Raw genomic sequence first — 54747 nt, 5'->3', positions numbered from 1 at the left:
CGGTCTCACCGGCATCGTGCTCACACGCGTTGACGGCGACGGCCGCGGCGGCGCCGCGCTGTCGATGCGCGCGGTCACCGGCAAGCCGATCAAGCTGATCGGCACCGGTGAGAAGACCGACGCGCTGGAAGATTTCCACCCCGACCGTATCGCCGGCCGCATCCTCGGCATGGGCGACGTGGTCTCGTTGGTCGAGCGCGCCGCCGCCAACATCGACGCTGAGAAGGCCGCGCGCACTGCCGAGCGCATGCGCAAGGGCCAGTTCGACCTCAACGACATGCGCGAGCAGCTGCTGCAGATGGCCAATATGGGCGGCATCAGCGGACTGATGGGCATGATGCCCGGCATCTCCAAGATGAAGAACCAGATCGCGGCGGCCGGCATCGACGACAAGATTCTGAAGCGCCAGGTCGCGATCATCGATTCCATGACGCGCGATGAACGCCGTCATCCGGACCTTCTGAAAGCCAGCCGCAAGAAGCGCATCGCGGCCGGCAGCGGCCAGAGCGTCGAACACGTCAACAAGCTTTTGAAGATGCACCGGAACATGGCCGATATGATGAAGGCCATGGGTTCGGGCAAGCGCGGCCCGCTCGCCGGCATCGCGCAGGCGATGGGCTTCGGCGGCGGCATGAAGATGCCCTCGCCCGAAGAGATGAAGGCGCTGCAGGAGAAGATGCAAGGCGCGGGCGGCGGACAAGGCCTGACCAATCTGCCGAAGGATCTGCCGCCTGGTCTTCGCCAGGGCCTGCCGAATGTGCCGGGGCTCACGGGCCTCAGCAACAAGCCGACCCTGCCCGGGCTCGGCGGCTTCCCCGGACTGGGGAAGAAGAAGTGACTTCGCCCGTCATTGCGAGCGCAGCGAAGCAATCCAGACTTTCTCCGCGGATGCTTCCTGGATTGCTTCGCTGCGCTCGCAATGACGAACCAAACCGACCTTTGAATTAACAACTACTCAGGAGACCAACATGTCCGTCGTTATCCGCCTCGCCCGTGCAGGCACCAAGAAGCGTCCCGTCTATCACGTCGTCGTCGCCGATTCGCGTTTTCCCCGCGATGGCCGCTTCATCGAGCGTCTCGGCTATTTCAATCCGCTGCTGCCGAAGGACAACGAGACCCGCCTCAAGCTCGACATGGACAAGGTGAAGGCCTGGCTCGCCAAGGGCGCGCAGCCGTCCGATCGCGTCGCGCGTTTCCTCGACGCCGCCGGCGTCGCGAAGCGCGAAGCGCGCAACAACCCGCAGAAGGCCGTGCCGCGCAAGGAGCGCAAGGCGCAGGCCGAAGCCGCCGCCAAGGCGTAAGGCTGGATCATGTCGGCGCTGGTCTGCGTCGCGCGGATCGGCGCCGCGCATGGTGTGCGCGGTGCGGTCAAGCTGTGGACCTTCACCGAGGATCCATTCGCCGTTCGCCGCTACGGTCCGCTGTCGACCAAGGACGGCAGGCGCCAGTTCGAGATCGCGCAGGTGCGCGAGGCCCGGGATCATCTGGTCGCGACATTCAAGGGTGTCGCGACCCGCGATGAGGCCGAGCGCCTCAACGGCATCGAGCTCTATGTCGCGCGCGACAAACTGCCCGCGACGGACGAGGACGAATATTACCACACCGATCTGATCGGGCTCGCCGCCGTCACCATTGATGGCGACGCGCTCGGCCGCGTGCTCGCGATCCACAATTTCGGCGCCGGCGACATCATCGAGATCGCGCCGCTCAAGGGCCCGACCATGCTGCTGCCGTTCTCCAACGCGGTGGTGCCGGAGGTCGACCTCAAGGGCGGCCGCGTCGTGATCGCGCTGCCGCAGGAGATCGAGGGCGAGGAGCCTGGCAATACTCCCTCCGCGAGTCGTCCCCGCGAAGGCGGGGACCCATAACCACGACGCGTAGTTTTTGGCTAAGCTGGCAGTTCCAGCCATCGCAACACGGGTTGCGGTGGTTATGGGACCCGGGCTCGCGCTTCGCGCGCCCCGGGACGACGAGATCGGGATGCAATGACCAACCCCTCACCCTGGCGCGCGACGGTGCTGACGCTGTTTCCGGAGATGTTCCCGGGGCCGCTCGGCGTGAGCCTCGCCGGCCGGGCGCTCGCGTCCGGGCTCTGGCAGATCGAGGCGCGCGACATCCGGGCCTCCGCGACCGACCGCCACCGCAGCGTCGACGACACGCCGGCCGGCGGCGGGCCGGGCATGGTGCTGCGGGCGGACGTTTTGGCGGCGGCGATCGATGCCGCCGAGATCGGGCAGGACCCCTCAAAAGCGCGGCCACGCCTCCTCATGAGCCCCCGGGGTCGGCCATTGACCCAGGCCCGCGTCACCGAGCTCGTCCGGAGCCCCGGCCCCCTGATCGTCTGCGGGCGGTTCGAGGGGGTGGACCAGCGGGTGATCGACGCCCGGGGCCTGGAGGAGGTCTCGATCGGCGATTACGTGCTGTCCGGGGGCGAAATCGCAGCCATGGCCCTGATCGACGCCTGCGTCCGGCTGCTGCCGGGGGTGATGGGCAAGGAAGCCTCGGGAACCGAGGAAAGCTTTTCGGACGGCCTGCTGGAGTACCCCCAATACACCCGCCCGCAGCTGTTCGAGGGGGTTCCGATCCCTGCCATCCTCACCTCCGGCGACCACGCCAAGGTGGCGGCGTGGCGGCGGACCGAGTCCGAGGCCCTGACGGCCGCCCGGCGTCCGGATTTGTGGGAAAAGGCCACGAATCGGGGGAGCGGCCAAAAAACGCCAAAAAACAAGACAGACGGGTGACAAACGCTCCGGCTTGCCTTATAGGAGCGGCCAAATCCGCAATGGCTGGATAGACGAATTTCACGCAGCCCCCGTTTCTTAAAGGCTGGGCGCGCCGATGGAGATTTACCCATGAACCTGATCAAGCAGCTCGAGCAGGAGCAATTCGACAAGCTGTCCGCCGGCAAGGACATCCCGGAATTCGCCCCCGGCGACACCGTGATCGTCAACGTGAAGGTCGTCGAAGGCGACCGCACCCGCGTGCAGGCCTATGAGGGCGTCTGCATCGGCCGTTCCGGCGGTGGCCTCAACGAGAGCTTCACCGTGCGCAAGATCTCCTATGGCGAGGGCGTCGAGCGCGTGTTCCCGCTGCTCTCCCCCATGATCGACTCGATCAAGGTGGTGCGCCGCGGCAAGGTGCGTCGCGCCAAGCTCTATTATCTCCGCAACCTTCGCGGCAAGTCGGCCCGCATCGTCGAGAAGCAGGATCGCGCTGCTGCTGTCGGCGAGTAAGTTTCGCCACCAGGCAAGTCTTTCGAAAGCGCGGAGCTCGGCTCCGCGCTTTTTGTTTTGGGCTCCGGGCGCCCTTCCCGACCTCGTCATTGCGAGCGCAGCGAAGCAATCCAGAATCTTTCCGCGGAGACAGTCTGGATTGCTTCGTCGCAAGGGCTCCTCGCAATGACGATGCAGCTAACTCTCGCGCTTTAACTTCCGCGTGCTATATAGCTTCTAGAATGTTTCCAGATCCGACCAGCTTCGCCCGCATCCAGCGCATCGTCATCGACGATCGCTCGCGGCTGCCTGGCCGGTTCTTCGGACGCTTCGCGACCTCGGCAACGTCAGAGCTTAGCCGCGCAGCCTAAAAAGCTGCGCTGACGATTTTGTTGCCCGCGCGCTCTGCCGCGCTCATCGCTGACACACATTCTTCGGAGCTCGAGCTCATGTCCAAGCCGACCACCCTGTACGACAAGATCTGGAACGACCATCTGGTGCACGAAGCCGAAGACGGCACCTGCCTGCTCTACATCGACCGCCATCTGGTGCACGAGGTGACCTCGCCGCAGGCATTCGAAGGCCTGCGCGCCACGGGGCGCAAGGTTCATGCGCCCGAGAAGACGCTCGCCGTCGTCGATCACAACGTGCCGACCACCGACCGCACCAAGCCGAATCCCGATCCCGAAAGCATCGAGCAGATCAAGGCGCTGGCCGAGAACGCCAAGGAATTCGGCATCGAATATTACAACGAGTTCGACAAGCGCCAGGGCATCGTCCACGTCATCGGCCCCGAGCAGGGCTTTACGCTGCCCGGCACCACCATCGTCTGCGGTGACAGCCACACCTCGACGCATGGCGCGTTCGGCGCGCTCGCGCACGGCATCGGCACCAGCGAGGTCGAGCACGTGCTCGCGACGCAGACGCTGATCCAGAAGAAGGCGAAGAACATGCGCGTCACCGTCGACGGCAAACTGCCGGAGGGCGTGACGGGCAAGGACATCATTCTGGCCATCATCGGCGAGATCGGCACCGCCGGCGGCACCGGCTACGTGCTGGAATACGCCGGCGAAGCGATTCGCGCGCTCTCGATGGAAGGCCGCATGACGGTCTGCAACATGTCGATCGAAGGCGGCGCCCGCGCCGGCCTGGTTGCGCCCGACCAGAAGGCATTCGACTTCCTGCGCGGCCGCGCCAAGGCGCCGAAGGGCGCGGACTGGGACGCGGCGATGCGCTATTGGGAGAAGCTGCGCTCCGACGACGGCGCGCATTTCGACCACGAGCTGCGCCTCGATGCGGCAAAGCTGCCGCCGATCGTGACCTGGGGCACCAGCCCTGAGGACGTCATCTCGGTCACCGGCATCGTGCCCGATCCCGACAAGATCGCGGACGAGGCCAAGCGCATCTCCAAGCATCGCGCGCTGAAGTACATGGGCCTGACCGCAGGCACGAAGATCACCGACATCAAGCTCGACCGCGTCTTCATCGGCTCCTGCACCAACGGCCGCATCGAGGATTTGCGTGCGGCAGCGAAGATCGCGGAAGGCAAGACCGTGTCGGCGAACGTCAACGCCATGGTCGTGCCGGGCTCCGGCATCGTGAAGGAGCAGGCCGAGGCCGAGGGTCTCGACAAGATCTTCATCAAGGCCGGCTTCGAATGGCGCGAGCCGGGCTGCTCGATGTGCCTTGCCATGAACCCGGACAAGCTGAAGCCGGAAGAGCGCTGCGCCTCGACCTCGAATCGCAACTTCGAGGGCCGCCAGGGTTTCAAGGGCCGCACCCATCTGGTGTCGCCGGCGATGGCGGCGGCGGCAGCGATCGCAGGTCACTTCGTCGACGTCAGGGACTGGCGCTAAGCTACTTCCTGCAATTGTAGCGATCGCGGCAAAGCGTCGTTAATCGGCGGCGCCGACAGTGTCCTCGCGACGGTTTCGCGAGGACACTTCATGGCCAACAAGCCGGAATATGTCGATCTCATCAGCGAAGCGACGCGCCAGCACCGCCGGCGCGCGGCGCCATTGCGCATCGTCGCCAAGCCGGAGGTCGAGGAGACCTCCAAGCTCAGCCGCTGGCCACCGGCGATGTTCAAGCAATGGAAGCTCGAGAACCTGATGCGGTGGAAGGCTTCGTCGTGGAAGCTGAAGGATTGGCTCTAACAAGTCTCTCCGTCATGGCCGGGCGTGTCCCGGCCATGACGCTGCTCGAATAGCTCACATCACCAGTAATACCGATACGGATAGTGCCAGCGGGGCCAGCGACAGACGCGGCGCGGGCCGTAATAGGTCCAGATGATCCGGCAGCGGCGCGGATAGTGGTAGTAGGGATAATAGCCGCCGTAATAGTAGCGCCGGTGGAAGTGGCGATAGCCGTAATGGGGGCGATAGCCCCAGTGCCGGTGATGGCCGCCGTAGTGACGGAATCCGCCGTAACGAATGCCGCCGCCGTGAAAGGCCGGCGCGGCGCGGAAGCCGCCGCCATGAAAGCCACCGCCGCGGAAGCCGCCGACATGTCCGCCGCCACCGCGAAAGCCTCCGCCGTGAAAATGCCCGCCGCCACCATGTCCGCCGTGCCCGCCATGGCGAACCTGCGTGACGAGATCGTCGGTTGCGGCCTTCGTTACCGGCGACGTCGCCGGATTGATCAAGGTGAGCGCTTCAGCGCGACGCGCGCTGCCGGCCGACAGCATCAGCGTCGCGGCGGCCGCAAGCCCAAGCAGGCGCATCGGGCTGGCCCGACGACCCAATATCATCAGCATGAAATCCTCCCTGAACCCGGACGGCAGAGCTGCGACGTCTCGGCCGCGCCATTGCTGTTCAATTGCAGTCGCTCCAGGGATTAAGTTGCGGACAGCGATGTGAATGCGCCATGAATGAACGACACGCGGCGCCGCGATGCGACGCCGTGCCTCGCACGATCACAAAGCCGGCGGTCCAAGGCGGCGCCTTACCAGAAGGGCCCGTAGCTGAAGACGAACGGCGCCGGCACGCCGTAGGGATAGGGACGATAGTAGACAGGGCGCGCGTAGTAGCGCGGATCGCGGCGTACGGCAGGCCGCGCCATGTCATATGTCCGCGCGTGTCGTCGCACATCGAAAACCGCGATCCCTGCCGACGCCTCCGGGATCGTCGCCCTGGGCGCGGCGGACGCGCAAGGCAGTCCGGCGGCAAGCGCGGCGGCAATTGCCAATGCGATCCATCTCGCCATCATGGCCCTCACGAGGCGACCGCGAAGCTCGCTGGCGCGGGCATCGACGGTCAGCCCCGGCGCCAGTAGCAGCTCACGCGCGGCACGATCACCGTACCGCTCGGCCGGTACTCCTGCACATAGGTGGCGTTGCAGACGCGGACCGCGTCGGGGCCGGGATTGTAGCGGGGATAGACGCCATCCGGGCTGTAATAGGGCGTGACGCGCAGACGCGCTGGAGGCCGCTTGCGCGGCGGGGGGACATCGTCCGGCGAGACCAATTGGGCCATCCGGAGTCCGGAACTGGCTGTCTGCGCCTCGGCACCGACGCAAAACTGCGAAAACAACCCCATGCACAGTAGAGTCAGCGCTGTTTTCGCTCGCATTTTTCCGCCCACCTGAAACGTCCCATTGACCGCCCCACGCTCCCCGTTTTGGCGGCGCCCGTCAACCTCGCCGCTTATAAAGCCAGATGCATCGCCACGGAACCCGCGGTATGAGGGGCACATGTGGACGGAATTGAAAGCGCCTTCGCTCGCCGAGATGGAAGCGATGACTCACGACGTGTTCGAGCGCCTGCCGGCGGACTTTCGCAAGCTCTGCGAGGGCGTGATCGTCCGCGTCGACGACTTCCCGACCGAGGAGGTCCTTGACGAGATGGAATGCGAGAGCGAGTTCGACCTGCTCGGCCTGTTCCAGGGCGTCGGCCTGCCCCAGCAGAGCCTTGGCGACGTGGCGCGGCTGCCCAACATGGTCTGGCTCTACCGCCGCCCGATCCTGGACTATTGGGCCGAGCACGACGAAAGCCTCGGCCACATCGTCCGCCACGTCCTGATCCACGAGATCGGCCACCATTTTGGTCTGTCGGACGACGATATGGCGGCCATTGAGGCCAAGGCGGAGTAGGAAGCGTCGCGGGAGGTGCGCTCCCTCCCCGCTTGCGGGGGAGGGCTGGGGAGAGGGTGCCTCCGCAGTGGGACTCCCCCTAGAGGAGAAAGCCCCCACCCGCCGCGCTTCGCGCGTCGACCTCCCCCGCAAGCGGGAGAGGTGAAGTCCCAATGCCGCACCAGCCTCAGACCCTCAGGCAGACGAGACCTGCCGATTTCGGCCTAGGATTCCCGGTCCGATCGCGATAAATAGCCGGTTCCCTGAACCACGTGCGGGAAAGCGCAACCATGGACAAGTTCACCACGCTGGAAGGCGTCGCGGCGCCGCTGAAGATCATCAATGTCGACACCGACATGATCATTCCGAAGCAGTACCTCAAGACCATCAAGCGCACCGGCCTTGGCAAGGGGCTCTTCTCCGAGCAGCGCTACAAGGATGATGGCAGCGAGAACCCGGACTTCGTGCTCAACCAGCCGGCCTATCGCAATGCGAAGGTGCTGGTCGCCGGCGACAATTTCGGCTGCGGCTCGAGCCGCGAGCATGCGCCCTGGGCGCTGCTCGACTTCGGCATCCGCTGCGTGATCTCGACCTCGTTCGGCGACATCTTCTACAACAATTGCTTCAAGAACGGCATTCTGCCGATCCGCGTGTCTCAGGAAGACCTCGACAAGCTGTTCGACGACGCCGAGCGCGGCGCCAATGCGACGCTGACGATCGACCTGCCGAACCAGGAGATCCGCGGCCCCGACGGCGGCAAGGTCAAGTTCGAGATCGATCCGTTCCGCAAGCACTGCCTGATCAACGGCCTCGACGACATCGGCCTCACCATGGAGAAGAAGGCCTCGATCGACTCCTATGAGGACAAGCTCAAGCGCGAGCGCGCCTGGGCCTGATTGCAGACTATGGTTCGAGCCCCGGTGCTGTCTGCGCCGGGGCTTTTTGTTTGCTCCGATTGTCCCGTATAGATTTGCCCATGCTGCCCGAGATCGTCACCTTCTGGCACGGCCCGATGGATGCGCTACGCCAGACCTGTCTGCGCTCGCAATTGGCTGCCGGGCACAAGGTCACGGTCTACAGCTTCGATCCCATTCCCGGCCTCCCCGCCGGCGCTGCGAATGCCGAGGCCGAGGCGATCCTGCCGCACGCGTTCTCCGAACGCTTGCGCCCGCCGCAGCCGGACGGCAGCTGGCGCGACTGGACCATTTTGCAGTTCAGCGACTTCTTCCGCATGAAGCTGATGGCGAAGGGCCTCGGCCTCTGGCTCGACGCCGACGTGCTGCTCCTGAAGCCGGTCGAGATCGATCCGGCAAAGCCCTACTTCGCCTGGGAGCGGCCGCGCCAGCTCGGCAATTCCGTGCTCTACCTGCCGCCCGCGCACGGCATCGTCGCCGCCTTCGAGGAGCTGATGGAGCAGGAGGAGCTGACGCCGAACTGGCTGTCGCTGCGCCATCGCATCACCTTCATGATGCGTCGCCTGCGCGGCGGCTCGAACCGGCTCTCGGATATTCGCGTCGCGATCTACGGGCCCGCGGCGCTCACAGCGCTGGCGCGGCGTACCGGTGAATTGCAGAACGCATTGCCGAAGCAGTCGTTCTACGCCGTGCATGCCGAGCCAAGACTGTTCTTCGATCCCTCGAGCTATCTCGGTCTCGTCACCGACCCCAGCATCATCGGCCTGCACATCTCGCCGAAGGGCCGCGGCGGCGAGAATCCGATTCCCGGTAGCCTGTATGCGTGGGCGGCGGAGCGATTCGCTTAGCGCTCTCCGTGTCCCGGACGCGGTGCAGCGTGCAACGCTGCTCCGCAGAGCCGGGACCCAGCAAGCGGCGCGATGGGCCCCGGCTCAGCGGCGCACCACTACGTGCTGCGCCGCGTCCGGGGCACGAGACCGGATTAATGCCCCATCCTGTTTGATCCAGCGCAACGCGCTTCTGCATCATTGTGCTTATCTCGCTCCAATTCCGCTCGTCCGAATGGAGCTTGCCATGAGCACCGCAACCAGGCCCTATCCCATCGTCCAGGATCTCATCGAGTCCTTCGCGAACTGGCTGAAGCACCGCCGCGAGATCAACGAGATGCGGCAGCTCGACCGCGCCGATTTCGACCGGATCGCCAATGATCTCAGGATCGCGCCCGACGATCTGGAGGAGCTGGTCCGTCACGGCCGCCACGCCGCCGACGAATTGCCGAAGATGCTCGAGCAGCTCGGCATCAGCACTGAGGCGCTCGGCCGCGCGCAGCCGCTGCTGCTCCGCGACCTCGAACGGGTCTGCTCGCTCTGCAATCAAAAGGGACAGTGCGACCGCGATCTCGCCGAGGGCACCGCCGCGGAGAATTACCACGGCTATTGCGCCAACGCCTCGACGCTGGAGACGCTCGAGCGCGCCGAACACGCGCCGCGGTGAGGCATTGCGCTACTCGATCCACTTCGGCGCGTAAGCCATCCCTTCGCTTTGCGCCGTATCGTGATTGATCCAGATTTCGGCGTTCTCGACGCGTAGCAGCTCGACCACCTTGGCCATCGACGCAACCGTCGCCTGCGGGTCGGCATTGAACGACGGTACACGCATGCGCCGGAGGTTCTCTCGGTTATGCGCGACGTCGCCGCTCAGCAGCACGGCGCCGCGCCGCGGCAGCTTCACCATCAGCGAGCAATGCCCAAGCGTATGGCCGGGCGTGAAGATCATGCGCACTGCGCCGTCGCCGAAGATGTCGTGATCACCATCGACGATCTCGTAAGGCCGCTCCTTCAACATCCTGTAGTGCTGAAGCGAGTAGCCGAATTCGTCAGGCTCAGGCCCGAACATGGCCTCGAATTCGGCCCGCTGAGCGATCCATCTTGCATTTTCGAACAGATCGACATTCCCGATATGATCGAAATGCGCGTGGGAAAGGAGGATCGTGCGGATATCGCGCGGCCGCACCCCGATTTCATCCAATTGGCCCGCGATGGGACGACGCACGATGCCCCGTATGCCATGCGCGATGATGCGCCCTTCCGGATGCTTCGCCAGCTCATCCTCAATGCCCGTATCCCAGATCAGCCACTCACCACGGTGACCGATGAGATAGGCATTGCAGCTCAACGTCATGGGAACGCCTACGTTGATGCCGGGAGAATAGATCGAACCGTCTTCGACCTCCGCGATGCCTCCGTCGAGGATGTAGATCCTGTCGATTGTCGCCATTTGAGAACTCTTCAAGCCGCCGATTCGATACGCCGCTTCGCCTCGCGCATGTCACGCCCGGGCGGCATGCCGAACAATCGGCAATATTCCCGCGTGAACTGCGTGACGCTTTCGTAGCCGACCCGATGCGAGGCGGTCGCGATGCTTGCGCCGTCGGCCAGCATGGTGCGGCGCGCCTCGATCAGACGAAGCTGCTTCTGAAACTGAAGCGGGGTCAGCGACGTGACGCTGCGAAAGTGCAGGTGAAATGCCGACTGGCTCATCCCCGCAGCCTTGGCGAGCCGGTCGACACGCAAAGGCTTGGCATAGTCGGCGCGGATGATCGCAACCGCACGGCCGATCCGCTGCGCATGGCTGTCGGCAATACCAAGCGCCCTGATGGCGCCACCGTGCCGACCGGCCAACAGCCAATAATGCAGCTCCCGCAGCACTTGGCTCTGGAGGATCGAGGCGGATGAGGGCCGATCGATCAGGCGCAACAGCCGCATCGCCGCGTCGGTCACATCCCGCTCCGTCGGCTCGACCCGCAGCGGCTGCGACGGGACATAAGGCGCCGCTCCCATCTCGACGACCAGCCCCTCAATGACAATGGGATCGAGCTCGACGACGAGCGACAAATAGGGCACCACGACTGTGGCGTGCGTAATCTGGCTGACCGTCGGCACGTCGCTCGCGATCACCAGCGAATCGCCCGCACCCAGGTCGAAGGACGTGGCGCCGACCGCAACACGCTTGGCGCCTTGCAGCACCAAAGCGACCAGAGGCTTGGAGATCGCAAACTGGAGCGCGCTCGGCGCGGTCTCACGAATGATCGAGATGCCGGCGAAAGGCGTGGACGCAAGGCCTTTGTCGTCGGCGTGGGCTGCGGAATAGCGGCTGGCGATCTGGAGCAGCGTTTCGGTCACGCGCCCAATCTAGGCCGAGCCGGGCACGCCGGCAATTGCCGACGGGCGATCAGGCAAGGAGACGGGAGTTCTGGGCAAGTCGGCCGCCGGCCACATTCTGGAGGGTTGGGCAAGACGATCAGAGGATCCGGCAACATCCGACGCTCGATCACAGGCAGAAGGGCCCCGCCGAAACTCCACGAGGAACCTGCAATGCCCACCATTTCTCTCGTCACCGGCGCCAGCCGGGGCCTTGGCCGCAATACCGCAATCGCCATCGCGCATCACGGCGGCGACGTCATCGTGACCTATCGCAGCGCCGCCGCCGCCGCCCGCGAGGTCGTCACCGCGATCGAGGCGCTCGGCCGAAAAGCGGTCGCGCTCCAGCTCGACGTCACCTCCGTATCGACCTTTCCAACGTTCGCCGCAAGAGTCGGGTCGGCGCTGGCGGAGCATTGGCACACCGAGAGGTTCGATCATCTCGTCAACAATGCCGGCCAGGGCGAAATGGCCGCCATGACCGAGACGACGGAGCAGCAGTTCGACGCGCTCTTCGGCACGCATGTCAAAGGGCCGTTCTTTCTGACGCAGGCCTTGCTGCCGCTGCTTGGCGACAATGGCCGGATCATCAACTTCTCGAGCGGGCTGACGCGCGTGTCTTTCCCCGGCTTCTCGGCCTATGCCGCCGCCAAGGGCGCCATCGAGGTCCTGACCGTCTACATGGCAAGAGAATTCGGCGAGCGCGGCATCACCGCCAACGTCGTTGCGCCGGGCGCAATCGAGACCGACTTCCTCGGCGGCGCCGTCCGCGACATGCCGGATTTGAACAAGCAGTTCGCGCAAATGACCGCGCTTGGCCGCGTCGGGCTGCCCGACGACATCGGGCCGATGGTCGCGAGCCTGCTCGGTCCGGAGAACCGCTGGGTCACAGCACAGCGGATCGAGGTGTCCGGCGGACAGACGATCTGATCGAAGCGGCACTTGCGCACTTCGTCGCGAGGCGATGGAGTGCGCGAGCCCTCAGCCCTTCCGCATCACCGCGATCGCATCCGCGATCTTGCCACCGCTATCGTCACCGAGAAAGACCCGACCATCTGCCGGACCGCTGATGCCAGCGTACGGCAGAGCTTTCAACTCGTGCGCATCGCCGGGTGGCAACGGGCGTAAATAGTATGACTGTTTGCGCGGCGAGGATGCGGGAAAGCTCACCGCAATTATCCGTGCTTGATCTCGACTATTAGCTCTGTTTGGATCGTTACCGTTCCGCAATTCGCATTTCGGATAATCATGGCGAATGAAACAGATGATTCCCGTCGTTCATTGGGTGCTCGTTCAACAGAGGACACCGTGACTGCCCACCGCAAGGGCATCGGGAATCGGCTATTGGCGGCGCTGCCGCCGGCGGATCTCGCTTTGCTGACGCCCCACTTCCAGAAGGTCTCGTTCGAACCCGATGCCGTCCTGGTGCGATCGGGTGACGAGCTCGACCCGGTCTATTTTCCCCATAGCGGCGCGATCGCCTTCATGCTCGACATGCCGGACGGGCAAACGGTCGCGACCACCTTGATGGGACGGGAAGGCGCTTTGGCCTCGTTCTCCGTGCTCGGCCCGTCGCCTTCATCCGTGACCGCGATCGCCCGCATAGCCGGCACTGCATCGGTGATCTCCGCCGCTAAATTTCGCGCGGCCCATGCGCAAAGCGCAGCCATCAGGCATGTCGTGCAGGTCCACGCCCGCGCCGTGTTATTGCAGCTCCAGCACGTCGCCGCTTGCAACGCGCTGCATCGGGTGGATGGCCGCATGGCGCGGTGGCTCTTGCAGCTTCACGACCGCGTTCCCGAGGACCTGCTTCCGGTGACGCAGGAGGCGCTGGCGCAATTGGTTGGGGTACGGCGGACGACGGTGACTTTGACGATGAGCAAGCTACGCGAGGCCGGCGCCATCCCGTCCGACCGGCGCGGGTTTGTCGAAATCCATCGGGCGCGGCTCGAGAGGGTCGCATGCGATTGCTATGCGCTCATGCAGCGTACCATCGATCGGATGTATTGCCAGGAATTGGCGGCGCCGCAGCCTGCCGATACGCCTTTCCGGCAAAGCGCCATCGCCGCCTCCCACGGAGCAGGCGGTGAATTCAAAGCCGTTTCACGGGCGGGACGATAGAGAGCGAAACCTGCTTGGCGCGCGGAAAAGCAAATCTCGCGCCTCAGCCCTTCGCCATCGCCGCGATCGCGTCCGCAATCGCAATCGTGCGCCGGGCCATGTCGGCGTGCAGGCGCTCCACCATCGCGCCGTCGAGACGGATCGCGCCGCGCGAGGCGTTCTCAGGCAGTTCGAACGCCGCGATGATTTTCCGCGCGCGGGCGACTTCCTCCTCCGGCGGGGTGAAGATGGCGTTGCAGGCGTCGATCTGGGAGGGGTGGATCAGGGTCTTGCCGTCGAAGCCGAGGTCGCGGCCTTGCGCGCATTCGGTGGCGAAACCGTCGGAATTGGCGATGTCGCTGTAGGGGCCGTCGAGGATCTCGAGGCCGTGGGCGCGCGTCGCCAGGATGCAATGGGTGATCATCGGGATCATCGCGGCGCGGCCCGGCAGCATCCTGATCCGCGTCTCGCGCGAGATGTCGTTCGGGCCGAACACGAAGCCCGAGAGGCGGCTCGATGGATCGCGGCCGGCGGCGGCCAGTTCCTCGGCATGCAGCACGGCGCGCGCGGTCTCGATCATGGCCCAGACCTTGACGGTCGGCGCGGCGCCGAGCTCGGCCAGCTTGCGGCCGATGACCTCGAGATCTTCGACGCTCGAGACTTTTGGAACCAGGATGCCGTCCGGCGAAGCCTTGGCGGCCATGGCGACGTCATCTGCCCACCAGGGCGAGTCGAGGCCGTTGGTCCGGATCAGGATCTCGCGCCTGGCGAAGCCCTTGGCGGCGATCGCCGCCGCAATGCCGTCGCGCGCCGCCGCCTTGGCCTCAGGGGCGACGGAATCCTCGAGGTCGAGGATCAGGCCGTCGGCGGGGAGATTGCGCGCCTTTTCCAGCGCACGCGGGTTAGAGCCGGGCATGAACAGATGGCTGCGGCGCGGGCGGGTCATGCTGGCGTTCCTTCCTGGTCTGTCGTCCGACCCCCAGGCGATAGCACTTGGCCTGCCCATTCGAAAGGCTTGTCGGCTCTGGCGGTATGTGATTAGGCATGGGCCATGACGACATTCCCGAAGCAATTGCTGGAAGGCTACAAGGCCTTCGCCACCCAGCGGCTGCCGACCGAGCAGAACCGCTACCGCGAACTCTCGGTCAAAGGGCAGTCGCCTGAGACCATGGTGATCGGCTGCTGCGACTCCCGGGTCTCCCCCGAAGTGATCTTCGACGCGGGGCCGGGCGAGCTCTTCGTCGTCCGCAACATCGCCAATCTGGTGCCGACTTATCAGCCCGACGAAAGCGCGCACGGCGTCTCGGCAGCGCTGGAGTTTGCGGTGACGGTGCTGAAGGTGAAGCACATCGTGGTGCTCGGCCACGCGCAATGCGGCGGCATCCGCGCCTTCGTCGACAAGATCGAGCCGCTGACGCCCGGCGACTTCATCGGCAAATGGATGCAGATGTTCATCAAGCCGGGCGAGGTGGTCGAGCAGCGCGAGCACGAGACCATGGCGCAATTCGTCGAGCGCATCGAGAAGGCCGCCGTGTTCCGCAGCCTGGAAAACCTGATGACCTTCCCGTTCGTGCGCAAGGCCGTGGAGAGCGGCCAGATGCAGACCCACGGCGCCTATTTCGGCGTGGCGGAGGGATCGCTGTTCGTGCTGGACAAGGCGGCCAAGGAATTCAGGAACGCGCGCGCGGCATAGCCGCTCGCCGGTGGGCAGAGCGGCTTGGCCGCAAGGCGCACGCTTGCCCTCCTTGCGAAATAGCGCATATCGGGGACCTGCAAATCGTGCGTGATGAATGGCGGACAGGCGCCTGGTTCGCTAGAGTGCTCTCAATTCGCCACTCGCCGTTTGCTGTTTCATGCTGATCCTTGCCATCGATACTGCGCTCGAAGCCTGCGCGGCCGCCGTTCTCGATACCGACGCCGGCGAGCTGCTCGCCCGGGAATCGCAGCTCATGAAGCGTGGCCATGCCGAGGCGCTGATGCCGATGATCGCGCGCGTGATGCAGAGGGCCAGCCTCGCCTTCACCTCGCTCGACCGCATCGCCGTCACCGTCGGGCCCGGCAGCTTCACCGGCCTGCGCGTCGGCATCTCGGCGGCGCGGGGCCTTGCGCTGGCGGCGAAACGGCCGGCGGTCGGGCTGACGACGCTGTCGGCCTATGCCGCTGGTGTCGTCGGCCAGAGCGGAACGGCACCGGTGATCTCCGCGATCGATGCGCGGCACGATCACGTCTATTTCCAGATCGTCGCCGGCGACGGCAGCCAGCTGGTGCGCCCCTGTGTCGCCGCGATCGACGCAGCGATCGCGGCCTCGCAATTCGGCGCGCCGCATCTGGTCGGCAATGCCGCCAATATCCTCGCCGATCGTTGGCCGAAGGATGGACCGCAACCCGTTGCGGTCGACGCGCAGCCCGCGCCCGACATCAGCTGGATCGCCTGGCTCGGCGCGGCGGCCAATCCCGACACCAATCCGGCGCGGCCGTTCTATCTGAAAGCGCCCGACGCCAAGCCGGCGGCACAGACGCCGCGCGCAGCACAAGCCGCGACCTCATGATGGGATGGCTGTCGGAGTGGTGGCGCGGCGGCACGGCCGCCGTCGAGCCCGCGACCATGCGCGATGCCGCGCGGCTCGCGCAGCTGCACGGCGCCGCCTTCGCGCATGGCTGGGGCGAAGGCGAGTTCGAGAGCATGATGAGCGAGCGCAACACGCTGGTGCATCGCTTGCGTCTCGGCCGCAAGACGGTCGGCTTTGCGGTGTCGCGGATCGGCGCGGACGAGGCGGAAATTCTCTCGGTTGCGGTGGACGGGGCTTATCGCGGCCGCGGCCTCTCCCGTACGCTGCTGATGACCCATCTCGGCCACCTCGCCGGGCGCGGCGTGCGCACGATATTTCTGGAAGTGGAGGAAAATAACCAGCCGGCGCGGCGGCTTTACGATCGAGCTGGATTCGTGGTGGTCGGGCGCCGCGATCGCTACTATAAGCAGCCCAACGGGGAACAATTGAACGCCCTTCTGATGCGACGCGACTTGGCGTAACATCGGTGGCAGAAAGCGCCCGCCAGGCAGACAACGCTATGACCACACTGAAACATTCTCCTGCATCCAAGGCGTCCGATATCGAGGCGCGCTGCGCCGCCACGGGCATGCGCATGACCGAGCAGCGCCGCGTCATCGCCCGCGTGCTGGCCGAAGCGATCGATCATCCCGACGTCGAGGAACTGTACCGGCGCTGCGTTGCGGTCGACGACAAGATCTCGATCTCGACGGTCTACCGCACCGTGAAACTGTTCGAGGACGCCGGCATCATCGAGCGCCACGATTTCCGCGAAGGCCGCGCGCGCTACGAGCAGATGCGCGACAGCCATCACGACCACCTCATCAATCTGCGCGACGGCAAGGTGATCGAGTTCACCTCCGAAGAGATCGAGAAGCTCCAGGCCGAGATCGCCCGCAAGCTCGGCTATCGTCTGGTCGATCACCGGCTCGAGCTCTATTGCGTCCCGCTCGACGACGACAAGCCGACGTCTTGATTGGCATGACCTTGTCGGAAAACCGCTTCACACTATTCCGGGTCATGCCTTAGTGCCCATCGATCTCATTATCTTCGATTGCGACGGCGTGCTCGTGGACAGCGAGGTGATCTCCTGTCGCGCGCACGCTGACGTGCTGACCCGGCACGGCTATCCGATCACATCGGAGCAGGTGTTCGCGCGCTTCCTTGGCCGCTCGACAAAACAGGCCAATCTCGAGATCGAAACCGAGCTCGGCCGCAAGCTGCCCGAGGCCTATCACGGTGATCTCCAGGACGAGCTTTTTCGTTCGTTCGAAGCCGACCTGGAAGCGATCCGCGGCATCCATGATGTGCTGGATGTCGTCAGCCAGCGCGTCTGCGTCGCCTCCAGCGGCTCGCATCCGCGCATGCAGGTGAGTCTCGGAAGCACGGGGCTTTATGAGCGTCTCGCGCCAAATATCTTCTCGGCCTCGCAGGTCAAGAACGGCAAGCCAGCACCTGACCTGTTCCTGTTCGCGGCGAGCCAAATGGGCGTCCCGCCCGAGCGCTGCGTCGTGATCGAGGACAGCCTGGCCGGCATCGCCGGCGCGCGGGCGGCCGGTATGAAAGTGTTCGGCTTTTACGGGGGCAGCCATTGCGGGAGCGGCCATGCCGAGACCCTGCGCCAAGCCGGCGCCGACTTAACTTTTGCCGACATGCATCAGTTGCCGGACCTGGTTCGGCGGGTCGAGGCGGACGCTCTGGCGGGTTGATTGTTGTCCCGGACCGTCATTCCGGGGCACGCGCGACGCGCGTGAACCCGGAATCTCGCAGTAAAACCTCTGGATTCCGGGTTCGCGCTGGCGCGCGCCCCGGAATGACGGGCCGAAAGAGGCCGCATTCGCTGGATTTTCGGCCCTTCAGCCTATATCTGAGGGCCGTCCTCCACCTCCATTTCGGGTTCCATGACGCCGCCGCGCAAGCTGCACATCAAATCATATGGCTGCCAGATGAACGTCTACGATGCCCAGCGCATGGTGGACACGCTGGCCCCGGAAGGATTCGTGGAGACGGCGAGCGCAGAGGATGCCGACCTCGTCATCCTCAACACCTGCCATATCCGCGAGAAGGCCTCGGAGAAGGTCTATTCCGAGCTCGGCCGCCTGCGCGTGGCCAAGGACGAGGCCGCGCGTGCGGGCCGCGCGATGAAAATCGCGGTTGCCGGCTGTGTGGCGCAGGCCGAGGGCGAGGAGATCGTGCGCCGCGCGCCTGTCGTCGACGTCGTGGTGGGTCCGCAGAGCTATCATCATCTGCCGGAGCTGTTGAAGCGGGCCGAGGGCGAAGGCCGCGCGATCGAGACCGAGTTTCCGGCCGCCGACAAGTTCGGCTTCCTGGCCCAGCCGAAGCCGGACGCGATCCGCGCGCGCGGCATTTCCGCCTTCGTCACGGTGCAGGAAGGCTGCGACAAGTTCTGCACCTTCTGCGTGGTGCCCTATACGCGCGGCGCCGAAGTCTCGCGCCCGGTGGCGAAGATCGTCGACGATGTGAAGCGCCTTGCCGACAACGGCGTGCGCGAGCTCACGCTGATCGGGCAGAACGTCAACGCCTATCACGGCGAGGGGCCGGACGGAAAAACCTGGCCGCTCGGCCGGCTGCTCGCACATCTGGCGGCGATTCCCGGCATCGCGCGGCTGCGCTATTCGACCAGCCATCCCCGCGACGTCGACGACAGCCTGATTGCAGCCCACCGCGACCTCGGCGCCTTGATGCCGTTCGTGCACCTGCCGGTGCAGTCGGGCTCGGACCGCATTTTGGCGGCCATGAACCGCAAACATACCGCCGATGATTACCGGCAGGTCATCGACCGTTTCCGGTCTGCACGCCAAGACATTGCTTTTTCATCGGATTTCATCGTCGGCTTCCCCGGGGAGAGCGAGCAAGATTTTCTCGCCACCCTCGCGCTTGTCACGCAAATCGGTTACGCTGCGGCCTATTCGTTCAAATACTCCGCCCGGCCGGGAACGCCGGCCGCGGACATGCAGGAGACGGTGTCCCCCGCCGAGATGGACCAGCGATTGGAGCGGCTCCAGGAACTGATCGACAGCCAGCAATCGGCCTTCAACAAGGCCGCGATTGGCTCAACGGTCGACGTGCTGTTCGAGCGTCCGGCGCGCAAGCAGGGCCAGATCGTGGGCCGCACCGCCTACCTGCAGCCCGCCCATGTGATGGCCCCGCCCGACATCATCGGACAGATTCTGCCGGTCAGAATCGACAGCCTCGAGCGCTACAGTTTTCTCGGCGAGCTCGTGACGCCGCGCAAGGCGCGCGAGCCCGCTTTATCGCAAGCCAGTGGAGCCTGAACCCTTGCCCAAAAGCGCATCGGATTCGTCTTCGTTCGCTCCCAGCCGCAAATTTGACCGCGACATGCAAGTTCCGCCCGAGACCCAGGTCGTCATCGACCTCGACGACAACCGCGCCGCTTCCGCGCTGGTCGGCCCTTACGGTCAGAATCTCGCGCAGATCGAGCGGAGGCTCGGCGTGGTCGTCGATTCCAAGGGCAACCACATCACCATCGGCGGCACCCGCGACGGCTGCGACGCCGCGCGCCGCGTGGTGGAGATGCTCTACGCGCAGGCCGTGAAGGGACAGGACCTCGACCAGGGCGAGGTCGAAGGCGCGATCCGCGCCGTGATCGCGCAGGGCTCGCTGTTCGAGTTCGACGCCAAGTCAGCCAAGTCCACCTTCGACAGCATCAATTTGCGCAAGCGCCCGGTGCGTGCGCGTACCGCCGCGCAGGACTCCTACATCCGCGCGCTGAAGCGCCACGAGCTGGTGTTCGGCATCGGCCCCGCCGGCACCGGCAAGACCTGGCTCGCCGTCGCGCACGCCGCGCAGCTGTTCGAGCGCAAGGAGGTCGACAAGATCATCCTGTCGCGTCCGGCGGTGGAAGCCGGCGAGCGGCTCGGCTTTTTGCCTGGCGATCTCCGCGAGAAGGTCGATCCGTATCTGCGCCCGATCTACGATGCGCTCTACGACCTCATGGATGCGCGGATCGTCGAGCGCGCGCTGCAGACCGGCGAGATCGAGATCGCGCCGCTCGCCTTCATGCGCGGCCGCACGCTGACCAACGCCGCCATCATCCTGGACGAGGCCCAGAACACCACGTCGATGCAGATGAAGATGTTCCTGACGCGTTTGGGCGAGAACAGCCGCATGATCGTGACGGGCGATCCCTCGCAGATCGACCTGCCGAACGGCCAGACCTCGGGCCTGGCCGAGGCGACCCGCCTCTTGAGCGGCGTCGAGGGCATCGCCCAGGTTCATTTCAAGGCCGAGGACGTGATCCGCCACGAGCTGGTGGCGCGGATCGTCGCCGCCTACGAAGGGCCGCCGCAGCGGCCGGCCACCGGTCAGTCCTGACGAGGCAACACCGGACCCAAGAGGGCGCAAGCTCGGCGCCTTTCGTCCGAGACAACACAATGTCCCATTCCAACCTTCCCATGACCGAGGTCCTCGTCGTCGCCGATTGCTGGCAGCGCGAGCCCGATTCCGAAGCCGTGATCCAGCGCGCGGTGGCGGCTGCCGCCGAGAGCGTCGACGAGGACGTTGCCGACGCGGAAGTGGCCGTGATGCTGACCGATGATGCCGGCATCCGCACGCTCAACAGCAACTGGCGCGGCATCGACAAGCCGACCAACGTGCTATCGTTTCCCGCGCTGCAGCCGGAGGGCGCCTGGAAGCCGGGCGATGCGCCGCGCATGCTCGGCGACATCGCGATCGCCTACGAGACCATGCGGCGCGAGGCCGACGAGGAACACAAGCCGTTCGACCATCATTTGAGCCACCTCGCCGTGCACGGCTTCCTGCACCTGATCGGCTACGACCACGAGAACGAGAGCGACGCCGAGGAGATGGAAGCGCTCGAAACGGAGATCCTCGCTCATCTCGGCATCCCCGATCCCTATGCCGACCGCCCGGGGACGCACTGAGATGCCGGATTCCGAGCCTACCCACGACAATCCGCGCACCACGGCCAATCTGCCGGCCGTGGTGACGCCGGGCGAGGTGCTGCGCCCGACCGCCGACAGCTGGCTGCTGCGCGCCATCCGCACGCTGTTCGGCTGGAAGGCGGGGTCGGTGCGCGATGACCTCCAGGTCGTGCTCGACGCCTCGACGCCCGACGACACCGGTTTCTCCGCGGTCGAGCGCACCATGCTGCGCAACATCCTCGGCCTGCACGAGCGCCGCATCGCCGACGTCATGGTGCATCGCGCCGACATCATCGCGGTGAAGCGCGACATCCCGCTCGGCGAATTGATGGACCGCTTCGAAAGCGCCGGCCATTCCCGCCTCGTCGTCTTCGACGAGACGCTCGACGATCCCGTCGGCATCGTTCACATCCGCGACCTGCTCGCTTTCATGACCGCGCGTGCCCGCGTGTCGGAAGCCACCAAGACCAAGCGCAAGAAGCCGCTGCCGGCCGGGCTCGACTTGCGCGCGGTGGATCTCGCGCTGCCGCTTCACGAGGCGCACATCATCCGCAAGCTGCTCTACGTACCGCCGTCGATGCGGGCGATCGACCTGCTCGCGCAGATGCAGGCCTCGCGCATCCATCTGGCGCTGGTGGTCGACGAATATGGCGGCAGCGACGGGCTGGTCTCGATCGAGGACATCGTCGAGCAGATCGTCGGCGAGATCGACGACGAGCACGACAGCGACGAGCCGCCCTCGATCGTGCGCCTCCCCGACAACGCCTTCATCGCCGACGCCCGCGCCAGCCTCGACGACGTCCGCTCGGTGATCGGCGAAGACTTCGTCACCGGCGAGGCCGGCGAGGAGGTGGAGACGCTGGGCGGCTATCTCGTCAGCTTCGTTGGGCGCCTGCCGGTGCGCGGCGAGGTGATCTCGGGCCCCGGCAATTACGAGGTCGAGGTGCTCGATGCCGATCCGCGCCGTGTCAAGCGGCTGCGCATCGGGACGCGGAAGGAGCGCCCGGCGCCCCGCACCCAGCGCGAAAGCCGGCGCCGTGAAGCCGCGCCGGAGAGCGGACAAGCGCCGGCCAGCGACACGCCCACGCCGCCGCCGAGCGACGGGACCGGCCCGCAGTGAGCCCTTCGCAGCGCCTTCGGCAAATTGCGCTGGCCATCATCCTCACCTGGGGATGGCGGCGCGCCATCGTCGCCATGGCGGCCGGCGCGCTGTCGGTGCTGGCACTGGCGCCGTTCAACCTCTTTCCGGTGCTGTTCGTCACCTTCCCGGTGCTGGTCTGGCTGATCGACGGCGCCGGGGCCGGCCGCTATGGCGGCGTGCCCGCGGCGGCTTTGACCGGCTACTGGTTCGGGCTCGGCTATTTCGTGCCCGGCCTCTACTGGATCGGCTATGCCTTCTTCGTCGAAGCCGACATATTCGCCTGGCTGACGCCGTTCGCGGTGCTGGGCCTGCCGGCCTATCTTGCGATCTTCACGGCAATCGGCTTTGCGCTGGCGCGGCTGCTTTGGAGCAAGAACGCCACGCGCGTGCTGGCGCTCGCGGCGAGCCTCACCATCAGCGAATGGCTGCGCGGTCATGCGCTGACCGGCTTTCCCTGGAACGCGTTCGGCTATGCCCTCTCCGAGCCATTGCCGCTGGCGCAGACGGCCTCGCTGATCGGCCTGTGGGGCATGACGTTCCTGACGGTCGCGATCTTCGCGAGCCCGGCGACGCTGATCGACCGCACGCCCGATCGGCGCCTGCAATGGCGGGTGCCGGCCGCGGGCCTCGCGCTCCTGCTTGTCATGAGCATCTTCGGGGCGATCCGCTTGTCGCTGCATCCGACCACGATGGTGGTGGGCGCCAAGCTGCGCCTGATGCAGCCCAACCTGCAGCAGGACGCGAAATTCAACTACGCTGCCAAGCCGGAGGTAATGAAGAAGTACCTCGCGCTGTCGGACCGCGCCTCCGGGCCGCAATCGACCGGCGTGCGCGATGCCACCATCCTGATCTGGCCGGAATCCGCCTTTCCGTTCTTCCTGACGCGCGAAGCCGACGTGATGGCGCAAATCGCCGATCTCTTGCCGAAGGGCACGGTGCTGATCACGGGATCGGTCCGTGCGCCTGACCTGCCGCGGGGCACGCCGATCACGCGCGCCTACAACTCGATCTACGTGATCGATCACGACGGCAGCGTGCTCGCCGTGTACGACAAGCTGCACCTGGTCCCGTTCGGAGAATTTCTTCCCTACCAGTCGTTGATGGAGAAGCTCGGTTTCGAGCAACTGACGCGTGTGCGCGGCGGCTTCATTCCAGGGACCGTGCGGCATGCGCTCCCCGTTGCCGGCGCGCCGCCGGCGCTGCCGCTGATCTGTTACGAGGCGATCTTTCCCGACGAAGTGGCCGCACGCAACGAACGTCCGGGCTGGATCGTGAACCTCACCAATGACGGCTGGTTCGGCATCTCGACCGGTCCCTACCAGCACCTGGAGCAGTCGCGGATGCGCGCGATCGAGCTCGGATTGCCGCTGGTCCGCTCGGCCAATACCGGCATCTCCGCAGTAATCGATCCGGTCGGCCGCACGGTGGCGAGCCTCGGTCTCGGCATCGAGGGCATTCTGGATGCAAATCTGCCGACGGCGATCCCACCGACCGTTTATGCACGGGTGGGTGATGTGCCCGCAGCGATGCTCGTCGCGGTGGCCGTGCTGTTGGCGGTCCGCCGACGAATAGGCAAACGCCAGCCCTGATCGCGCCGCCGCCGCAGCGGCCGGAATCCTTTGACAACCGTAGTCCCACGGTTGACAGACTGCACGCGGGCTCCCCATTCTGCACCGGCTGCAAAAGACAGTGGTGCGTTGCTAAATTTCTCCGCAATGTTTCCCAATAACAGGGTTTGATTTTGCGATGTTGCACCCGAGGCATGCTTGATCATTGCGCCGAAGGTGGTGTTTGGAGGGCTGAGGAAATGTCGAAAGCGCCCAACCCTGTTGACAAATATGTCGGCAGTCGCGTGCGCATGCGCCGCATCATGTTGGGCATGAGCCAGGAAAAGCTCGGTGAAGCTTTGGGCCTGACTTTCCAGCAGATTCAGAAATACGAGAAGGGCACCAACCGGGTCGGCGCGAGCCGCATCCAGCAGATCGCGGAGATTCTGCAGGTGCCGGTATCCTTCCTGTTCGAGGGCGGCCCGAGCGGCGTGCCGGGTCCGGATGGCTTCAGCGAGGGCGCCTCGCCCTCTTACGTCTCGGACTTTCTCGCCACCTCCGAAGGGCTCGCCTTGACCAAGGCGTTCACGCGAATCACGGATTCGAAGATGCGCCGCTCGATCGTCGATCTGGTCGAGCAGATCGCGGCCCGCGAAGGCCCCGACAAGCGCTGAATCGCCATCTCCACGGCGATTTGAGACTGCATCAAATCTGGCCTATGTCGTCATTTACGACCGCGCTTTGATGCGCGTCCGCTGCGATGATGCGATTCAAAGGCACAGATGCGCCCATGACCGACTCCAATTGGTTCGATTCACAAACTATTCTCGATGGCATCCGCCGCTGGGTGGAGATCGAGACACCGACGGAAGCACCTGAACAGGTCAACAAGCTGGTCTCCGTGGTCGCGGAGCAATACTGCGACCTGCCCGTCACGCTCGAGCGCATCGCCGGCACGGACGGCTGCGGAGACCATCTCATGGCGCGCACGAATTGGGGGCAGGAGCAGCCGGGCATCCTGGTGCTGAGCCACCTCGATACCGTCCATCCCATGGGCTTCATCGAGCGCCTGCCGTTCAAGGTCGAAGGCGACGTCGCGTTCGGCCCGGGCATCTACGACATGAAGGGCGGCGCCTACATCGCCCATCACGCCTTCCGCGCGCTTTGCGCGACGGGCGATCGCTCGCCGCTCGGCATCACGCATCTGTTCACCTCCGACGAGGAGATCGGCAGCCCGACGTCGCGCGCGCTGATCGAAAAGGAAGGGCGCAAGGCCAAATATGTGCTGGTGACCGAGCCGGCGCGCGACGGCGGCAAGATCGTGACCGGACGCAAGGGCGTCGGTCGCTTCCGGGTTTTCATCAAGGGCGTGCCCGCGCATGCCGGCTCGCGACCCGAAGACGGCCGCAGCGCCGTCCGCGAGCTCGGCAACGTCATCCTGGCGCTGGAAGGGATGAACGATCTGGCGCGCGGCGTCACCGTCAATGTCGGCGTGGTGCGCGGCGGCACGCGTCCCAACGTCACGCCCGAGGATGCCTATGCGGAAGTCGATCTGCGCGTGGTGAGCCTCAAGGACGCGGACGAGTTCGTCGGCAAGATCCTCGGACTGCGATCGAAGACCGACGGCGTCACCGTCACGGTCACCGGCGAGCTCAACCGGCCGCCTTACGAGAAGAGCAATGCAGGCGCCTCGCTGTACGAGCATGCCAAGACGCTCGCCGGCGAAATCGGCTTCGAGCTGATCGACACCCATACCGGCGGCGGCTCGGACGGCAACTTCACCGCGCCGCACACCGCGACTCTCGACGGGCTCGGCGTCGACGGCAAGGGCGCGCACACCCATTACGAGCAGCTCTATGTCTCCTCACTGGCACCACGCGCGCGGCTGCTCCATCGCCTTTATCAGACGCTGCGATGAGCGAACGCAAGTCAACCCCCGATCGCGACGACAGCGAGCGCGCCTTCTTCGGGCGCCGCAAGGGCCACAAGCTCAGGCAACACCAGGCCGGGTTGATCGAGCAGCTGCTGCCGCATCTTGCGCTCGATATCGAGGGTGAGGCGCCGGCGGACGCCCGCGACATCTTCGATCCCGCAGCCGACGACATCAGGCTCGAGATCGGCTTCGGCGGCGGCGAGCATCTCGCGGCCGAGGCGCAAAACTTTCCCGCCACCGGCTTCATCGGCTGCGAGCCCTATGTCAACGGCATGGCCAAGATCCTCGCGCAGATCGAGGCGGCCAACATCGGCAATATCCGCCTGTTCGCGGGCGATGCCGCCGAGCTGCTCGCCTGGCTGCCCCGGGAGTCGCTGTCGCGGATCGATTTGATCCATCCCGATCCCTGGCCGAAGCGGCGACACTGGAAGCGGCGCTTCGTCCAGGACCGCACCATCGCGGCAATGGCGCGCGTGCTCAGGCCGAATGGTGAATTCCGTTTCGTCTGCGACATCGACGATTACTGCGCCTGGACGCTGTCGCATCTTGCGCGCTCGCCTGATTTCGTCTGGCTCGCCGAACGCGCCGACGATTTCCGGCAGCCATGGCCGGGCTACACCATGACGCGCTACGGTCGAAAGGCCGCGCGCGAAGGGCGCAAGGCGGCGTATTTGCGGTTCAGGCGGGTCGATTAGCCGTCATTGCGAGGAGCCCGCGATAAATTGCAAAGCAATTTGCGCTGGCGAACGAAGCAATCCCGAGTGCCTGCTCGGAGAGATTTCTGGATTGCTTCGCTGCGCTCGCAATGACGACGCGCGGAACTAAATCGTCTGCCGGTTGCGCCAGAAATTCACGACGCGCTCGGCGGTCGTCGGCATCAGGCGCGTGAAGTTCACGCGCGCGGTCTCGATGTCGGCATCGGCCGGCGTGCGGTTCGAGCCGTACCAGAGCAGGATGAGCGCGCGCACCGTGGGCCAGCCGAGGTTCAGCACGCGGCCCAGGATCAGCAGCGGATCGTAGCGGTCGCCCGCGATCAGGCGGTCGAGGATCTGGAGGCGAACGCCCGACATCGCCGACAGCGCGGCGACCGATTCCTCGTATTTGTGCGCCTTGGCGAAACCGAGCAGCGCGCTCTCGCCGAGATGGCCCTCGCGATTCAAGGTCAGCACCGTGCGTTGTGCCGCGGAGAAATCGCGGCGCGGGCCCGGCGGCAGCGCGGCCTCCTCGATCGCGGCCATCGCGCGCTTGATCTCGACCTGGCGCACCGGATTGACCACGGTGGAGAGACGACGGCGGATGACGTCGAGCGTCCCGTCCAGCAGCAGCTTCAGATTCTCGCCGGAAAGGTCGTTGCGCTGACCGATCTTGAGCGTCAGCACGCCGTCCTGCGCCGCGCGCTTGATCATCTCGGAATAGCTGCCTGGCGAGAACACCGCACCGGCATTGGCGGCGGCACGCCGCACCACGTCGCGATCGCCGCGCTCGACCAGCACGTCGGTGACGGCGGGTGACAAAGCGGGACGCTCCGTCATCGCCAGCAGATGGCCCTGGCCCTTCAAGCGCGCGATCTCGACCAGAGCCGCCTCGTCGAGCACGGGCGAGCGGCGCAGCACGGGGCCGGCCACCATGATCTCGTTCTCGCGCGCGAGCTGATTGACGAGGTGCGGCGGCGCGTTGTTCAGGCGCGAGAAGCGCTCGGCCAGATCAGCGCGGGAGGCGAGCTCGGCATGGGGGACGAGATCGATCAGGAGATTGTCGAAGAGATCGATCAGCTCGGGGCGGAGCTTGTCCGCGTCCCGGAAGAACAATTGAGAGATGGCACGCGCGATCTCGCCGCGGCGGCGCGGATCGCCGCGCTTGACGATATCGTCCAGTCCAGGAATGAGCGACGTGGCAACGGTCATGAAAACGCAACTCGAACGGGGCACGCCGCGGGTGCGCCCTTGGTTCAAGCCGCCCCACAATCGGGAAATCTAGGCCTGCTTGATGAAGGAAGCGTTGCGCAGGGCCTGCAGACGGGCGCAAAAAGGCCCCGTTCCCGCTGCAATGGGCCTTGTCCGTGGGTTAAGAAAGCGCTATATCAGCGCCAATTCATCTTCTCATACGATCCGCGTAGTGAGAGTGGGCCCGAAAGGACCCGCTCTTTTTTATTACCTGAACGCGGCTCGGCGGGAGATGCGCCCGACGCGTTGTCGGGAAAGTTCCGAAGCGGGCTTTGAAGTCGTAACCAAGCCTTAACCATCGAGCGCCCTGACCCTGGACATGACCGAACCGAACCTTGGTTCCACGGATGCCGAATTGCTGGCCGAGCCGCGGCTCGTGGTCGAGCCCGGCGTCGCGGCACGGGTGTCCGCAGTGGCAGGTCCCGTGCTCCAGGGCATGGGCTACCGCCTGGTCCGGATCCGCATTTCCGGGGAAGCTGGCTGCACCGTGCAGATCATGGCCGAGCGGCCCGACGGCTCGATGCAGATTGAGGATTGCGAGGCGATCTCGCGGGCCCTGTCGCCCGTGCTCGACGTCGCCGATCCCATCGACCGCGCCTATCGGCTGGAGATCTCCTCGCCGGGCATCGACCGTCCGCTGGTGCGCCGCTCCGATTTCGAGCGCTATTGCGGGCATCTGGTGAAGATCGAGATGGCGGTCGCCCATGACGGGCGGAAGCGTTTCCGCGGCACGCTCGGCGCGGTCGAGGGCGACCGCGTGCATCTGCATCGCGACGATGCCAAGGCTGGCGACGATGCCGACGTTCTCCTGACCATGGAGGATATCGGCGATGCGCGGCTGGTGCTGACCGACGAGCTGATCGCCGAATCCATGCGCCGCGGCAAGGCCGAGGCGCGCGAGATGCGGCGCAATCTCGGTCTCGAGCCGCCGCAGGCACCGCACGCCAAGATCAGCGAGAAGACCACCAAGAACACCAAGCCGAAGAAGAAGCCGGCCCCGACCAACACGAAGAAACATCGCCTTGCCGCCGAACGCGCGCGGCGCGGCGAGATCGAGCCTGACCAAGGAGACTAGCCATGGCAGTCAGCGCCAACCGACTTGAATTGCTTCAGATCGCGGACGCCGTCGCGCGCGAAAAGTCGATCGACCGCGGCATCGTCATCGCGGCGATGGAGGACGCCATCGCCAAGGCGGCGCGCGCCCGTTACGGCAGCGAGACTGACGTTCACGCCGAGATCGACCCGAAGAAGGGCGAGCTGCGGCTGTCGCGCCACATGCTGGTGGTCGACAAGGTCGAGAATCACTCCAACCAGATCTCGCTGGTGGACGCGCAGCGCGCCAATCCGGGCGCGCAAGTAGGCGACACCATCGCCGACACCCTGCCGCCGCTGGAATATGGCCGCATCGCCGCGCAATCGGCCAAGCAGGTGATCGTGCAGAAGGTGCGCGAGGCCGAGCGCGACCGGCAGTACCAGGAATTCAAGGACCGCATCGGCGACATCGTCAACGGCGTCGTCAAGCGCGTCGAATATGGCAGCGTGATCGTCGATCTCGGCCGCGGTGAAGCCATCATCCGCCGCGACGAGATGCTGCCGCGCGAAGTCTTCCGCAACGGCGACCGCGTCCGCGCCTATATCTTCGACGTCCGCCGCGAAACGAGAGGCCCGCAGATCTTCCTCTCCCGCACCCATCCGCAGTTCATGGCAAAGCTGTTCGCGCAGGAAGTGCCGGAGATCTATGACGGCATCGTCGAGATCAAGGCGGTGGCCCGCGATCCGGGCTCGCGCGCGAAAATCGGCGTGATTTCCCGCGATTCCTCGGTCGATCCGGTCGGCGCCTGCGTCGGCATGCGCGGCTCGCGCGTGCAGGCCGTGGTGAACGAATTGCAGGGCGAGAAGATCGACATCATTCCCTGGTCGCCCGACATCGCGACCTTCGTGGTCAACGCGCTGGCGCCGGCGGAAGTCTCCAAGGTCGTCATCGACGAGGACCGCGAGCGCATCGAGGTCGTGGTGCCCGACACCAACAACCAGCTCTCGCTGGCGATCGGCCGTCGCGGCCAGAACGTGCGTCTGGCCTCGCAGCTCACCGGCTGGGACATCGACATCCTGACCGAGCAGGAGGAATCGGAGCGCCGCCAGGCCGACTTCGAGAACTCCACCCGCGTCTTCATGGAATCGCTCAACGTCGACGAGGTAGTCGGCCAGCTCCTGGCGTCCGAAGGCTTCACCTCGGTCGAGGAGCTCGCGATGGTGGACGTCAAGGAGCTCGCCGGCATCGAGGGCTTCGACGAGGAGACCGCGCAGGAGCTGCAGAACCGCGCCCGCGAATATCTGGAGCAGCAGGAAGCCGAGCTCGAGGCGAGGCGCAAGGAGCTTGGCGTCGAGGACGCGCTCAAGGACGTGCCCGGCGTCACCTCGAAGATGCTGGTGAAGTTCGGCGAGAACGACATCAAGACCGTCGAGGACCTCGCCGGCTGCGCCACCGACGATCTGGTCGGCTGGACCGAGCGCAAGGAAGGCAGCGAGCCGACCAAGCACGCCGGTGCGCTCGACGGCATCGACATCTCCCGTGACGACGCCGAAGCGATGATCATGCAGGCCCGCGTCAAGGCCGGCTGGATCACCGAGGCCGATCTCGCCAAGCCGGCCGAGGAGGCCGAGGCGACCGAAGATCAGCCGGCTTAAGGGCAAAGGAGAATGTCGCCCGGATGCTTGCAGATTCCGACCTCGAACTTGACCATGGCCCGCGGACCGAAAGGTCCGCGACCATGCGCATGTGCGCGGTCAGCCGCGAGGTCCGGCCGATCGACGAGCTGATCCGCTTCGTCGCATCGCCTGACGGACAAATAGTTCCCGATCTCAAGCGCAAGCTGCCCGGACGCGGGATGTGGCTCACCGCCTCACGCAAGACGGTTGCGGAAGCGGTGCGGCGTCACCAATTCAGCAAAGCCTTCAAGCGCGAGCTGCGCATCCCTCAGACGCTTCCCGCCGACATCGAGGCGCTCCTGGTCCGGAGCGTGACCGAAGCCCTTGGGATCGCCGCCAAGGCGGGCCAGGTCGTGGCCGGCTTCGGCAAGGTCGAGAGCGCCCTTCGGGAAGGGACGGTCGAGGTCCTGATCCATGCCAGCGACGGGGCCGCGGACGGAATCCGCAAATTGGACATGCTGGCGCGCCAGAATGCCGGGAATCGCGGTGCTAAGGCGCAGATTCCCGTCGTTACCGCTCTGAAATCGTTAGAATTGGATTTGGCACTGACCCGGTCAAATGTGATACATGCTGCCCTGCTCGCGGGCCCGGCGAGCAAGTCATTCCTGTCACGTAGCCAGATCCTGGTCCGATACCGGATGGCGGACGACGACAAGACTGCCGAAAAACCCGGCCAGGATTTCTGAGAGACAACGACGACCCAATTGGATGGTGCGGCAACGCACAACACTGATAAATCAGGATTAGGACTGCTGAATGGTTGATACCAAGACCCCTGGCGACAAGAAGCTGAGCGTTCCGAGCAAGACGCTATCGCTCAAGCCGCGCGTCGAAACGGGCACCGTGCGCCAGAGCTTCAGCCATGGCCGCAGCAAGCAGGTCGTGGTCGAGAAGCGCGGCAAGCGCCGCATTGGCGACGGACCCGAGCCGCACGCGCCTGAGGTGACGGCAAAGCCCGCGCCGGCCGCCCCCGCAGCGCCGTCCCGTCCCGCTCCGCCCCCGCCCCGCAACGCCGGTTCCGGCGTGGTGCTGCGCACCCTTACCGAGGACGAGCGTTCGGCCCGTGCCAGCGCGCTGGCGGACGCCAAGCTGCGCGAGGTCGAGGAACGCCGCCAGGCCGAGGAAGAGGCCCAGCGCCGCTCCGCCCGTGAGGCCGCCGAGCGCGCCGAGCGCGAAGCCGCCGAATCCCGCCGCAAGGCCGAGGAAGAGCGCCACCGTCACGAGGACGAAGCCAAGCGCAAGGCTGAGACCGAGGCCAAGAAGCGTTTCGGCGAGGGTGAGCAGCCATCCGCCGCGCGCCCCGCGACCGCAACACCGGCCGCCGGCGCTCCGCGCCCCGGTGCGCCTGCGTCCCGGCCTGGAACCACCACCACAGCGCGTCCGGGAACCACGACGGCGCGTCCCGCAACGACGACCGCGCAGCGTCCGGGTGGACCGGCTGGCCGCGGCCCCGCCGTTGCGGCCGAGGCTGACGACGACGAGGCACCGCGCCAGATCCGCCGCGGCCCCGGCGGCGCCGCGCGTCCCGTGGTAGCCCCCAAGCCCACCCACAAGCCCGGCCCGCAGAAGGAGCGCGGGCGCCTGACCGTCGTCACCGCGCTCAATGCCGACGAAGTCCGCGAGCGCTCGATCGCCTCGTTCCGCCGGCGCACCCAGCGCCTGAAGGGTCACGCCTCGAATGAGCCGAAGGAAAAGCTCATCCGTGAAGTGGTCATTCCGGAAGCGATCACCATCCAGGAGCTCGCCAACCGCATGGCCGAGCGCGCGGTCGATGTCATCCGCATGCTGATGAAGCAGGGCGCGATGCACAAGATCACCGACGTGATCGATGCCGACACCGCCCAGCTGATCGCCGAAGAGCTCGGCCACACCGTCAAGCGCGTTGCCGCGTCCGACGTCGAGGAAGGTCTGTTCGACGCTACCGACGATTCGACCGATACCGAGACCCGTTCGCCCGTGGTGACCGTCATGGGTCACGTCGACCACGGCAAGACGTCGCTGCTCGACGCGCTCCGTCACGCCAACGTGGTCTCCGGCGAAGCCGGCGGCATCACCCAGCACATCGGCGCCTATCAGGTGACATCGCCTGAAACCGGCAAGAAGATCACCTTTATCGACACGCCCGGCCACGCCGCGTTCACCGCGATGCGCGCCCGCGGCGCCAAGGTCACCGACATCGTCGTGCTGGTGGTCGCGGCCGATGATGGCGTGATGCCGCAGACGGTCGAAGCCATCAATCACGCCAAGGCGGCAGGCGTGCCGATCATCGTTGCCATCAACAAGATCGACAAGCCCGATGCCAAGCCCGAGCGCGTGCGCACCGAGCTGCTCCAGCACGAGGTGCAGGTGGAATCCTTCGGCGGCGAAGTCGTCGACGTCGAGGTGTCCGCCAAGAACAAGACCAATCTCGACAAGCTGCTCGAGATGATCGCGCTGCAGGCCGAAATCCTCGACCTGAAGACCAATTCGGAGCGTCCCGCCGAAGGCACCGTGATCGAGGCCAAGCTCGATCGCGGCCGTGGTCCGGTCGCCACCGTTCTGGTCCAGCGCGGCACGCTCCGCGTCGGCGACATCATCGTCGCAGGCGCCGAGATGGGCCGCGTCCGCGCGCTGATCTCCGATCAGGGCGAGACCGTGCAGGAGGCCGGTCCCTCGGTGCCGGTCGAAGTGCTCGGCTTCAACGGCCCGCCCGAGGCCGGCGATCGTCTCGCGGTGGTCGAGAACGAAGCCCGCGCCCGCCAGGTCACCAGCTACCGCGCGCACCAGAAGCGCGAGAACGCGGCAGCCTCGATCTCCGGCATGCGCGGCTCGCTCGAGCAGATGATGTCGCAATTGAAGACGGCGGGCCGCAAGGAATTCCCGCTGATCGTCAAGGCCGACGTGCAGGGTTCGCTGGAAGCCATCCTCGGCTCGCTGGAGAAGCTCGGCACCGACGAAGTCGCCGCCCGCATCCTGCATGCCGGCGTCGGCGGCATCTCGGAATCCGACGTGACGCTGGCCGAAGGCTTCAACGCCGCGATCATCGGCTTCTCGGTTCGTGCCAACAAGGAGGCCGCTGCGGCCGCCAAGCGCAACGGCATCGAGATCCGCTACTACAACATCATCTACGACCTCGTGGACGACGTGAAGAAGGCGATGAGCGGCCTGCTCGCGCCGACCTTGCGCGAAACCATGCTGGGCAATGCCGAGATCCTGGAGATCTTCAACATCTCCAAGGTCGGCAAGGTCGCCGGCTGCCGCGTCACCGACGGTACCGTGGAACGCGGCGCCAATGTGCGCCTGATCCGCGACAACGTCGTCGTGCACGAAGGCAAGCTGTCGACGCTGAAGCGCTTCAAGGACGAAGTGAAGGAAGTCCAGTCCGGCCAGGAATGCGGCATGGCCTTCGAGAATTATCACGACATGCGTGCCGGTGACGTGATCGAGTGTTATCGCGTGGAGACGATCCAGCGCTCCCTGTAAGTCCAAATCTTACCGAAGCGTTCGGATCTTTTTGAACAGAGATTGCGGGAGTGCGATGGCCGGATTTTTCCGGCCATCCACCCCTCTTCGTTTCAACAGGACACATGACAATGCCCGTGTCGCGGATGCGGGCATGACGAGGTGATTTTCGAAAAAATGCCACGGCATCATCAGAAGAAGAGTTCCGCGCCCGGCGGCTCGCAGCGTCAGCTGCGCGTCGGCGAGCAGGTTCGCCACGCGATGGCCGATATTCTGGCGCAAGGCAATGTGCATGATGCTGATCTGGAAGGTCACATCATCACCGTGCCGGAGGTGCGGATGTCGCCCGACCTGAAGCTCGCGACCGTCTATGTGATGCCGCTCGGTGGCCGCGACACCGAGATCGTGATCGCTGCGCTCGAACGCAACAAGAAGTTCCTGCGCGGCGAGGTCGCGCGGCGCGTTAACCTGAAATTTGCACCTGACATTCGCTTCCGCGTCGATGAACGATTCGACGAAGCGGAACGGATCGAGAAGCTTTTGCGAACGCCTGCGGTGCAGAAGGATTTGGAACAGGATCCGCATTCGGATCGGGAAGAAGAGCAATGACCATGGACCCGGCTCACGGCACGATCGGCGGCGACGACACCGACCAGCGCGACGTGCAGAACAATAATTTCGCGGAGAATTCGCAGCCGCATCAGGAGCCGCGCCGCGTCAACAACGATCCGCGCGCCAAGCAGCAGAAGGGCAACCAGGTCCGCCGCGACCGCCGCGACGTCCATGGCTGGGTCGTGCTCGACAAGCCGATCGGCATGACCTCGACCCAGGCGGTCGCCGTGCTCAAGCGGCTGTTCAACGCCAAGCGCGCCGGACACGCCGGCACGCTCGATCCGCTCGCCTCGGGGGGCTTGCCGATCGCGCTCGGTGAGGCCACCAAGACCGTCCCCTTCGTGATGGACGGCCGCAAGCGCTACCGCTTCACGGTCTGCTGGGGCGAGGAGCGCGACACCGACGACATCGAGGGCCGGGTGACCGCGACCTCGGACCAGCGCCCGAGTCGGCAGGCCATCCTGGCCCTGCTGCCCCGCTTCACCGGGGTGATCGAGCAGGTCCCGCCGCGCTATTCGGCGATCAAGGTCCAGGGCGAGCGCGCCTATGACCTCGCCCGCGACGGCGAGGTCGTGGAGCTGGCGCCCCGCCCGGTCGAGATTCACCATTTAACCCTTGTAGATCAACCGGATAACGACCGGGCCGTGTTCGAGGCCGAATGCGGCAAGGGCACCTATGTGCGGGCGCTGGCCCGCGATATGGGCCGGATTCTCGGCACTTACGGCCATATCTGCGCGCTGCGGCGGACCCTGGTCGGCCCATTTGGCGAAAACGACATGATTCCGCTGGATCAGTTGGAGGCTTTGTGCGATAGAGCCGCGTCCGGCGAGGGCAGCCTCGCCGACGCGCTTTTGCCCGTTGAGACCGCGCTGGACGACATCCCGGCACTGGCCGTCACTCGGGCTGATGCGGCAAGGCTCCATCGGGGCCAGGCCGTTTTGTTGCGCGGACGGGATGCGCCCACTTGTAGCGGCACAGTCTATGTCACGGTGGCAGGCCGTCTTTTGGCGCTTGCCGAAGTTGGCAATGGCGAAATCATCCCCAAGCGTGTGTTCAACCTGACCGGCCTGACTGCCAGCCCCGGTCGCAACGAGAGAAATTGACGATGTCGATTGCCGCAGAACGCAAAGCGGAAGTCATCAAGACGAATGCCACCAAGGCCGGCGACACCGGCTCGCCCGAGGTTCAGGTCGCGATCCTGTCGGAACGCATCAACAACCTCACCAACCATTTCAAGACCCACGTGAAGGACAACCATTCGCGTCGCGGCCTCTTGAAGCTGGTCTCGACCCGCCGCTCGCTCCTCGACTATCTCAAGAAGAAGGACGAGGCACGCTACAAGGCGCTGCTCGAGAAGCACAATATTCGTCGTTAAGAGTTCCTGCGCGCGCCACCGGCGCGCGTTTTCGCACGTGGTTTCGAACGAAAGCGCTTATTTCAAGCTTTTTGATCGAGGTTGCGCGCACATCGGACGCAAGCCGTTGAGGGCGAGCATCCGGGCATGAAGGGCGAGGACCGCGGTTCGGTGTTCGCATTCGTGCCGACTGACAGTCCAGCAGCAATCCGGCGGCTGGGCACAACGGGCAAGGCGCCCGTATGACCCGAAAGGATGGACGCCATCCGACATCCAAAAACCATGGCAGGATCGCAGGACGCTGATCATCCGCTCCGATCAGCGTCCCGCAATCTTGCGCATGGTTTTTGTTTTTCGAGAGCCGTCCCTTCTTTCGAGAACCCATGAAAGAAGACCTCTATGTTCAATAAGCATTCAGTCGAGATCGACTGGGGCGGACGCCCACTCAAGCTCGAAACCGGCAAGATCGCCCGCCAGGCCGACGGTGCCGTCGTCGCCACCTATGGCGAGACCGTGGTGCTCGCCACCGTGGTCGCGGCGAAGGCGCCGCGCGAAGGCGTCGACTTCCTGCCGCTGACCGTCGACTACCAGGAAAAGGCCTACGCCGCGGGCCGCATTCCCGGCGGCTATTTCAAGCGCGAAGGCCGTCCGACCGAGAAGGAGACGCTGGTCTCCCGCCTGATCGACCGACCGATCCGCCCGCTGTTCGTCGATGGCTGGCGCAACGAGACCCAGGTGATCGTCACCGTGCTGTCGCACGATATGGAGAACGATCCCGACATCGTGGCGATGGTCGCGGCCTCCGCCGCGCTGACGCTGTCCGGCGCCCCCTTCAAGGGCCCGATCGGCGCGGCCCGCGTCGGCTTCGCCAATGACGAATTCATTCTCAACCCGACGCTCGACGAGATGGTCGACACCCAGCTCGACCTCGTCGTCGCCGGCACCGCCGACGCCGTGCTGATGGTGGAATCGGAAGCCAAGGAACTGAACGAAGACATCATGCTCGGCGCCGTGATGTTCGGTCACCGCCACTTCCAGCCGGTGATCAACGCCATCATCGATCTCGCCGAGAAGGCTGCCAAGGAGCCGCGCGAAGTCACCGTCATCGACAATGCCGCGCTCGAGAAGGAAATGCTCGGCCTGGTCGAGCAGGAGCTGCGCGCCGCCTACGCCATTCCGATCAAGCAGGAGCGTTATGCCGCCGTCGGCGTCGCCAAGGAAAAGGTGATGGCCCACTACTTCCCGGAAGGCCAGGAGCCGAAATACGACAAGCTCCGTGTCGCCGGCGTGTTCAAGGAGCTGGAAGCCAAGATCGTCCGCTGGAACATCCTCGACACCGGCAAGCGTATCGACGGCCGCGACAGCAAGACCGTCCGCAACATCGTCGCCGAAGTCGGCGTGCTGCCCCGCGCCCACGGCTCGGCGCTGTTCACCCGCGGCGAGACCCAGGCGATGGTCGTGACCACGCTCGGCACCGGCGAGGACGAGCAGTACATCGACGCACTGTCCGGGACGTACAAGGAAACGTTCCTGCTGCATTACAACTTCCCGCCCTATTCGGTCGGCGAGACCGGCCGCCTCGGCGGCACCAAGCGCCGCGAGATCGGCCACGGCAAGCTGGCCTGGCGCGCGATTCGTCCGGTGCTGCCGCCGCACCATGAATTCCCCTACACCACGCGCGTGGTGTCGGAGATCACCGAGTCCAACGGCTCGTCCTCGATGGCTTCGGTCTGCGGCGCCTCGCTGGCGCTGATGGATGCGGGCGTGCCGCTGAAGCGGCCGACCGCGGGCATCGCGATGGGCCTGATCCTCGAGGACAAGCGCTTTGCGGTTCTCTCGGACATCCTCGGCGACGAGGACCATCTCGGCGACATGGACTTCAAGGTCGCCGGCACGGAAGCGGGCATCACCTCGCTCCAGATGGACATCAAGATCGAGGGCATCACCGAAGAGATCATGAAGGTGGCGCTGGCCCAGGCCAAGGACGGCCGCATCCATATCCTCGGCGAGATGGCCAAGGCCCTCACCGCGGCCCGCGCCGAGCTCGGCGAATACGCGCCGCGCATCGAGACCTTCAAGATCGCCACCGACAAGATCCGCGAAGTGATCGGCACCGGCGGCAAGGTGATCCGCGAGATCGTCGAGAAGACCGGCGCCAAGGTCAACATCGAGGACGACGGCACCGTGAAGGTCGCCTCCTCTGACGGCGAGGCGATGAAGGCCGCGATCAAGTGGATCAAGTCGATCGCGTCCGATCCGGAAGTCGGCCAGATCTACGACGGCACGGTCGTCAAGGTGATGGAGTTCGGCGCCTTCGTGAACTTCTTCGGCTCCAAGGACGGCCTCGTCCACATCAGCCAGCTCGCGGCCAGCCGCGTGCAGAAGACCTCCGACGTCGTCAAGGAAGGCGACAAGGTCAAGGTCAAGCTGCTCGGCTTCGACGATCGCGGCAAGACCCGCCTGTCGATGAAAGTGGTCGACCAGACCACCGGCGAGGACCTCGAGGGCAAGGACAAGGCCGAAGGCGAGAAGGCCCCGCGCGAAGCGGCCGGCGAGTAAGGCCTCTCGCGACAAAGCAAAAAACGAAGGGCGGCCGAAAGGCCGCCCTTTTTGTTGGTGGCCTCGATCCGTCAGCGCGCTGCTCTTCACCTCTCCCCAGCGGGGAGAGGTCGATTTGCGAAGCAAATCGGGTGAGGGGGTTTGGTCCCACGAGAGAGTAGAACCCCTCACCCGGCGCTGCGCGCCGACCTCTCCCTATGGGAGAGGTGTCACACTCACGCCGCGATATCGAAGCGGTCGAGGTTCATCACCTTGGTCCAGGCCTTGGCGAAGTCCTTGACGAACTTCTCCTTGGCGTCCGAGGTCGCATAGACCTCGGCGAAGGCACGGAGCTGCGAATGCGCGCCGAAGATGAGATCGGCGCGGGTGCCGGTCCACTTCACCGCATTGGTCTTGCGGTCGCGTGCCTCGTAGGTGCCGTCGGCAGCCGGCGTCCACTGCGCGCTCATGTCGAGCAGGTTGACGAAGAAGTCGTTGCTCAGCGTTCCCACCTTGGTGGTGAACACGCCGTGCTTCGAGCCGTTGGCGTTGGCGCCGAGCACACGCAGGCCGCCGACCAGCACCGTCATCTCGGGGCCGGTGAGCCTGAGCAGCTGCGCGCGATCGACGAGAGCTTCCTCCTGCTGCATGAACTGATGCCGCTTGCCGATGTAGTTGCGGAAACCATCGGCGCGCGGCTCCAGCGGCGCGAACGAGGCCGCGTCCGTCTGCTCCTGGGAGGCATCCATGCGGCCCGGCGTGAAGCCGACCTTGACGTCGACGCCGGCATCCTTGGCGGCCTTTTCGACCGCGGCGGTGCCGCCGAGCACGATGAGATCCGCGAGCGAGACCTTCTTCGCGCCTGACGAAGCGTTGAAGTCCTTCTGGATCGCTTCGAGCTTGCCGAGCACCTTGGCGAGCTGGGCCGGGTCGTTCGCCTCCCAGTCCTTCTGCGGAGCAAGACGGATGCGCGCGCCGTTGGCGCCACCGCGCTTGTCCGAGCCGCGGAACGTCGAGGCCGACGCCCAGGCGGTCGAGACCAGCTCGGGGACCGAAAGACCCGAAGCCAGGATCTTGCTCTTCAGCGAAGCGATGTCCTGCTCACCGACCACCTCGTGGTTCAAGGCCGGAATCGGATCCTGCCAGATCAGCGTCTCCTTCGGCACCAGCGGGCCGAGATAGCGCTGGATCGGACCCATGTCGCGGTGGGTGAGCTTGAACCAGGCGCGGGCGAAGGCGTCCGCGAACTGATCCGGGTTCTCCAGGAAGCGCCGCGAGATCTTCTCGTAGGCGGGATCGAAGCGCAGCGAGAGGTCGGTCGTCAGCATCGTCGGCCGATGCTTCTTCGACTTGTCGAAGGCGTCAGGAATGACGGCGTCGGCGCCCTTCGCCGTCCACTGGTTCGCACCGCCCGGGCTCTTCGTCAGCTCCCATTCGTACTTGAACAGGTTCTCGAAGAAGTTGTTGCTCCACTTCGTCGGCGTCGTCGTCCAGGTCACCTCGAGACCGCTGGTGATGGAATCGCCAGCGAGGCCCGATGCGTGCTTGCTCTTCCAGCCGAGGCCCTGATCTTCCAGCGCGCCGGCTTCCGGCTCCGGGCCGACCAGCGATGGATCGCCCGCGCCATGGGTCTTGCCGAAGGTGTGGCCGCCGGCGATCAGCGCGACGGTTTCCTCGTCGTTCATCGCCATGCGGAAGAAGGTCTCGCGGATGTCCTTGGCCGCGGCGACCGGATCCGGCTTGCCGTTCGGGCCTTCCGGATTGACGTAGATGAGGCCCATCTGCACGGCGCCGAGCGGCTCGGCGAGCTGGCGTTCGCCGCTGTAGCGCTCATCGCCGAGCCAGGTGCCTTCCGGACCCCAATAGAGCTCTTCCGGCTCCCAGACGTCGGCGCGGCCGCCGGCGAAACCAAAGGTCTTGAAGCCCATCGATTCCAGCGCGACGTTGCCGGCGAGCACCATCAGATCGGCCCAGGAAATCTTGCGGCCGTATTTCTGCTTGATCGGCCACAGCAGACGGCGGGCCTTGTCGAGGTTGGCGTTGTCGGGCCAGCTGTTGAGCGGAGCGAAACGCTGCTGACCGGCGCCGGCGCCGCCGCGGCCGTCAGTGATGCGGTAGGTGCCCGCGCTGTGCCAGGCCATGCGGATCATCAGGCCGCCGTAATGACCGAAGTCGGCGGGCCACCATTCCTGCGAATCCGTCATCAGGGCCGTGAGGTCCTTGATGACCGCGTTCAGGTCGAGTGACTTGAACTCCTTGGCGTAGTCGAATTCCTTGCCCATCGGGTCGGACAGATCGGAATTCTTGTGCAGCACCTCGATGTTGAGCTGCGTCGGCCACCAGTCGCGGTTCACGCGCGTGGGTTTTCCGCCCGAAAACGGGCACTTCGAAGTGTCGTCCATGAATACCTCCTCTGGCGGCGTCGAACTCGCGCCCTTGAACCAGGTAGAACCACTCTAAGCGCCGCGTCCTATCAGGGGAAGTTGACTTTAGTGATCGCTGCGATAGGATTTTCTGATGATCAATCTGACGCTGCGCCAGCTCCGCTATTTCGATGCGCTGGCCCGTCACGGCCATTTCGGACGCGCGGCCGAGTCCTGCTCGATCTCGCAGCCGGCCTTGTCGATGCAGATCAAGGAACTCGAGGAGGCGCTGGGCGGCCTGCTGCTGGAGCGCAGCGCGCGGCAGGTCGCGCTGACCCGGTTCGGCGAGGAACTGGCGCAACGGGTCCGCGACATCCTGCGCTCGGTCGACGAGCTCGGCGATTTCGCGCGGGCCTCACAGGACCGCTTCGCCGGCCGCCTGCGCATCGGCATGATTCCGACCATCGCGCCTTACCTACTTCCCAAGATCACCAAGAATCTCACGCGCATGCATCCGGAGCTCGACATCCGCGTGCGCGAGACGATGACGCCGCGGCTGATCCAGGAACTGGTGGAGGGCCGGCTCGACACCGCCATCGTGGCGCTGCCGGTGTCGGAGCCTTCGCTCACCGAGGTCGCGCTGTTCGAGGAGAAGTTTCTGCTGGTGCGGCCGGGCGCCGATGAAGGCACACCGGTGCCGTCGCGCGAGATGATGCGCGAGATGCGGCTTCTGCTGCTCGAGGAGGGGCACTGCTTCCGCGACCAGGCACTCTCCTTCTGCAACATGCAGTCCGCACCGCCGCGCGAGATGCTGGATGCGAACTCGCTGTCGACGCTGGTGCAGATGGTCAGCGCCGGCATCGGCGTCACCCTGATCCCGGAGATGGCGGTGCCTGTCGAGACGCGCTCCGCCTCGGTCTCGCTGGCACGCTTTCGCGACCCCGAGCCGTCGCGCACCATCGGCATGGTCTGGCGCAAGACCAGCCCGCTGGCGCGGCAGCTGCTGCAGATTTCCGAGGTGGTGTGCCTGTCGGCCGGCAAGGTGCGCGCACGGCAATCCCTGCGCAGCCAGAAGGCTTGACCGGCGGATGTCGCATCCGATCATCCGCCCCGCTCGCCCGGAGGAGTACGACGAGATCGGCCGCGTCTGGATGGAGAGCTGGGTCTCGACCGGGCTCGCCGAAGCCAGCGACTTCCTGCTGGCGAACTTGCGTGCGCGCATCAGGCGCGAGATTGCGGACGGCTGGAGCCTGTTCGTCGCCGATGACCGTGGCACGATCGCTGCGATGCTGGCGCTGCATCTGCCCAAGCTCTATCTCGACATGCTGTTCGTCGCGCCGGCCTATCAAGGCCAATCGCTCGGCCGGCAATTGCTCGCCTTCACGCGCACGCAAATGCCCGACGAGATGCATCTGCGCTGTGTGCGCGAGAACGAAAAGGCCTGGCGCTGGTACGAGCGCGAAGGCTTTGTGTTCGAGAAGGAAGAGATCGAGCCGTCGAACGGGTTCGTGATGAAGTACTATCGGTGGAATCGAAGGACCATCGACGCGTAGCGCGCCGAGACCCTCACCTTGCGGCTGTCATCGGCTCGCTCTAAGACTTATCTCAAGTCCTGATCGGACATCTCCAAGCCGTGATCCCCGCCCGCCGATTCCATGTTTCGCATCTGTTTGACCGCGCTCTCCCTGTTTGGCCTCGTCAGTGTCGCCGCGGCGCAGCCTGCACCGCCATCGGTTGCGCCAACGACGCGCCCAGCCAAGGGCGCAACTCCGAAAGGCACACCGAATCCCAAGCAGGCGGGCGCTGCAGACGCTGGCCCATGCGAGATCGGTCTCCTGGCCGCGGCGGCCAATCGTTTCGGCGTTCAGCAGGTCGGCTTCACCATGTTCGGCAACGAGTACACACCCGTGCCGGTCGACAGCTGGGGGCTGGACGATCTCATCCTGTCGCGGCTTCGTGCCGCCGCAGCCGGAAAGTCGGTCAGGCGAATTGCGTATTCGCCCGCTGCTTTTGCGCATGCCGTGGAATCGGGATCGCCGATGCTGCGTCGGAACCCGGAACGACAGGAGTTCGTGCAGCAGAGCGCTGCCACCACCAAGTGCCAACGCTATGTCCTGGTCGAGCGATACCAGAACCGCTTCAGCAATACCAACCAGTCCGTCGAAGGCTTTGGCATCGTCAAATGGGGCAACCCGATCAAGCGCCGCACGTTCCTGTACGCGTTGACCTACATCACCGTGTACGACGGGCAGTCATTCGAGGCCATCAAAAAGGGCCCCGCAAGCCTTGATGACGAGCCGATGATGTCCCGCCTGATCGGGATCAACCCGATCAGTGGTCCCAACAAGGAGATGGACGAGGCGGCCTTTCCATCGGCTCCCGCCGAGGTGGCGGCCAACGCAAAGCTGCGGGACGGTGTCCGTGCCTTATTGACGACAAGCCTCGACCGGACATTACCAGGACTGCTCCAGCAATGAGGTCCGCGCCATGATCAAGCTCTACTGGTCGCCCCGCTCGCGCTCGTTCACGACGCTCTGGCTGATGGAGGAGAGCGGCCTGCCCTATGAGCGCGTGCTGACCGACATCACGACCGGCGCGCAGAAGGCGCCGGATTATTTGAAGATCAATCCGATGGGCAAGGTGCCGGCGCTGACCGACGGCGATGCTGCGCTCGCCGAAGCCGCGGCCATCTGCGCCTATATCGGCGACCGCTATCCCGAGACGAAGCTCGCGCCCGCCGTGACCGATCCACGCCGCGCGCGCTATCTGCAATGGCTGTTCTTCTCACCGGGCTGCATCGAGCCGGCCATCATCCAGATCTTCACCAAGATCGAGATCCCGACCTCGACCGCGGCCTGGGGCAGCGCGACGCAGGTGTTCGACGTGCTGGACGCCGCGCTCGCCAAGGGGCCGTGGATTCTCGGCGAGGAATTTTCCGCCGCCGACGTGGTGATCGGCTCGGGCCTGAACTTCGCGGTACGCCGGTTCAAGATGGTACCGTCGCGCCCGGCCTTCGACGCTTATCTCGCGCGCTGCACGGCGCGGCCGGCGTTTCAGCGCGCGGAGACAATCGCGGCGGGATAAGCAGGCTCTCGTAGGGTGGGCAAAGCGAAGCGTGCCCACCGTTTGATCGCGATTTGTCGAGAGATGGTGGGCACGTCGCTTGCGCTCCTTTGCCCACCCTACGGCAGGGTCGCCTATTCCGCCTTCAAATCATCCGGCCGCGGCATCAGTACGACGTTGTAGCCGGAATCCACATAATGAATCTCGCCGGTCACGCCGCCCGAGAGATCCGACAACAGATACAGCGCCGAGCCGCCGAGCTCGTCGAGCGTGACGCCGCGGCGGAGCGGCGCGTGCTTCTGCATGTAGGCGAACATGGCGCGCGCTTCGCCGATGCCGGAGCCGGCGAGGGTGCGGATGGGGCCGGCGGAGATCGCATTGACGCGGATGCCGCGCGGTCCGAAATCGGCGGCGAGATAGCGCACGGAAGCTTCCAGCGCCGCCTTGGCGACGCCCATCACGTTGTAGTTCGGCATCGCGCGCTCCGAGGCACCGAAGGTCAGCGTGATCATGCTGCCGCCTTCCGTCATCAGCTCGGCGGCGCGCTTTGCGACCTCCGTGAACGAGAAGCACGAGATCACCATGGTGCGCGAAAAGTTCTCGCGGCTGGTGTCGGCGTAGCGGCCCTTCAGCTCGTTCTTGTCGGCAAAGCCGATGGCGTGGATGACGAAGTCGAGCTTGCCCCATTTTTCGCGGAGCACCGCGAAAGTGGCGTCGACGCTGGCGATGTCCTCGACGTCGCAAGGCAGCACCAGATCGACGCCGAGCTGCTCCGCCAGCGGCTTGACGCGCTTGCCGAGCGCCTCGCCCTGGAAGGTGAAGGCAAGCTCGGCGCCATGGGCATGCAGCGTCCGCGCCATGCCCCAGGCGATGGAATGATCATTGGCGATGCCCATGATCAGACCGCGCTTGCCTTTCATCAACGAAGTCATGTGGTGGATTCCATGAGTCGGAAAGATCTGGCTTCAACTTCGATTGTTCCACCAAACAGGCAGACAACAAGGATTTCTGTATCGGCCGTATATTCCATGCGCAACAGATCGATATTCCCGCTGGATCGATTCTTCAGAAGTCGCCCGATATCGCCGCTCATGACGAAACGGGAAACGTTCGTTCCAATGCAGAGGTATCGGCGTCGCGGCGCGTGCACGTCAGCGTCCGGATACAGATCGACGATAAGGGTGAATTCCTGCTCGCCCTCGGCAAACCCCGAAATTCGAAGGTCAACGAGAACCCCGTCGTGCCAGTTGATCTCGTCTGGTCCTTCCGCCGGAGTCGGCAAGGTAGAACTCACACGTCCAGCCGGCTGAACACCAGCGTGGCGTTGGTGCCGCCGAAGCCGAACGAGTTCGACAGCACGGTGCCGATCTTGACGTTGTCGATGCGCTTGCGCACGATCGGCATGTCGGCGAACACGGGATCGAGCTCCTGGATGTGCGCGCTCTCGCAGATGAAGCCGTTGTTCATCATCAGCAGCGAATAGATCGCCTCCTGCACGCCGGTGGCGCCGAGCGAGTGGCCGGTCAGCGCCTTGGTCGCCGAGATCGGCGGGCACTTCTCGCCGACGCCGAACACATTTCGGATCGCCTCGATCTCCGGCGGGTCGCCGGCCGGCGTCGAGGTCGCGTGCGGGTTGATGTAGTCGACCTTGGTCTTCACCGTCGACATCGCCATGCGCATGCAGCGCTCGGCGCCTTCGCCCGACGGCGCCACCATGTCGTGGCCGTCCGAGGTCGCGCCATAGCCGACGACCTCGCCATAGATGCGCGCGCCGCGCGCCTTGGCATGCTCGAGCTCTTCCAGCACCAGGACGCCGGCGCCGCCGGCGATGACGAAGCCGTCGCGATTGAGATCGTAGGGCCGCGAGGCCGTGGCCGGCGTGTCGTTGTACTTCGAGGACATCGCGCCCATGGCGTCGAACAGCACCGACAGCGACCAGTCCAGCTCCTCGCAGCCGCCGGCGAAGATGACGTCCTGCTTGCCGATCTGGATGGTCTCATAGGCATTGCCGACGCAATGGTTCGAGGTCGCGCAGGCCGAGGAGATCGAATAGTTCACGCCCTTGATCTTGAACCAGGTCGCAAGCGTCGCAGACGCCGTCGAGGACATCGCCTTCGGCACCGCAAACGGGCCGACGCGCTTCGGGCCCTTGGAGCGGGTGATGTCGGCGGCTTCGACGATGGTGCGCGCCGAGGGGCCGCCGGAGCCCATGATGATGCCGGTGCGGATGTTGGAGACTTCGTCAGGCGACAGGCCGGAATCCTGGATCGCCTGCTCCATCGCGATGTGATTCCACGCCGCGCCCTGGCCGAGGAAGCGCATCGCGCGGCGGTCGACCACCGTCGAAGGATCGAGCGTCGGCTCGCCTTGCACCTGCGAACGGAAGCCGAGCTCGGCATATTTCTCAGCCCGCGAAATGCCCGACTTCGCCTCGTGAAGGCTCGCAAGCACTTCCTGGGTGTTGTTTCCGATCGACGAGACGATGCCCATCCCGGTGACCACAACCCGCCTCATGACAGCCTCGCCTCAATCGTTGTCTTCGTGGTGATGCGCTCAGCCCAGGCTCGTGCCCTGCTTGAACAGGCCGACCTTCAGATCCTTGGCGCGATAGATAATCTGGTCATCGACCGAAAGCCACCCGTCGGCGATGCCGAGCACGAGCTTCGAACGCATCACGCGTTTGATATCGACGTTGTACACAACCTTGCGCGCTTCCGGCAGCACCTGACCGCTGAACTTGAGCTCGCTCAGGCCAAGGGCCCGGCCGCGGCCTTCACCCCCGCTCCAGCCGAGGTAAAAGCCGACCATCTGCCACAGCGCATCGAGGCCGAGGCAGCCGGGCATGACGGGATCGTTCTTGAAGTGGCAGCCGAAGAACCAGAGATCGGACTTCACTTCGAGCTCAGCGCGCACCAGGCCCTTGCCGAACTCACCGCCATTGTCGTTGATGTCAGAGATGCGGTCGAACATCAGCATCGGCGGCAGCGGCAGCTGGGCATTGCCCGGGCCGAACATCTCGCCGCGGGCACAGGCCAGCAGATCCTCGTAGTCGTAACCGTTGCGCCTGTTCAGCATTCACGAGCCTCTGTTCAAATCCCGATTGAGCGGCGTATCTTGGCGAAAATGGGCCCCGCCTCGATCGGAGAGCAACACCAATTGCCACCGCCGGCCGCGACCTGCGCAAGCTTCGGATGGACTGCCGACCGGGCTTCCATGCCCGGTTGCGCCAAAATCGGCTAAGCGGAACCGCGCGCTCTCTAACACAGGCCATTTCGGGTGGCAAAGCGCATCCATGAAGGTAAAATGACGCGATCCCCAGGCGGTTCCAAGCCTGATTAGAACAGCTCTAGTTGCGAGAAACTTGCATCTGCATCTTTCTGTTCTTATATTACAGAGAGATATTGTTCACGCGTGCCCGAAATCTTGGAAATGAACGAGAATACCGCGTCCCAACACGACGACGACCATGCCGCGGCCCTCTTGTCCGGCCGCCAGCCGGCCCTGACCGGCTGTCCCTGGCACGACGTCAACGAAATGCTGCAGTCCGCGGGGTTGCGGCCGACGCGCCAGCGCATGGCGCTGGGCTGGCTACTGTTCGGAAAGGGCGCACGCCACCTCACGGCTGAAATGCTGTACGAGGAAGCGACGCTCGCCAAGGTCCCGGTGTCGCTGGCGACCGTCTACAACACGCTGAACCAGCTCACCGATGCCGGCCTGCTCCGTCAGGTCAGCGTCGACGGCACCAAGACCTATTTCGACACCAACGTCACCACTCACCACCACTATTATCTCGAGAACAGCCACGAACTGGTCGACATCGAGGATCCGCATCTGGCGCTGTCCAAGATGCCCGAGGTGCCCGAGGGCTACGAGATCTCCCGCATCGACATGGTCGTGCGCCTGCGCAAGAAGCGCTGAGCTAATCCGAGATTGCTGATGCGATCGTCATGGCCGGGCTTGTCCCGGCCATTGTCATTTTGCCCGTCATTCCATCCCGGGATGACGCCGATCGGCGTCAATTCACCTGCTCGTCCGAATAGACGCCCCAGAGGCGCTCCTGCTGGATCCAGCCGTCGAAGCCATTGCCGATGACGCGGCACCAGCCTGCGGCGCATTTCTTGACCTGGGTGACGACGCCGGCCTGCAGCTTGGCCGCAACCGCGCTGTCGGGATCGGGCCGGTCGTAGATCGGGGCGAGATCGTCCTTGTGCTTCATGGTGACGACCGCGGTGCGGCGGCCTGACAGCAGCGAGTGGTAGACCCAGCCCTCGGCGCCTTCGGAATCGCGCACCCGGCGCCAATTCTCGAACTCGGCGGTAATTTCGACCGGCAGGCCGGCGCGGGTGTAGACCCAGGCGACGTCATTGTCCTTGGTCGGGCCGGCGCGGACGTTCACGTGATCCGATTTGAGGCTGACATAGCGCGGCACCGGCAGGCCGCTGGCGGTCTGCGGAGTATTGTCCTTCGCCGCATGCGAGGGGCCGACCGAGGCGCTCAACCAGGTGCAAACGAGCGCCATCACCGCACAAAAACGCCCCAACGCCATCAACCCGTCTCCTTCGAAGACCCGGCAGACCGGGCCCTCACCCCAAATTCCAAAAACCCTGCCGCGCCTGCCCCTTGTCCCCGCCCCACGCGGGTTCCAAGCCCTAAGCCGTGGTTCTTGTCTTGGCCCGGCCTTCTGCTAGAGAGAACGGGCACTTGAGCAACCAATTGGCCCCGATTTTCCGGCCGGAAATGTCGGGTGAGCTTGGAGGAAACGCCGGGGACGGACACGGCAAGGGCAGTGTCGAACAACCGGGTTAATGAGGCCTCAACGACCGGCCTTTGGCGACAGAGGCGGCCTGCGATGTCTCATGAGAGCAGGACATGTCGGTGAAGAAAAAGCCCCTCGTCGTGGTGACGCGCAAGCTGCCGGATTCGATCGAGACGCGGATGCGCGAGCTGTTCGACGCGCGGATCAATCTCGACGACACGCCGATGTCGCCCGAGCAGATCGCGGAAGCCGCCCGCACCGCCGACGTGCTGGTTCCGACCGTGACCGACCATATCAGTGCCGAGGTCGTGAATCAGCCCGACTGCAAGCTCCGCCTGATCGCCAATTTCGGCAACGGCGTCGACAATATCGACGTCACAGCCGCCCATGCCCGCGGCATCACCGTCACCAACACGCCGAAGGTCCTGACCGAAGACACCGCCGACATGACCATGGCGCTGATCCTGGCGGTGCCCCGGCGAATGATCGAAGGCGCCTCGATCCTGACCGACGGCAAGCCCTGGGCCGGCTGGTCGCCGACCTGGATGCTCGGCCACCGCATCGGGGGCAAACGCCTCGGCATCATCGGCATGGGCCGCATCGGCCAGGCGGTGGCGCGCCGCGCCCGGGCCTTCGGCCTGCAGATCCACTATCACAACCGCCGTCCCGTCGCCCCCGTGATCGCCGAGGAGCTTGGCGCGACGTATTGGGAAAGCCTCGACCAGATGCTGGCGCGGATGGACATCATCTCGGTGAACTGTCCGCACACGCCGGCGACCTATCACCTGCTCTCGGCGCGGCGGCTGAAGCTGATCCGCAAGGACGCCTATATCGTCAACACTGCGCGCGGCGAGGTCACCGACGAGGACACGCTGATCAAGCTGATCGAGGGCGGCGAGATCGGCGGCGCCGGCCTCGACGTCTACGAGCACGAACCCGCGGTGAATCCAAAACTGGTGCGGCTCGCCAAGGCCGGCAAGGTGACGCTGCTGCCGCATATGGGCTCGGCCACGATCGAAGGCCGCGTCGAGATGGGCGAGAAGGTGATCATCAACATCCGCACCTTCCTCGACGCCCACAAGCCGCCGGACCGCGTGCTGCCGAGCATGCTGTAAGGCGTAACGGCCGCAATCAGGTGCGATGGGCGCTGAGATCGGTGATCACAGGCCCATCGCCATTGAGCGGATTGGCGGGATCGCGCGCATAGCGCAGCGTCTCGAAACGCATCGCGCGCGCGTCGATCATCAGGAGGCGGCCGACCAGGCCGTCACCAAAGCCGACGATCTCGCGGATTGCTTCGAGTGCCATCATCGAGCCGAGCACGCCGGCGAGCGCGCCCATGACGCCGGCTTCCGCACAGGCGGGCACGGTGCCGGGCGGCGGCGCTTCGGGAAACAGGCAGCGATAGGTCGGGTTGAACTCGCCCTGCTCGTTCGTCTCGTGGGCACGGATGGTGGTGAGCGAGCCGTCGAAGGTGCCGAGCGCCGCGGTGATCAGCGGCCGCTTGGCGAAGAAGCAGGCGTCGGAGACGAGATAACGCGTCGAGAAATTGTCGGAGCCGTCGAGCACGAGATCGTAATCGCCGATCAGGCCGAGCGCATTGTCGGCGTTGAGCCAGGTGGCGTGACCGACGAAGCGGACGTGTGGATTGAGCGCCGCGATCCGCTCGGCCGCGCTCTCGACCTTGTGCCGGCCGATGTCGGGCGTCGTGTGGATCACCTGGCGCTGCAGGTTGGACAGCGACACCACGTCGTCGTCGACAACGCCGAGCGTGCCGACGCCGGCGGCGGCCAGATACATCAAAGCGGGCGCGCCGAGCCCGCCGGCGCCGATCACCAGCACCGAGGCCCGCTTCAGCGCGGCCTGGCCGGGACCGCCGACATCACGCAACACGATGTGGCGGGCATAGCGTTCGAGTTCGTCCGGGCTCAGCATCGTCGTACGCCTCTCCTACCAAGCGCTCGCTTTCGATCCTCATGGTGAGGAGCGCGGAACGCGCGTCTCGAACCATGAAGGCCCCGATCTCACCTGGGGCCATCCTTCGAGACGCGGCCTTGAGGCCGCTCCTCAGGATGAGGACCTGTGTACACGGCTCGACCTTGGGCCTGAACCACCGCTAAGTTGTTCGCGACCAACGAGATGTGCTTCAATGGCATGCTTTTCAATGTCTTGACGTTCAATGGGCTGGCTGGATTTGTCATGAGATCGATGCTTGCGGCAACCTTGGTGTTTGCAGCCGCCACGGGCGCGCATGCCCAGATGACCACGTCGCAAGTCGCCGGCACCAAGCCGAAAACGGTCCAGACCGTCCCGATCCAGCCTCCCGCAATGCAGACGCCGTCGGCGACCGCCGATGCCATGGCAAAGGCGGAGCGGCTGGCGCTCCAGTCCGACCTCGCCTGGGTCGGCCAGTATAACGGCGCCATCACCGGCGACGTCAGCGAGCGCATGGTCAACGCCATCAAGGAATACCAGAAGACCAAGGGCGGCAAGCCGACTGGCGTGCTCAATCCGCAGGAGCGCGCCGCGCTCGCCGAGACGGCGCGAAAGAAGCAGGGGAGCGTCGGCTGGAAGATCGTGACGGAGCCGACCAGCGGCGCCCGGCTCGGCATTCCCGGCAAGCTGGTGCCGCAGCAGGCAAGCGACGCCAATGGCTCGAAATGGACCTCGCCGACAGGGACGGTGCAGGTGGTTCTCAGCCGCCGCAAGGAGGCGAACCCGACCTCTGCAAAGCTCGCCGAGCTCGAGAAGGAGCCGTCCGGGCGCAAGGTCGATTACACCGTGGTGAAGCCCGACTTCTTCGTGCTGTCGGGCTTGCAGGGCCTGAAGAAATTCTACGTCCGCGGCACCTTTAGGGGCGACGAGGTCCGCACCATGACGATCCTCTACGACCAGGCGACAGAGAATACTGTCGAGCCGGTCGTGATCGCGATGTCGAGCGCGTTCAACGCGTTTCCGTCGGGACCACTGGCCGGGCCGCCGCCGCGCAAGACCGTCGAATACGGCACCGGCATCGTCGTCAGCGAGGACGGCGCGATTGTCACCGACCGCCTCGTCACCGACGGCTGCCTTGCGATCACGATCGCGGGCCATGGCAGCGCCGACCGTCTCGCCGAGGACAAGGAGCATGATCTGGCGCTGCTGCACATCTACGGCGCGCGCGGGTTGCGACCGCTCAGCCTCGCCGGCGGGGCCGTGAAGACCAATGTCGATGTCGTCGGCATCGCCGATCCGCAAAGCCAGGGCGGCGCGGCCGGCGTGTCGAGCCTCAAGGCCGCGCTGGCGCCGGTGACGGGCAGCAATTCCGCGCTCTCGCCGCCGCCGGCGGTTGGCTTCTCCGGCAGCCCGGCCGTCGACGCCGACGGCAGGTTCGCCGGCATCGCGCTGCTGAAGCCGGCCATGGTCGCAGGGCCTGCGACATCGGTACCGGCGTCACAGGCTTTGATGGTCTCGGCAGAGGCGGTGCGCGGATTCCTGAAGGCGAACGGGGTCGCGGCGAATGGCGCGTCGGCGGACGCCAAGGCTTCCGTCGTGCGCGTCATCTGCGTGCGGAAGTAGGCCGCGCGAGCGCACTACTCTCGCGTGTCCCGGACGCGATGCGGCATGCAATGCCGCTCCGCTGAGCCGGGACCCATATCAGCAACAGTCGCGCTTGTTGCCCTCTGGGCCCCGGCTCTGCAGTGCATCGCTTTCGCGCTGCGCTTTGTCCGGGGCACGGTTGCCCATGCGCTTACGTACGACTACGGAGCCGGTAGTGGTACGGATTCGCTGGAATTCGCGATTCCGCCATCATCCTTACCGTTGATTCGGACCTCCGCGATCCCCTTTGGATCGGGCCGGCACGTCCTGAGCGAGAAGCGCTCAGCATCCAGAAGCGATGCACGTTCGCGTGGCGTATCCCTGACCCAGCACTCCAAAGGATTGATCTTCAATGCATACGATCGTACTGGCCACCCAAAAGGGCGGCAGCGGCAAGAGCACGCTCGCCATCGGCCTCGCGCTGGCCGCCAAGCAGGCCGGCTTCACCGTCCGCCTGATCGAGACCGACCCGCAGGGCACCCTCTCCAACTGGCAGCGCCGCCGCTCTACCGACGATCTCGTCGTCGAGCCGATCTATCACGCAGCCGATATCGCGCCGCGCCTGAAGATGCTGGCCGATAGCGGCCTCCAGCTCGCGATCGTCGACACCGCGGCCGGCCTCAGCGCCGCCACCACCGCCGCGATCCGCCATTCCGACCTCTGCCTGATCCCGGCCCGTCCCAGCGTCGCCGACATCGAGGCGACCGTCTCGACGCTCAGCGTCGCCCGCGCCTGGAAGCGGCCCTACAGCTTCGTGCTGAACCAGACGCCGATCCGCGGCCAGCGCATCGACAACGCCGCGACCGCGCTCGCCGAGGAAGCCGCGCTCGACCTTGCTGAGGTGCTCGCGCGTCCGCTGATCGTGATGCGCAACGATCACCAGGACGCACTCGCCAGCGGCCTTGCCGTGAGCGAATTCGCGCCGAACGGCAAATCGGCGGACGAGATCCGCGGCCTCTGGCGCTGGATCGAGACTCGGCTCGAGCTTGAAGCCACCACCGATGTCCTGATCGACCAGGTCATCTCGGCTGCCCACGGCATGCTGCACGTCGCCAGCGAGCTTGCGGCGGACGAGACCACGACACTGGCGTCCTGAGCGGGGCGATCGCTCGGGCGACAATCGGGCGCTTCGCCATCCGCTGAAAGAGCCCAAGCGACGAAGCAGTCCGGCCACGGCCGGATTGCTTCGCCTCGCGCTCTGAGGGAAGCTCTCTCCACGCGTCATTGCGAGCGCAGCGAAGCAATCCAGATTGTCGCCGCGGAGGGATTCTGGATTGCTTCGCTGCGCTCGCAATGTCGGCGTGGTGGGATCGTCGTCTTGCAGAGACTCACAGCCTTTTGGCTGCGATTGATATCACTTCTGACATTTCGGGCACCAGAAGGTCGAGCGGCCGTTCTGCACGAACCGCTTGATCGTGCCGCCGCAGCGCGGCGTCGTGCATGTTTCGCCTTCGCGGTCGTAGACCTTGAACGAGTGCTGGAAATAGCCGAGCTCACCCGTGGTCTGGCGGTGATCGCGCAAGCTGGAGCCGCCGGCCTTGATCGCGTCGTTCAGCACGGTGTGGATCGCACCGACCAGTCTCTTGGCATGATCCGTCGGCTCGCCCCCGGCAACGCCCTTACGTTGTCCGGCCTTGGTCGACAGCGTCGCAGCAATGCGCCGCGGCGACAGATGCGAGCGGTGCAGCGCCTCGCAGACATAGATGTTTCCGAGCCCGGCCACCACGCGCTGGTCGAGCAGCGCGGCCTTCAGGCTGGTGGTCTTGCCGTGGCAAGAGCGCGCCAGCATCGCCGCGTCGAATTCATTGCCGAGCGGCTCGGGGCCGAGGCCGCGCAGCAGCGGCTCGTCTTCGAGCGCGTTGCGCGCGATCACTTTCATGTAGCCGAAGCGGCGCGGATCGTTGAAGACGATGTCGGCGCCTGAGGACATCCGAAACAGCACGTGATCGTGCGCGGAGTCCTTGGCCTTCGGATAGTGAAACTCGCCGGGCTGAGCCTCGTCGTCCGGCTTGATGACGCGGAACGAGCCCGACATGCCCAGATGCATCAAGAGCACGTCGCCGGAGGCGAGATCGGCCATGAGATATTTTGCCCGGCGCCCGAGCCCCGTGACGACCTGCCCCTTGAGCCGGGCCACGAAATCGGGCTGGAACGGAAAGCGTAAATCCGGCCGGCGGGCCTCCGCATTGAGGATTTTCGCACCCTCCATCACGGGCTGAAGGCCGCGGCGGACGGTCTCGACTTCGGGCAATTCAGGCATGGTCAGGCATTCACCTTATGAGGGCGGTGTGATAGCGCCATTGCGGCGGGCAGGCTATGGTCCGCCCTGTGGAGTAGAGTAATGGATCGGCCGGGCGAAACCACGCATTTTGGCTTCAGGGACGTTCCCCTCGGGGACAAGCAGACGCTGGTGAACGATGTGTTTCACAGCGTGGCGTCGCGCTATGACCTGATGAACGACCTGATGTCCGGTGGCCTGCACCGGGTCTGGAAGGACATCATGATCACCGCGCTGGATCCGCCCAGGAGCGACCGGGCGTTCGCGCTGCTCGACGTCGCCGGCGGCACCGGCGACATCTCGTTCCGTGCCGCCAAGGCAGCCGGCCCCGGCTTCCACGCCACGGTGTGCGACATCAATTCGGACATGCTGGCTGTGGGGCGGGAGCGCGCCGCCAAGCGCCATCTCGACACCCAGGTCGCTTTCGTCGAAGGCAATGCCGAATCGCTCGGGTTTGCCGATCGCAGCTTCGACGGCTATACGATCGCATTCGGCATCCGCAACGTGCCACGGATCGATCTT

At 65.2% G+C, this 54747-nt stretch carries 59 protein-coding genes (2 of these 59 running past the window's edge); 43 read left to right on the top strand and 16 right to left on the bottom strand.

The features are described from left to right. The 7 genes from ffh to ACNJYD_RS01830 all read left to right on the top strand — a co-directional run. Positions 1 to 838: the 3' portion of a signal recognition particle protein gene (ffh, locus tag ACNJYD_RS01860; protein ID WP_439365166.1), read on the top strand. It extends 719 nt beyond the left edge of the window; 838 of the gene's 1557 nt are visible here — the last part of the coding sequence; its start codon lies beyond the left edge, outside the window; its stop codon occupies positions 836 to 838. A gap of 130 nt (positions 839 to 968) precedes the next feature. Beyond that, positions 969 to 1301: a 30S ribosomal protein S16 gene (gene rpsP, locus ACNJYD_RS01855; protein ID WP_172789386.1), complete on the top strand. Its 333-nt coding sequence runs from the start codon at positions 969 to 971 to the stop codon at positions 1299 to 1301. Between the two features lie 9 nt (positions 1302 to 1310). Further along, positions 1311 to 1868 carry a ribosome maturation factor RimM gene (rimM, locus tag ACNJYD_RS01850; RefSeq protein ID WP_439365165.1) on the top strand — a complete coding sequence of 186 codons (558 nt, stop codon included), beginning with the start codon at positions 1311 to 1313 and terminating at the stop codon, positions 1866 to 1868. Between the two features lie 117 nt (positions 1869 to 1985). Next, entirely contained in the window at positions 1986 to 2741 is a 756-nt protein-coding gene (gene trmD / locus ACNJYD_RS01845) for a tRNA (guanosine(37)-N1)-methyltransferase TrmD (protein WP_439365164.1), read from the top strand. A 111-nt stretch (positions 2742 to 2852) separates the two neighbouring features. Beyond that, positions 2853 to 3233: a 50S ribosomal protein L19 gene (gene rplS / locus ACNJYD_RS01840; RefSeq protein ID WP_036008895.1), complete on the top strand. Its 381-nt coding sequence runs from the start codon at positions 2853 to 2855 to the stop codon at positions 3231 to 3233. A 428-nt stretch (positions 3234 to 3661) separates the two neighbouring features. After that, entirely contained in the window at positions 3662 to 5068 is a 1407-nt protein-coding gene (gene leuC, locus ACNJYD_RS01835; protein ID WP_439365163.1) for a 3-isopropylmalate dehydratase large subunit, read from the top strand. A gap of 90 nt (positions 5069 to 5158) precedes the next feature. Further along, positions 5159 to 5368 (top strand): hypothetical protein, encoded by a 210-nt coding sequence (locus ACNJYD_RS01830; protein ID WP_027573016.1) that lies wholly within the window; start codon positions 5159 to 5161, stop codon positions 5366 to 5368. A gap of 59 nt (positions 5369 to 5427) precedes the next feature. On the opposite strand, the gene ACNJYD_RS01825 is transcribed toward ACNJYD_RS01830, so the two are convergent. From ACNJYD_RS01825 to ACNJYD_RS01815, 3 genes are all read right to left on the bottom strand, one after another. Further along, a complete protein-coding gene (locus ACNJYD_RS01825; protein ID WP_439365162.1) occupies positions 5428 to 5967 on the bottom strand; it encodes a hypothetical protein in 540 nt (179 codons plus the stop codon). 188 nt (positions 5968 to 6155) lie between these two features. Further along, positions 6156 to 6416 (bottom strand): hypothetical protein, encoded by a 261-nt coding sequence (locus ACNJYD_RS01820; RefSeq protein ID WP_172789381.1) that lies wholly within the window; start codon positions 6414 to 6416, stop codon positions 6156 to 6158. A gap of 50 nt (positions 6417 to 6466) precedes the next feature. Then, on the bottom strand, positions 6467 to 6748 hold the full coding sequence (locus tag ACNJYD_RS01815; protein ID WP_172789380.1) for a hypothetical protein: 282 nt from the start codon (positions 6746 to 6748) through the stop codon (positions 6467 to 6469). A gap of 154 nt (positions 6749 to 6902) precedes the next feature. Between ACNJYD_RS01815 and ACNJYD_RS01810 the strand changes: the two genes are divergently transcribed. The 4 genes from ACNJYD_RS01810 (at position 6903) to ACNJYD_RS01795 (ending at position 9688) form a co-directional block, all read left to right on the top strand. Beyond that, the gene (locus ACNJYD_RS01810) at positions 6903 to 7301 is read left to right on the top strand and encodes a metallopeptidase family protein (protein WP_439365161.1); all 399 of its coding nucleotides are present in this window, start codon (positions 6903 to 6905) and stop codon (positions 7299 to 7301) included. Between the two features lie 269 nt (positions 7302 to 7570). Next, positions 7571 to 8176, top strand: a complete 606-nt coding sequence (leuD, locus tag ACNJYD_RS01805) for a 3-isopropylmalate dehydratase small subunit (protein ID WP_027573022.1) — start codon at positions 7571 to 7573, stop codon at positions 8174 to 8176. Positions 8177 to 8256: 80 nt separating this feature from the next. Then, positions 8257 to 9042 (top strand): hypothetical protein, encoded by a 786-nt coding sequence (locus ACNJYD_RS01800; RefSeq protein WP_439365160.1) that lies wholly within the window; start codon positions 8257 to 8259, stop codon positions 9040 to 9042. 226 nt (positions 9043 to 9268) lie between these two features. Beyond that, the gene (locus ACNJYD_RS01795) at positions 9269 to 9688 is read left to right on the top strand and encodes a DUF6455 family protein (RefSeq protein ID WP_172789377.1); all 420 of its coding nucleotides are present in this window, start codon (positions 9269 to 9271) and stop codon (positions 9686 to 9688) included. Between the two features lie 9 nt (positions 9689 to 9697). On the opposite strand, the gene ACNJYD_RS01790 is transcribed toward ACNJYD_RS01795, so the two are convergent. Beyond that, positions 9698 to 10471 (bottom strand): N-acyl homoserine lactonase family protein, encoded by a 774-nt coding sequence (locus tag ACNJYD_RS01790; RefSeq protein WP_439365159.1) that lies wholly within the window; start codon positions 10469 to 10471, stop codon positions 9698 to 9700. Between the two features lie 11 nt (positions 10472 to 10482). Further along, on the bottom strand, positions 10483 to 11376 hold the full coding sequence (locus ACNJYD_RS01785) for an AraC family transcriptional regulator (RefSeq protein WP_439365158.1): 894 nt from the start codon (positions 11374 to 11376) through the stop codon (positions 10483 to 10485). A 192-nt stretch (positions 11377 to 11568) separates the two neighbouring features. Here ACNJYD_RS01785 and ACNJYD_RS01780 point away from each other — a divergent pair, with 192 nt between their 5' ends. Further along, on the top strand, positions 11569 to 12324 hold the full coding sequence (locus tag ACNJYD_RS01780) for an SDR family oxidoreductase (RefSeq protein WP_439365157.1): 756 nt from the start codon (positions 11569 to 11571) through the stop codon (positions 12322 to 12324). A gap of 51 nt (positions 12325 to 12375) precedes the next feature. Here the strand turns inward: ACNJYD_RS01780 and ACNJYD_RS01775 are convergent, their stop codons facing one another. Beyond that, positions 12376 to 12564 carry a hypothetical protein gene (locus ACNJYD_RS01775; RefSeq protein WP_439365156.1) on the bottom strand — a complete coding sequence of 63 codons (189 nt, stop codon included), beginning with the start codon at positions 12562 to 12564 and terminating at the stop codon, positions 12376 to 12378. A gap of 78 nt (positions 12565 to 12642) precedes the next feature. Between ACNJYD_RS01775 and ACNJYD_RS01770 the strand changes: the two genes are divergently transcribed. After that, the gene (locus tag ACNJYD_RS01770; RefSeq protein WP_210268566.1) at positions 12643 to 13515 is read left to right on the top strand and encodes a Crp/Fnr family transcriptional regulator; all 873 of its coding nucleotides are present in this window, start codon (positions 12643 to 12645) and stop codon (positions 13513 to 13515) included. Positions 13516 to 13558: 43 nt separating this feature from the next. Here ACNJYD_RS01770 and ACNJYD_RS01765 read toward each other — a convergent pair whose 3' ends face one another. After that, positions 13559 to 14440, bottom strand: a complete 882-nt coding sequence (locus ACNJYD_RS01765; protein ID WP_172789372.1) for an HpcH/HpaI aldolase/citrate lyase family protein — start codon at positions 14438 to 14440, stop codon at positions 13559 to 13561. 105 nt (positions 14441 to 14545) lie between these two features. Between ACNJYD_RS01765 and ACNJYD_RS01760 the strand changes: the two genes are divergently transcribed. The 13 genes from ACNJYD_RS01760 to trmB all read left to right on the top strand — a co-directional run bounded on the left by ACNJYD_RS01760 (position 14546) and on the right by trmB (position 26284). Next, entirely contained in the window at positions 14546 to 15187 is a 642-nt protein-coding gene (locus tag ACNJYD_RS01760) for a carbonic anhydrase (RefSeq protein ID WP_172789371.1), read from the top strand. Between the two features lie 160 nt (positions 15188 to 15347). Next, positions 15348 to 16043, top strand: a complete 696-nt coding sequence (tsaB, locus tag ACNJYD_RS01755; protein ID WP_271510418.1) for a tRNA (adenosine(37)-N6)-threonylcarbamoyltransferase complex dimerization subunit type 1 TsaB — start codon at positions 15348 to 15350, stop codon at positions 16041 to 16043. After that, positions 16040 to 16525: a ribosomal protein S18-alanine N-acetyltransferase gene (gene rimI / locus ACNJYD_RS01750; protein ID WP_172789369.1), complete on the top strand. Its 486-nt coding sequence runs from the start codon at positions 16040 to 16042 to the stop codon at positions 16523 to 16525. Before tsaB ends, rimI begins: the two co-directional genes overlap by 4 nt. A 38-nt stretch (positions 16526 to 16563) precedes the next feature. Further along, positions 16564 to 17019 (top strand): Fur family transcriptional regulator, encoded by a 456-nt coding sequence (locus ACNJYD_RS01745; RefSeq protein ID WP_172789368.1) that lies wholly within the window; start codon positions 16564 to 16566, stop codon positions 17017 to 17019. A 52-nt stretch (positions 17020 to 17071) separates the two neighbouring features. After that, positions 17072 to 17752 carry an HAD family hydrolase gene (locus ACNJYD_RS01740; protein WP_260383819.1) on the top strand — a complete coding sequence of 227 codons (681 nt, stop codon included), beginning with the start codon at positions 17072 to 17074 and terminating at the stop codon, positions 17750 to 17752. A gap of 192 nt (positions 17753 to 17944) precedes the next feature. Further along, entirely contained in the window at positions 17945 to 19339 is a 1395-nt protein-coding gene (miaB, locus tag ACNJYD_RS01735; RefSeq protein ID WP_439365155.1) for a tRNA (N6-isopentenyl adenosine(37)-C2)-methylthiotransferase MiaB, read from the top strand. Positions 19340 to 19403: 64 nt separating this feature from the next. Next, complete coding sequence (locus ACNJYD_RS01730; protein ID WP_172789366.1) at positions 19404 to 20399, top strand: PhoH family protein; 996 nt, start codon at positions 19404 to 19406, stop codon at positions 20397 to 20399. A 59-nt stretch (positions 20400 to 20458) separates the two neighbouring features. After that, a complete protein-coding gene (gene ybeY, locus ACNJYD_RS01725) occupies positions 20459 to 20968 on the top strand; it encodes an rRNA maturation RNase YbeY (RefSeq protein WP_172789365.1) in 510 nt (169 codons plus the stop codon). A 1-nt stretch (position 20969) separates the two neighbouring features. Next, positions 20970 to 22088 carry a hemolysin family protein gene (locus ACNJYD_RS01720; RefSeq protein WP_246571404.1) on the top strand — a complete coding sequence of 373 codons (1119 nt, stop codon included), beginning with the start codon at positions 20970 to 20972 and terminating at the stop codon, positions 22086 to 22088. Beyond that, entirely contained in the window at positions 22085 to 23698 is a 1614-nt protein-coding gene (gene lnt, locus ACNJYD_RS01715) for an apolipoprotein N-acyltransferase (RefSeq protein ID WP_439365154.1), read from the top strand. Before ACNJYD_RS01720 ends, lnt begins: the two co-directional genes overlap by 4 nt. Before the next feature lie 218 nt (positions 23699 to 23916). After that, the gene (locus ACNJYD_RS01710; RefSeq protein WP_018319423.1) at positions 23917 to 24330 is read left to right on the top strand and encodes a helix-turn-helix domain-containing protein; all 414 of its coding nucleotides are present in this window, start codon (positions 23917 to 23919) and stop codon (positions 24328 to 24330) included. Positions 24331 to 24416: 86 nt separating this feature from the next. Next, positions 24417 to 25574 (top strand): M20 family metallopeptidase, encoded by a 1158-nt coding sequence (locus ACNJYD_RS01705; RefSeq protein ID WP_212257694.1) that lies wholly within the window; start codon positions 24417 to 24419, stop codon positions 25572 to 25574. Beyond that, positions 25571 to 26284, top strand: a complete 714-nt coding sequence (gene trmB, locus ACNJYD_RS01700) for a tRNA (guanosine(46)-N7)-methyltransferase TrmB (RefSeq protein WP_212257695.1) — start codon at positions 25571 to 25573, stop codon at positions 26282 to 26284. Before ACNJYD_RS01705 ends, trmB begins: the two co-directional genes overlap by 4 nt. 126 nt (positions 26285 to 26410) lie before the next feature. Here trmB and ACNJYD_RS01695 read toward each other — a convergent pair whose 3' ends face one another. Beyond that, complete coding sequence (locus ACNJYD_RS01695; RefSeq protein ID WP_212257696.1) at positions 26411 to 27493, bottom strand: DUF2336 domain-containing protein; 1083 nt, start codon at positions 27491 to 27493, stop codon at positions 26411 to 26413. 358 nt (positions 27494 to 27851) lie between these two features. Here ACNJYD_RS01695 and rimP point away from each other — a divergent pair, with 358 nt between their 5' ends. From rimP to pnp, 8 genes are all read left to right on the top strand, one after another. Continuing rightward, positions 27852 to 28607 (top strand): ribosome maturation factor RimP, encoded by a 756-nt coding sequence (gene rimP / locus ACNJYD_RS01690; RefSeq protein ID WP_212257697.1) that lies wholly within the window; start codon positions 27852 to 27854, stop codon positions 28605 to 28607. A 2-nt stretch (positions 28608 to 28609) separates the two neighbouring features. After that, positions 28610 to 30220: a transcription termination factor NusA gene (gene nusA, locus ACNJYD_RS01685; protein ID WP_172789358.1), complete on the top strand. Its 1611-nt coding sequence runs from the start codon at positions 28610 to 28612 to the stop codon at positions 30218 to 30220. Between the two features lie 23 nt (positions 30221 to 30243). Beyond that, on the top strand, positions 30244 to 30927 hold the full coding sequence (locus ACNJYD_RS01680; RefSeq protein ID WP_439365153.1) for an RNA-binding protein: 684 nt from the start codon (positions 30244 to 30246) through the stop codon (positions 30925 to 30927). Between the two features lie 70 nt (positions 30928 to 30997). After that, positions 30998 to 33703, top strand: a complete 2706-nt coding sequence (gene infB, locus ACNJYD_RS01675; protein WP_175424020.1) for a translation initiation factor IF-2 — start codon at positions 30998 to 31000, stop codon at positions 33701 to 33703. A 156-nt stretch (positions 33704 to 33859) separates the two neighbouring features. After that, positions 33860 to 34291 (top strand): 30S ribosome-binding factor RbfA, encoded by a 432-nt coding sequence (gene rbfA, locus ACNJYD_RS01670; protein ID WP_036008998.1) that lies wholly within the window; start codon positions 33860 to 33862, stop codon positions 34289 to 34291. Continuing rightward, on the top strand, positions 34288 to 35397 hold the full coding sequence (gene truB / locus ACNJYD_RS01665; protein ID WP_439365152.1) for a tRNA pseudouridine(55) synthase TruB: 1110 nt from the start codon (positions 34288 to 34290) through the stop codon (positions 35395 to 35397). Before rbfA ends, truB begins: the two co-directional genes overlap by 4 nt. 2 nt (positions 35398 to 35399) lie before the next feature. Continuing rightward, positions 35400 to 35669 carry a 30S ribosomal protein S15 gene (gene rpsO, locus ACNJYD_RS01660; RefSeq protein ID WP_008540131.1) on the top strand — a complete coding sequence of 90 codons (270 nt, stop codon included), beginning with the start codon at positions 35400 to 35402 and terminating at the stop codon, positions 35667 to 35669. A 378-nt stretch (positions 35670 to 36047) separates the two neighbouring features. Next, positions 36048 to 38207, top strand: a complete 2160-nt coding sequence (gene pnp / locus ACNJYD_RS01655) for a polyribonucleotide nucleotidyltransferase (RefSeq protein ID WP_439365151.1) — start codon at positions 36048 to 36050, stop codon at positions 38205 to 38207. A gap of 215 nt (positions 38208 to 38422) precedes the next feature. On the opposite strand, the gene katG is transcribed toward pnp, so the two are convergent. After that, entirely contained in the window at positions 38423 to 40588 is a 2166-nt protein-coding gene (katG, locus tag ACNJYD_RS01650) for a catalase/peroxidase HPI (protein WP_439365150.1), read from the bottom strand. Between the two features lie 115 nt (positions 40589 to 40703). Between katG and ACNJYD_RS01645 the strand changes: the two genes are divergently transcribed. From ACNJYD_RS01645 to ACNJYD_RS01630, 4 genes are all read left to right on the top strand, one after another. Then, positions 40704 to 41630, top strand: coding sequence for a hydrogen peroxide-inducible genes activator (locus ACNJYD_RS01645; RefSeq protein WP_172788574.1), 927 nt, complete (start codon positions 40704 to 40706; stop codon positions 41628 to 41630). 7 nt (positions 41631 to 41637) lie between these two features. Beyond that, positions 41638 to 42102 (top strand): GNAT family N-acetyltransferase, encoded by a 465-nt coding sequence (locus tag ACNJYD_RS01640; RefSeq protein ID WP_172788575.1) that lies wholly within the window; start codon positions 41638 to 41640, stop codon positions 42100 to 42102. A 102-nt stretch (positions 42103 to 42204) separates the two neighbouring features. Then, the gene (locus ACNJYD_RS01635; protein WP_439365149.1) at positions 42205 to 43026 is read left to right on the top strand and encodes a hypothetical protein; all 822 of its coding nucleotides are present in this window, start codon (positions 42205 to 42207) and stop codon (positions 43024 to 43026) included. Between the two features lie 10 nt (positions 43027 to 43036). After that, the gene (locus ACNJYD_RS01630; protein ID WP_172788577.1) at positions 43037 to 43633 is read left to right on the top strand and encodes a glutathione S-transferase family protein; all 597 of its coding nucleotides are present in this window, start codon (positions 43037 to 43039) and stop codon (positions 43631 to 43633) included. A gap of 113 nt (positions 43634 to 43746) precedes the next feature. On the opposite strand, the gene fabI is transcribed toward ACNJYD_RS01630, so the two are convergent. From fabI to fabA, 4 genes are read right to left on the bottom strand one after another with little or no spacing between them, the layout of a single operon-like run. Beyond that, positions 43747 to 44544: an enoyl-ACP reductase FabI gene (gene fabI / locus ACNJYD_RS01625; protein ID WP_172788578.1), complete on the bottom strand. Its 798-nt coding sequence runs from the start codon at positions 44542 to 44544 to the stop codon at positions 43747 to 43749. Further along, complete coding sequence (locus ACNJYD_RS01620; RefSeq protein WP_439365148.1) at positions 44541 to 44894, bottom strand: hypothetical protein; 354 nt, start codon at positions 44892 to 44894, stop codon at positions 44541 to 44543. Before ACNJYD_RS01620 ends, fabI begins: the two co-directional genes overlap by 4 nt. 8 nt (positions 44895 to 44902) lie before the next feature. Next, the gene (fabB, locus tag ACNJYD_RS01615; RefSeq protein ID WP_260381546.1) at positions 44903 to 46126 is read right to left on the bottom strand and encodes a beta-ketoacyl-ACP synthase I; all 1224 of its coding nucleotides are present in this window, start codon (positions 46124 to 46126) and stop codon (positions 44903 to 44905) included. Positions 46127 to 46165: 39 nt separating this feature from the next. Further along, the gene (gene fabA / locus ACNJYD_RS01610) at positions 46166 to 46687 is read right to left on the bottom strand and encodes a bifunctional 3-hydroxydecanoyl-ACP dehydratase/trans-2-decenoyl-ACP isomerase (RefSeq protein ID WP_172788580.1); all 522 of its coding nucleotides are present in this window, start codon (positions 46685 to 46687) and stop codon (positions 46166 to 46168) included. A gap of 354 nt (positions 46688 to 47041) precedes the next feature. Between fabA and irrA the strand changes: the two genes are divergently transcribed. Continuing rightward, on the top strand, positions 47042 to 47530 hold the full coding sequence (gene irrA / locus ACNJYD_RS01605; RefSeq protein ID WP_036009037.1) for an iron response transcriptional regulator IrrA: 489 nt from the start codon (positions 47042 to 47044) through the stop codon (positions 47528 to 47530). Between the two features lie 97 nt (positions 47531 to 47627). Here the strand turns inward: irrA and ACNJYD_RS01600 are convergent, their stop codons facing one another. Beyond that, positions 47628 to 48158 (bottom strand): SH3 domain-containing protein, encoded by a 531-nt coding sequence (locus ACNJYD_RS01600; RefSeq protein WP_172788581.1) that lies wholly within the window; start codon positions 48156 to 48158, stop codon positions 47628 to 47630. A 323-nt stretch (positions 48159 to 48481) separates the two neighbouring features. On the opposite strand from ACNJYD_RS01600, the gene ACNJYD_RS01595 reads away from it, so the two are divergent. After that, positions 48482 to 49483, top strand: a complete 1002-nt coding sequence (locus ACNJYD_RS01595) for a 2-hydroxyacid dehydrogenase (RefSeq protein WP_172788582.1) — start codon at positions 48482 to 48484, stop codon at positions 49481 to 49483. Between the two features lie 16 nt (positions 49484 to 49499). Here the strand turns inward: ACNJYD_RS01595 and ACNJYD_RS01590 are convergent, their stop codons facing one another. Then, positions 49500 to 50303, bottom strand: coding sequence for a HesA/MoeB/ThiF family protein (locus ACNJYD_RS01590; protein ID WP_439365147.1), 804 nt, complete (start codon positions 50301 to 50303; stop codon positions 49500 to 49502). Between the two features lie 264 nt (positions 50304 to 50567). Here ACNJYD_RS01590 and ACNJYD_RS01585 point away from each other — a divergent pair, with 264 nt between their 5' ends. Both ACNJYD_RS01585 and ACNJYD_RS01580 read left to right on the top strand, forming a co-directional pair. Then, positions 50568 to 51926, top strand: coding sequence for a serine protease (locus ACNJYD_RS01585; RefSeq protein ID WP_439365146.1), 1359 nt, complete (start codon positions 50568 to 50570; stop codon positions 51924 to 51926). Positions 51927 to 52299: 373 nt separating this feature from the next. Continuing rightward, the gene (locus ACNJYD_RS01580; protein ID WP_172788585.1) at positions 52300 to 53043 is read left to right on the top strand and encodes a ParA family protein; all 744 of its coding nucleotides are present in this window, start codon (positions 52300 to 52302) and stop codon (positions 53041 to 53043) included. A gap of 258 nt (positions 53044 to 53301) precedes the next feature. Here ACNJYD_RS01580 and mutM read toward each other — a convergent pair whose 3' ends face one another. Then, positions 53302 to 54207 (bottom strand): bifunctional DNA-formamidopyrimidine glycosylase/DNA-(apurinic or apyrimidinic site) lyase, encoded by a 906-nt coding sequence (gene mutM / locus ACNJYD_RS01575; RefSeq protein ID WP_439365145.1) that lies wholly within the window; start codon positions 54205 to 54207, stop codon positions 53302 to 53304. A gap of 81 nt (positions 54208 to 54288) precedes the next feature. On the opposite strand from mutM, the gene ubiE reads away from it, so the two are divergent. After that, a protein-coding gene (ubiE, locus tag ACNJYD_RS01570) for a bifunctional demethylmenaquinone methyltransferase/2-methoxy-6-polyprenyl-1,4-benzoquinol methylase UbiE (protein ID WP_439365144.1) crosses the window boundary here: on the top strand, positions 54289 to 54747 show its 5' portion. 303 nt of this gene lie beyond the right edge of the window; the window shows 459 of its 762 coding nt (coding positions 1-459); it begins with the start codon at positions 54289 to 54291; the stop codon falls past the right edge of the window.

The sequence above is a fragment of the Bradyrhizobium sp. SPXBL-02 genome (genome assembly GCF_051853065.1).
Lineage (GTDB): Bacteria > Pseudomonadota > Alphaproteobacteria > Rhizobiales > Xanthobacteraceae > Bradyrhizobium.
Note: the sequence above shows the minus strand (reverse complement) of the source record. Positions and strands in the feature narration are given on the sequence as shown.

Bases quoted from the DNA above. Each gene is read 5' to 3' on its own strand.
- trmD (WP_439365164.1), top strand. From the start codon at position 1,986: ATGACCAACCCCTCACCCTGGCGCGCGACGGTGCTGACGCTGTTTCCG.
- infB (WP_175424020.1), top strand. From the start codon at position 30,998: ATGGTTGATACCAAGACCCCTGGCGACAAGAAGCTGAGCGTTCCGAGC.
- ACNJYD_RS01590 (WP_439365147.1), bottom strand. From the start codon at position 50,303: ATGCTGAGCCCGGACGAACTCGAACGCTATGCCCGCCACATCGTGTTG.
- ACNJYD_RS01810 (WP_439365161.1), top strand. From the start codon at position 6,903: ATGTGGACGGAATTGAAAGCGCCTTCGCTCGCCGAGATGGAAGCGATG.
- rpsP (WP_172789386.1), top strand. From the start codon at position 969: ATGTCCGTCGTTATCCGCCTCGCCCGTGCAGGCACCAAGAAGCGTCCC.
- ACNJYD_RS01815 (WP_172789380.1), bottom strand. From the start codon at position 6,748: ATGGGGTTGTTTTCGCAGTTTTGCGTCGGTGCCGAGGCGCAGACAGCC.
- trmB (WP_212257695.1), top strand. From the start codon at position 25,571: ATGAGCGAACGCAAGTCAACCCCCGATCGCGACGACAGCGAGCGCGCC.
- ACNJYD_RS01790 (WP_439365159.1), bottom strand. From the start codon at position 10,471: ATGGCGACAATCGACAGGATCTACATCCTCGACGGAGGCATCGCGGAG.
- ACNJYD_RS01635 (WP_439365149.1), top strand. From the start codon at position 42,205: ATGTTTCGCATCTGTTTGACCGCGCTCTCCCTGTTTGGCCTCGTCAGT.
- ACNJYD_RS01720 (WP_246571404.1), top strand. From the start codon at position 20,970: ATGCCGGATTCCGAGCCTACCCACGACAATCCGCGCACCACGGCCAAT.
- ACNJYD_RS01585 (WP_439365146.1), top strand. From the start codon at position 50,568: ATGAGATCGATGCTTGCGGCAACCTTGGTGTTTGCAGCCGCCACGGGC.
- rimM (WP_439365165.1), top strand. From the start codon at position 1,311: ATGTCGGCGCTGGTCTGCGTCGCGCGGATCGGCGCCGCGCATGGTGTG.
- fabB (WP_260381546.1), bottom strand. From the start codon at position 46,126: ATGAGGCGGGTTGTGGTCACCGGGATGGGCATCGTCTCGTCGATCGGA.
- ACNJYD_RS01820 (WP_172789381.1), bottom strand. From the start codon at position 6,416: ATGGCGAGATGGATCGCATTGGCAATTGCCGCCGCGCTTGCCGCCGGA.
- ACNJYD_RS01770 (WP_210268566.1), top strand. From the start codon at position 12,643: ATGGCGAATGAAACAGATGATTCCCGTCGTTCATTGGGTGCTCGTTCA.
- fabI (WP_172788578.1), bottom strand. From the start codon at position 44,544: ATGACTTCGTTGATGAAAGGCAAGCGCGGTCTGATCATGGGCATCGCC.
- ACNJYD_RS01680 (WP_439365153.1), top strand. From the start codon at position 30,244: ATGCTTGCAGATTCCGACCTCGAACTTGACCATGGCCCGCGGACCGAA.
- ACNJYD_RS01745 (WP_172789368.1), top strand. From the start codon at position 16,564: ATGACCACACTGAAACATTCTCCTGCATCCAAGGCGTCCGATATCGAG.
- ACNJYD_RS01695 (WP_212257696.1), bottom strand. From the start codon at position 27,493: ATGACCGTTGCCACGTCGCTCATTCCTGGACTGGACGATATCGTCAAG.
- ACNJYD_RS01630 (WP_172788577.1), top strand. From the start codon at position 43,037: ATGATCAAGCTCTACTGGTCGCCCCGCTCGCGCTCGTTCACGACGCTC.
- ACNJYD_RS01710 (WP_018319423.1), top strand. From the start codon at position 23,917: ATGTCGAAAGCGCCCAACCCTGTTGACAAATATGTCGGCAGTCGCGTG.
- ACNJYD_RS01730 (WP_172789366.1), top strand. From the start codon at position 19,404: ATGCAAGTTCCGCCCGAGACCCAGGTCGTCATCGACCTCGACGACAAC.
- tsaB (WP_271510418.1), top strand. From the start codon at position 15,348: ATGCTGATCCTTGCCATCGATACTGCGCTCGAAGCCTGCGCGGCCGCC.
- fabA (WP_172788580.1), bottom strand. From the start codon at position 46,687: ATGCTGAACAGGCGCAACGGTTACGACTACGAGGATCTGCTGGCCTGT.
- katG (WP_439365150.1), bottom strand. From the start codon at position 40,588: ATGGACGACACTTCGAAGTGCCCGTTTTCGGGCGGAAAACCCACGCGC.
- ACNJYD_RS01595 (WP_172788582.1), top strand. From the start codon at position 48,482: ATGTCGGTGAAGAAAAAGCCCCTCGTCGTGGTGACGCGCAAGCTGCCG.
- ACNJYD_RS01765 (WP_172789372.1), bottom strand. From the start codon at position 14,440: ATGACCCGCCCGCGCCGCAGCCATCTGTTCATGCCCGGCTCTAACCCG.
- truB (WP_439365152.1), top strand. From the start codon at position 34,288: ATGACCATGGACCCGGCTCACGGCACGATCGGCGGCGACGACACCGAC.
- mutM (WP_439365145.1), bottom strand. From the start codon at position 54,207: ATGCCTGAATTGCCCGAAGTCGAGACCGTCCGCCGCGGCCTTCAGCCC.
- ACNJYD_RS01780 (WP_439365157.1), top strand. From the start codon at position 11,569: ATGCCCACCATTTCTCTCGTCACCGGCGCCAGCCGGGGCCTTGGCCGC.
- ybeY (WP_172789365.1), top strand. From the start codon at position 20,459: ATGTCCCATTCCAACCTTCCCATGACCGAGGTCCTCGTCGTCGCCGAT.
- leuD (WP_027573022.1), top strand. From the start codon at position 7,571: ATGGACAAGTTCACCACGCTGGAAGGCGTCGCGGCGCCGCTGAAGATC.
- rimP (WP_212257697.1), top strand. From the start codon at position 27,852: ATGACCGAACCGAACCTTGGTTCCACGGATGCCGAATTGCTGGCCGAG.
- ACNJYD_RS01800 (WP_439365160.1), top strand. From the start codon at position 8,257: ATGCTGCCCGAGATCGTCACCTTCTGGCACGGCCCGATGGATGCGCTA.
- rimI (WP_172789369.1), top strand. From the start codon at position 16,040: ATGATGGGATGGCTGTCGGAGTGGTGGCGCGGCGGCACGGCCGCCGTC.
- ACNJYD_RS01645 (WP_172788574.1), top strand. From the start codon at position 40,704: ATGATCAATCTGACGCTGCGCCAGCTCCGCTATTTCGATGCGCTGGCC.
- pnp (WP_439365151.1), top strand. From the start codon at position 36,048: ATGTTCAATAAGCATTCAGTCGAGATCGACTGGGGCGGACGCCCACTC.
- rpsO (WP_008540131.1), top strand. From the start codon at position 35,400: ATGTCGATTGCCGCAGAACGCAAAGCGGAAGTCATCAAGACGAATGCC.
- irrA (WP_036009037.1), top strand. From the start codon at position 47,042: ATGAACGAGAATACCGCGTCCCAACACGACGACGACCATGCCGCGGCC.
- ACNJYD_RS01640 (WP_172788575.1), top strand. From the start codon at position 41,638: ATGTCGCATCCGATCATCCGCCCCGCTCGCCCGGAGGAGTACGACGAG.
- ACNJYD_RS01830 (WP_027573016.1), top strand. From the start codon at position 5,159: ATGGCCAACAAGCCGGAATATGTCGATCTCATCAGCGAAGCGACGCGC.
- rbfA (WP_036008998.1), top strand. From the start codon at position 33,860: ATGCCACGGCATCATCAGAAGAAGAGTTCCGCGCCCGGCGGCTCGCAG.
- ACNJYD_RS01825 (WP_439365162.1), bottom strand. From the start codon at position 5,967: ATGCTGATGATATTGGGTCGTCGGGCCAGCCCGATGCGCCTGCTTGGG.
- nusA (WP_172789358.1), top strand. From the start codon at position 28,610: ATGGCAGTCAGCGCCAACCGACTTGAATTGCTTCAGATCGCGGACGCC.
- ACNJYD_RS01600 (WP_172788581.1), bottom strand. From the start codon at position 48,158: ATGGCGTTGGGGCGTTTTTGTGCGGTGATGGCGCTCGTTTGCACCTGG.
- rplS (WP_036008895.1), top strand. From the start codon at position 2,853: ATGAACCTGATCAAGCAGCTCGAGCAGGAGCAATTCGACAAGCTGTCC.
- ACNJYD_RS01580 (WP_172788585.1), top strand. From the start codon at position 52,300: ATGCATACGATCGTACTGGCCACCCAAAAGGGCGGCAGCGGCAAGAGC.
- miaB (WP_439365155.1), top strand. From the start codon at position 17,945: ATGACGCCGCCGCGCAAGCTGCACATCAAATCATATGGCTGCCAGATG.
- ACNJYD_RS01795 (WP_172789377.1), top strand. From the start codon at position 9,269: ATGAGCACCGCAACCAGGCCCTATCCCATCGTCCAGGATCTCATCGAG.
- ACNJYD_RS01760 (WP_172789371.1), top strand. From the start codon at position 14,546: ATGACGACATTCCCGAAGCAATTGCTGGAAGGCTACAAGGCCTTCGCC.
- ACNJYD_RS01705 (WP_212257694.1), top strand. From the start codon at position 24,417: ATGATGCGATTCAAAGGCACAGATGCGCCCATGACCGACTCCAATTGG.
- leuC (WP_439365163.1), top strand. From the start codon at position 3,662: ATGTCCAAGCCGACCACCCTGTACGACAAGATCTGGAACGACCATCTG.